At 32.1% G+C, this 57,671-nt stretch carries 61 protein-coding genes (1 of these 61 running past the window's edge); 40 read left to right on the forward strand and 21 right to left on the reverse strand.

All coding sequences use genetic code 11. The features are described 5' to 3' along the window. The first annotated feature begins 433 nt into the window (after positions 1-433). From Q0975_RS25555 to Q0975_RS25710, 32 genes are all read left to right on the forward strand, one after another. Entirely contained in the window at positions 434-1,591 is a 1,158-nt protein-coding gene (locus tag Q0975_RS25555) for an IS481 family transposase (RefSeq protein WP_299442824.1), read from the forward strand. A 58-nt stretch (positions 1,592-1,649) separates the two neighbouring features. After that, positions 1,650-1,985, forward strand: coding sequence for a hypothetical protein (locus Q0975_RS25560; RefSeq protein WP_299442827.1), 336 nt, complete (start codon positions 1,650-1,652; stop codon positions 1,983-1,985). A gap of 25 nt (positions 1,986-2,010) precedes the next feature. Further along, entirely contained in the window at positions 2,011-2,607 is a 597-nt protein-coding gene (locus Q0975_RS25565; protein ID WP_299442830.1) for a hypothetical protein, read from the forward strand. A 184-nt stretch (positions 2,608-2,791) separates the two neighbouring features. Next, positions 2,792-3,085, forward strand: coding sequence for a hypothetical protein (locus Q0975_RS25570; RefSeq protein WP_299442833.1), 294 nt, complete (start codon positions 2,792-2,794; stop codon positions 3,083-3,085). A 10-nt stretch (positions 3,086-3,095) separates the two neighbouring features. Next, on the forward strand, positions 3,096-3,632 hold the full coding sequence (locus tag Q0975_RS25575) for a DUF2199 domain-containing protein (protein ID WP_299442836.1): 537 nt from the start codon (positions 3,096-3,098) through the stop codon (positions 3,630-3,632). A gap of 216 nt (positions 3,633-3,848) precedes the next feature. Further along, entirely contained in the window at positions 3,849-4,343 is a 495-nt protein-coding gene (locus tag Q0975_RS25580; RefSeq protein WP_109435463.1) for a hypothetical protein, read from the forward strand. A gap of 231 nt (positions 4,344-4,574) precedes the next feature. After that, a complete protein-coding gene (locus tag Q0975_RS25585) occupies positions 4,575-4,982 on the forward strand; it encodes a GNAT family N-acetyltransferase (protein ID WP_299442841.1) in 408 nt (135 codons plus the stop codon). Positions 4,983-5,218: 236 nt separating this feature from the next. Then, entirely contained in the window at positions 5,219-6,322 is a 1,104-nt protein-coding gene (locus tag Q0975_RS25590; protein WP_299442844.1) for a TlpA disulfide reductase family protein, read from the forward strand. Between the two features lie 82 nt (positions 6,323-6,404). Next, positions 6,405-7,529, forward strand: a complete 1,125-nt coding sequence (locus tag Q0975_RS25595) for a serine hydrolase domain-containing protein (protein ID WP_299442846.1) — start codon at positions 6,405-6,407, stop codon at positions 7,527-7,529. A gap of 49 nt (positions 7,530-7,578) precedes the next feature. Continuing rightward, positions 7,579-8,643 carry a hypothetical protein gene (locus Q0975_RS25600; RefSeq protein ID WP_299442848.1) on the forward strand — a complete coding sequence of 355 codons (1,065 nt, stop codon included), beginning with the start codon at positions 7,579-7,581 and terminating at the stop codon, positions 8,641-8,643. Between the two features lie 194 nt (positions 8,644-8,837). Continuing rightward, on the forward strand, positions 8,838-10,499 hold the full coding sequence (locus tag Q0975_RS25605; RefSeq protein ID WP_299442850.1) for a beta-N-acetylhexosaminidase: 1,662 nt from the start codon (positions 8,838-8,840) through the stop codon (positions 10,497-10,499). Positions 10,500-10,588: 89 nt separating this feature from the next. Continuing rightward, on the forward strand, positions 10,589-10,951 hold the full coding sequence (locus tag Q0975_RS25610; RefSeq protein ID WP_299442852.1) for a hypothetical protein: 363 nt from the start codon (positions 10,589-10,591) through the stop codon (positions 10,949-10,951). A gap of 165 nt (positions 10,952-11,116) precedes the next feature. Next, entirely contained in the window at positions 11,117-11,629 is a 513-nt protein-coding gene (locus Q0975_RS25615) for a hypothetical protein (RefSeq protein WP_299442854.1), read from the forward strand. An 87-nt stretch (positions 11,630-11,716) separates the two neighbouring features. Then, a complete protein-coding gene (locus Q0975_RS25620; protein WP_299442856.1) occupies positions 11,717-12,337 on the forward strand; it encodes a hypothetical protein in 621 nt (206 codons plus the stop codon). 191 nt (positions 12,338-12,528) lie between these two features. Then, positions 12,529-12,942 carry a hypothetical protein gene (locus tag Q0975_RS25625; RefSeq protein WP_299442858.1) on the forward strand — a complete coding sequence of 138 codons (414 nt, stop codon included), beginning with the start codon at positions 12,529-12,531 and terminating at the stop codon, positions 12,940-12,942. A 211-nt stretch (positions 12,943-13,153) separates the two neighbouring features. Beyond that, positions 13,154-13,960: a LytTR family DNA-binding domain-containing protein gene (locus tag Q0975_RS25630; protein ID WP_299442860.1), complete on the forward strand. Its 807-nt coding sequence runs from the start codon at positions 13,154-13,156 to the stop codon at positions 13,958-13,960. A 115-nt stretch (positions 13,961-14,075) separates the two neighbouring features. Next, a complete protein-coding gene (locus Q0975_RS25635) occupies positions 14,076-14,726 on the forward strand; it encodes a CPBP family intramembrane glutamic endopeptidase (RefSeq protein ID WP_299442861.1) in 651 nt (216 codons plus the stop codon). 229 nt (positions 14,727-14,955) lie between these two features. Then, entirely contained in the window at positions 14,956-15,444 is a 489-nt protein-coding gene (locus Q0975_RS25640; protein ID WP_299442863.1) for a hypothetical protein, read from the forward strand. Between the two features lie 245 nt (positions 15,445-15,689). Further along, positions 15,690-16,070: a DUF1428 domain-containing protein gene (locus Q0975_RS25645; protein WP_299442865.1), complete on the forward strand. Its 381-nt coding sequence runs from the start codon at positions 15,690-15,692 to the stop codon at positions 16,068-16,070. A 174-nt stretch (positions 16,071-16,244) separates the two neighbouring features. Then, positions 16,245-16,832: a hypothetical protein gene (locus Q0975_RS25650; protein ID WP_299442867.1), complete on the forward strand. Its 588-nt coding sequence runs from the start codon at positions 16,245-16,247 to the stop codon at positions 16,830-16,832. A 228-nt stretch (positions 16,833-17,060) separates the two neighbouring features. After that, positions 17,061-18,278, forward strand: a complete 1,218-nt coding sequence (locus Q0975_RS25655) for a serine hydrolase domain-containing protein (RefSeq protein WP_299442869.1) — start codon at positions 17,061-17,063, stop codon at positions 18,276-18,278. A gap of 232 nt (positions 18,279-18,510) precedes the next feature. After that, entirely contained in the window at positions 18,511-19,524 is a 1,014-nt protein-coding gene (locus tag Q0975_RS25660; protein ID WP_299442871.1) for an alpha/beta hydrolase, read from the forward strand. 194 nt (positions 19,525-19,718) lie between these two features. Then, a complete protein-coding gene (locus Q0975_RS25665) occupies positions 19,719-20,771 on the forward strand; it encodes a helix-turn-helix domain-containing protein (RefSeq protein ID WP_299442873.1) in 1,053 nt (350 codons plus the stop codon). Between the two features lie 69 nt (positions 20,772-20,840). Then, a complete protein-coding gene (locus Q0975_RS25670; RefSeq protein WP_299442875.1) occupies positions 20,841-21,695 on the forward strand; it encodes a TlpA disulfide reductase family protein in 855 nt (284 codons plus the stop codon). 189 nt (positions 21,696-21,884) lie between these two features. Then, positions 21,885-23,411: an arylsulfatase gene (locus tag Q0975_RS25675; RefSeq protein ID WP_299442877.1), complete on the forward strand. Its 1,527-nt coding sequence runs from the start codon at positions 21,885-21,887 to the stop codon at positions 23,409-23,411. Between the two features lie 205 nt (positions 23,412-23,616). Continuing rightward, positions 23,617-24,045 carry a GNAT family N-acetyltransferase gene (locus Q0975_RS25680; protein WP_299442879.1) on the forward strand — a complete coding sequence of 143 codons (429 nt, stop codon included), beginning with the start codon at positions 23,617-23,619 and terminating at the stop codon, positions 24,043-24,045. Between the two features lie 116 nt (positions 24,046-24,161). Beyond that, positions 24,162-24,578 carry a hypothetical protein gene (locus tag Q0975_RS25685; RefSeq protein WP_299442881.1) on the forward strand — a complete coding sequence of 139 codons (417 nt, stop codon included), beginning with the start codon at positions 24,162-24,164 and terminating at the stop codon, positions 24,576-24,578. Positions 24,579-24,773: 195 nt separating this feature from the next. Beyond that, the gene (locus Q0975_RS25690; RefSeq protein ID WP_299442884.1) at positions 24,774-25,310 is read left to right on the forward strand and encodes a GNAT family N-acetyltransferase; all 537 of its coding nucleotides are present in this window, start codon (positions 24,774-24,776) and stop codon (positions 25,308-25,310) included. 86 nt (positions 25,311-25,396) lie between these two features. Next, entirely contained in the window at positions 25,397-25,888 is a 492-nt protein-coding gene (locus Q0975_RS25695) for a hypothetical protein (RefSeq protein ID WP_299442887.1), read from the forward strand. A gap of 150 nt (positions 25,889-26,038) precedes the next feature. Further along, a complete protein-coding gene (locus Q0975_RS25700; protein WP_299442890.1) occupies positions 26,039-26,857 on the forward strand; it encodes a hypothetical protein in 819 nt (272 codons plus the stop codon). Positions 26,858-26,881: 24 nt separating this feature from the next. Continuing rightward, entirely contained in the window at positions 26,882-27,493 is a 612-nt protein-coding gene (locus Q0975_RS25705; RefSeq protein ID WP_299442893.1) for a hypothetical protein, read from the forward strand. Between the two features lie 186 nt (positions 27,494-27,679). Further along, entirely contained in the window at positions 27,680-28,681 is a 1,002-nt protein-coding gene (locus Q0975_RS25710; RefSeq protein ID WP_299442896.1) for a hypothetical protein, read from the forward strand. A gap of 110 nt (positions 28,682-28,791) precedes the next feature. On the opposite strand, the gene Q0975_RS25715 is transcribed toward Q0975_RS25710, so the two are convergent. The 9 genes from Q0975_RS25715 to Q0975_RS25755 form a co-directional block, all read right to left on the reverse strand. Next, a complete protein-coding gene (locus Q0975_RS25715; protein ID WP_299442899.1) occupies positions 28,792-30,381 on the reverse strand; it encodes a hypothetical protein in 1,590 nt (529 codons plus the stop codon). 230 nt (positions 30,382-30,611) lie between these two features. Next, a complete protein-coding gene (locus Q0975_RS25720; protein ID WP_299442902.1) occupies positions 30,612-31,412 on the reverse strand; it encodes an anti-sigma factor in 801 nt (266 codons plus the stop codon). 2 nt (positions 31,413-31,414) lie between these two features. Beyond that, entirely contained in the window at positions 31,415-31,945 is a 531-nt protein-coding gene (locus tag Q0975_RS25725) for a sigma-70 family RNA polymerase sigma factor (protein WP_299442905.1), read from the reverse strand. Between the two features lie 89 nt (positions 31,946-32,034). Further along, entirely contained in the window at positions 32,035-32,637 is a 603-nt protein-coding gene (locus tag Q0975_RS25730) for a superoxide dismutase family protein (RefSeq protein WP_299442907.1), read from the reverse strand. Positions 32,638-32,723: 86 nt separating this feature from the next. Then, positions 32,724-33,467, reverse strand: a complete 744-nt coding sequence (locus tag Q0975_RS25735) for a hypothetical protein (RefSeq protein ID WP_299442910.1) — start codon at positions 33,465-33,467, stop codon at positions 32,724-32,726. An 11-nt stretch (positions 33,468-33,478) separates the two neighbouring features. Continuing rightward, a complete protein-coding gene (locus Q0975_RS25740) occupies positions 33,479-34,000 on the reverse strand; it encodes a hypothetical protein (RefSeq protein ID WP_299442913.1) in 522 nt (173 codons plus the stop codon). 149 nt (positions 34,001-34,149) lie between these two features. Then, on the reverse strand, positions 34,150-35,049 hold the full coding sequence (locus Q0975_RS25745) for a radical SAM protein (protein ID WP_299442916.1): 900 nt from the start codon (positions 35,047-35,049) through the stop codon (positions 34,150-34,152). Then, a complete protein-coding gene (locus tag Q0975_RS25750) occupies positions 35,027-35,755 on the reverse strand; it encodes a DNA alkylation repair protein (RefSeq protein ID WP_299442919.1) in 729 nt (242 codons plus the stop codon). Before Q0975_RS25750 ends, Q0975_RS25745 begins: the two co-directional genes overlap by 23 nt. Before the next feature lie 54 nt (positions 35,756-35,809). Then, positions 35,810-36,322 carry a YdeI/OmpD-associated family protein gene (locus Q0975_RS25755; RefSeq protein WP_299442922.1) on the reverse strand — a complete coding sequence of 171 codons (513 nt, stop codon included), beginning with the start codon at positions 36,320-36,322 and terminating at the stop codon, positions 35,810-35,812. A gap of 468 nt (positions 36,323-36,790) precedes the next feature. On the opposite strand from Q0975_RS25755, the gene Q0975_RS25760 reads away from it, so the two are divergent. After that, positions 36,791-39,997, forward strand: coding sequence for a M36 family metallopeptidase (locus tag Q0975_RS25760; protein ID WP_299442924.1), 3,207 nt, complete (start codon positions 36,791-36,793; stop codon positions 39,995-39,997). 180 nt (positions 39,998-40,177) lie between these two features. Here Q0975_RS25760 and Q0975_RS25765 read toward each other — a convergent pair whose 3' ends face one another. From Q0975_RS25765 to Q0975_RS25775, 3 genes are read right to left on the reverse strand one after another with little or no spacing between them, the layout of a single operon-like run. Next, on the reverse strand, positions 40,178-40,633 hold the full coding sequence (locus Q0975_RS25765; RefSeq protein ID WP_299442927.1) for a GNAT family N-acetyltransferase: 456 nt from the start codon (positions 40,631-40,633) through the stop codon (positions 40,178-40,180). Between the two features lie 29 nt (positions 40,634-40,662). After that, positions 40,663-41,202, reverse strand: a complete 540-nt coding sequence (locus tag Q0975_RS25770) for a DinB family protein (RefSeq protein ID WP_299442930.1) — start codon at positions 41,200-41,202, stop codon at positions 40,663-40,665. A 10-nt stretch (positions 41,203-41,212) separates the two neighbouring features. Then, positions 41,213-41,554 carry a helix-turn-helix domain-containing protein gene (locus tag Q0975_RS25775; protein ID WP_299442933.1) on the reverse strand — a complete coding sequence of 114 codons (342 nt, stop codon included), beginning with the start codon at positions 41,552-41,554 and terminating at the stop codon, positions 41,213-41,215. A 259-nt stretch (positions 41,555-41,813) separates the two neighbouring features. On the opposite strand from Q0975_RS25775, the gene Q0975_RS25780 reads away from it, so the two are divergent. Continuing rightward, a complete protein-coding gene (locus Q0975_RS25780; RefSeq protein ID WP_299442936.1) occupies positions 41,814-44,888 on the forward strand; it encodes a fibronectin type III domain-containing protein in 3,075 nt (1,024 codons plus the stop codon). A gap of 201 nt (positions 44,889-45,089) precedes the next feature. Next, positions 45,090-45,479: a hypothetical protein gene (locus Q0975_RS25785; protein WP_299442939.1), complete on the forward strand. Its 390-nt coding sequence runs from the start codon at positions 45,090-45,092 to the stop codon at positions 45,477-45,479. Positions 45,480-45,571: 92 nt separating this feature from the next. Here Q0975_RS25785 and Q0975_RS25790 read toward each other — a convergent pair whose 3' ends face one another. After that, on the reverse strand, positions 45,572-46,783 hold the full coding sequence (locus Q0975_RS25790; protein WP_299442942.1) for a bifunctional alpha/beta hydrolase/OsmC family protein: 1,212 nt from the start codon (positions 46,781-46,783) through the stop codon (positions 45,572-45,574). Positions 46,784-46,927: 144 nt separating this feature from the next. On the opposite strand from Q0975_RS25790, the gene Q0975_RS25795 reads away from it, so the two are divergent. Further along, positions 46,928-47,212 (forward strand): hypothetical protein, encoded by a 285-nt coding sequence (locus Q0975_RS25795; protein ID WP_299442944.1) that lies wholly within the window; start codon positions 46,928-46,930, stop codon positions 47,210-47,212. A 22-nt stretch (positions 47,213-47,234) separates the two neighbouring features. On the opposite strand, the gene Q0975_RS25800 is transcribed toward Q0975_RS25795, so the two are convergent. The 6 genes from Q0975_RS25800 to Q0975_RS25825 all read right to left on the reverse strand — a co-directional run bounded on the left by Q0975_RS25800 (position 47,235) and on the right by Q0975_RS25825 (position 51,589). After that, a complete protein-coding gene (locus Q0975_RS25800; RefSeq protein WP_299442947.1) occupies positions 47,235-47,939 on the reverse strand; it encodes a DUF4386 domain-containing protein in 705 nt (234 codons plus the stop codon). Positions 47,940-48,055: 116 nt separating this feature from the next. Beyond that, complete coding sequence (locus Q0975_RS25805; RefSeq protein WP_299442950.1) at positions 48,056-48,439, reverse strand: DUF3037 domain-containing protein; 384 nt, start codon at positions 48,437-48,439, stop codon at positions 48,056-48,058. Then, a complete protein-coding gene (locus Q0975_RS25810) occupies positions 48,429-49,208 on the reverse strand; it encodes a HipA family kinase (protein WP_299442953.1) in 780 nt (259 codons plus the stop codon). Before Q0975_RS25810 ends, Q0975_RS25805 begins: the two co-directional genes overlap by 11 nt. Positions 49,209-49,357: 149 nt before the next feature. After that, the gene (locus Q0975_RS25815) at positions 49,358-49,957 is read right to left on the reverse strand and encodes an aspartyl/asparaginyl beta-hydroxylase domain-containing protein (protein WP_299442956.1); all 600 of its coding nucleotides are present in this window, start codon (positions 49,955-49,957) and stop codon (positions 49,358-49,360) included. A gap of 118 nt (positions 49,958-50,075) precedes the next feature. Further along, positions 50,076-50,945: a VOC family protein gene (locus Q0975_RS28530; RefSeq protein WP_366889626.1), complete on the reverse strand. Its 870-nt coding sequence runs from the start codon at positions 50,943-50,945 to the stop codon at positions 50,076-50,078. 95 nt (positions 50,946-51,040) lie between these two features. Further along, entirely contained in the window at positions 51,041-51,589 is a 549-nt protein-coding gene (locus Q0975_RS25825; protein WP_299442959.1) for an SRPBCC family protein, read from the reverse strand. 144 nt (positions 51,590-51,733) lie between these two features. Between Q0975_RS25825 and Q0975_RS25830 the strand changes: the two genes are divergently transcribed. Continuing rightward, positions 51,734-52,840 carry a helix-turn-helix domain-containing protein gene (locus Q0975_RS25830; protein WP_299442962.1) on the forward strand — a complete coding sequence of 369 codons (1,107 nt, stop codon included), beginning with the start codon at positions 51,734-51,736 and terminating at the stop codon, positions 52,838-52,840. 13 nt (positions 52,841-52,853) lie between these two features. On the opposite strand, the gene Q0975_RS25835 is transcribed toward Q0975_RS25830, so the two are convergent. After that, positions 52,854-53,540, reverse strand: a complete 687-nt coding sequence (locus Q0975_RS25835; RefSeq protein WP_299442965.1) for a LytTR family DNA-binding domain-containing protein — start codon at positions 53,538-53,540, stop codon at positions 52,854-52,856. Then, the gene (locus Q0975_RS25840) at positions 53,537-54,613 is read right to left on the reverse strand and encodes a histidine kinase (protein ID WP_299442968.1); all 1,077 of its coding nucleotides are present in this window, start codon (positions 54,611-54,613) and stop codon (positions 53,537-53,539) included. The genes Q0975_RS25835 and Q0975_RS25840 overlap by 4 nt, the downstream gene beginning before the upstream one ends. Before the next feature lie 202 nt (positions 54,614-54,815). On the opposite strand from Q0975_RS25840, the gene Q0975_RS25845 reads away from it, so the two are divergent. The 3 genes from Q0975_RS25845 to Q0975_RS25855 all read left to right on the forward strand — a co-directional run. Next, a complete protein-coding gene (locus tag Q0975_RS25845; RefSeq protein WP_299442970.1) occupies positions 54,816-56,258 on the forward strand; it encodes a serine hydrolase domain-containing protein in 1,443 nt (480 codons plus the stop codon). A gap of 244 nt (positions 56,259-56,502) precedes the next feature. Beyond that, the gene (locus tag Q0975_RS25850) at positions 56,503-56,988 is read left to right on the forward strand and encodes a T9SS type A sorting domain-containing protein (protein WP_299442973.1); all 486 of its coding nucleotides are present in this window, start codon (positions 56,503-56,505) and stop codon (positions 56,986-56,988) included. 4 nt (positions 56,989-56,992) lie between these two features. Beyond that, positions 56,993-57,671, forward strand: partial view of a hypothetical protein gene (locus Q0975_RS25855; protein WP_299442975.1) — the beginning only. 1,130 nt of this gene lie beyond the right edge of the window; the window shows 679 of its 1,809 coding nt (coding positions 1-679); it begins with the start codon at positions 56,993-56,995; its stop codon lies off the right edge, out of view.

Consider the following 57,671-nt stretch of genomic DNA (forward strand, 5'->3'; position numbering starts at 1 on the left):
ATTATCAATTGAATGATACAATAAATGCAAGAAAATTTTTGGCAATGGCATCCGATTATGGAATGTTGGACGCCAAAAAATTACTAAATAAAATTGAGGAAAAGGAATAAATATGATTCTGAATATTTTTAAATGGATTTTAATAATTTTATTCTTTCCCCTTTCTTTAATATTTGTTGCATATTATAGACAGAAAAAAAACAAAAAAGATTATTGGAATAAAGAAACAACTGAATAAAAACACTACTTACAACAATTTGTATAGTTCATTTGCTCCCTTCGGGAAGCAAACGCACCATACAAGAAACGTTGTAGTGCATTTGGTACGTTAAAGGAACATCGTTTACAAAGTTAAAGATACATAGTTTACACTTTTTGAGGAGTAATTTGAGGGAAAAATCAAATTATCATGCCTTGGAAAAACACAACAACTATGGAACAAAAAATTGAATTTATCTGTGAATGGCGTACAGGAAAATATACCCTCACTGAATTGTGTAGGAGTTTTGAAATCTCCAGACCAACCGCGTACAAATTGATTGATCGATTCGAAAATCAAGGCTTTGAAGGTCTAAAAGAACAATCTAGAAAGCCAGGAAAACATCCTAACACAACCGATCAAAAAATCGTCGATAATATTCTCAAATTAAAAGAAAAACACAAGCTTTGGGGAGCCAAAAAAATTAGAATATTATTGTTTAAAGAATTTGCAAAAGAACAAATCCCTTCTGTGGTGACTGTTCACAATATCCTTCGGAAAAATGGCTTAGTATCTCCTCAAAAAAGAATGCGAAGAGTCAAACCAACCTACCCTATTTTTGATCCAAAATCGTGTAACGAAGTATGGAGTGCCGACTATAAAGGAAAGTTTTTAATGGGCAATAAAATCTACTGTCATCCACTGACCATCGCAGACTCTAAAAGTCGATTCCTATTCACAGCCAAAGGACATTATAAAGAAACCCTAAAAGCTGCTAAAATAGAGTTTACAAAGGTTTTCAGAACCTACGGCATCCCTAAACAAGTACATACTGATAACGGAAGTCCTTTTGGTTCTGTACGAGCTATTCAACGATATACACAACTATCCTACTGGTTTATAGAACTCGGAATTACACCTGTATTTTCTGATCCTGCACACCCAGAACAAAATGGAAGACACGAACGAATGCACCGCGATTTAAAAGCTGCTTGTGCTAAACCTTCAGCCTATGATTTAAAAGCACAACAAAGACGTTTAAATCACTTTGTGAAAGAATATAACCACATAAGACCACACGAAGCTTTGGATATGAAAACACCTGCTGATGTACACGATTTTTCCTGTAGACCTTTCCCTGAAAAAATACCTCATTTTGATTATCATAGCAACCACAAAGTACTTAAAGTAACTAAAAGCGGAGCTATTAGATGGAAATCCTATTACTGGGTATATCTAACAGCTGCATTAAAAGGAAAATATGTCGGTGTTCAAGAGCTTGGAAATGGCATTTGGAAAGTCTATTATAGAAATGTATTTTTAGGTTTCTTTGATCAAAGAAACCTAAGACATAAACAACAATCGACAAGATTAGAAACTAATTTAGTGTAAACACCTAATCTTTAACTTGTGTAAACCATGTATCTTAACGAACATTTGAGAAAAACTTATGACCAATAAAGAAACTGAAATAGAAAGAGTATCAAAACGTAAAGTTTTAAATGAAATTGATGATATAAATGAATTTATTTCTGAACTAAGAAAAGCTGGAGCGAATCCAATTGATACTTTTAAAATATTGGCTGATAAGCTGACAATTAACGCAGGTTTAGCTTTCGATATGACTAGAAATTCTCCCGCTTGGAGTCATATATTTAATGTTGACAATCCCTTTACTCAAGATTTTCTTGATTTAGCACGCGAAAATGCAGATGAAGTAGAAATAAAAGATGGTAAAATTGTTGGTATTACTTACAAACTAGATGATGATTCGAAAATCGATTAAATATTTAGTAATTGTTTTAATAAATTTGATAATTCTTACTGGATTATTAGCCTATTGGACTGACTTTGTCGAATTGACTTTCAATAGCTATGTTCGACCAATTGAGTTTTTAAAAATAATCGGACTCACATTACTATCTTTAATCGGAATAAGAATAGCTATTGGATATTTTAGAAAAGAAAACACCTCTGTCAAGAAAAGAATTCGGATTTCAGCTTTGATAACTTTTTTGGTTTCTTCGTTTCTTTACTTTAACTATTCAAAAAAGATTTATGAAAATCGAATCCAGAAAAATGAATTAAGAAAAGAATTGGCAATAAAAATCAAACCGGCAAACGGACTCCCTTTTGGAACAAAAGCTGATAATTTGACTTATAACCAATACAATGAAATAACAAAAATTAACTGGTTTCCTAAATTACCAAAAAATGCTGATAACATCTCCTACTATTATACTTATGACGGTTTTTTACCTGACTATAGTTTTGAATTAAGTTATGACCTCCCAATAGATTCAAGTGTTGATACTATGGAATCAATAGATGGAGATTTTTCAAAGAGTAGACGGTTTGAAATAGTTGGAAGAAAAAAAAGAGTGACATATAACGAAGGAGAAAAGTAAAACGCACTACAACAACATATATGTGATCATAGCAGCAAAGTGATCAATCAGATGGTTCTTGTATATTTGGTAAGGCGCAATGCTTGCAAAAAGTAAAAGTTAGCAACCAATACACAGAAAAGTCAAAAATTGGGTAACATTTTGCTCTGCTACGACACATATATTAAACGTTACCCAACATTAAATGAAACTAATTGAACTCTTAACAAACATTGAGAAAATTGACGAAGAATCCGTTCTTTATGTTAAAAGGATTGACGGTGAATTTTCTAGTGAATCAGAAGTCACAATACTCAATTTAACAGAAGAAGAGTTAGAATGGAAAACTTTTGAAGTAACAGAAAAAAAATGCCCTGGTTTCGAGTATTTTATGGAAGCTTTCCTAATAAAAGAATTTATGGAAGACGTATCATCACAATATCCTACTCTTGAAAAAAAATGTGATAGATTGATACATTATGTGGTATTTGACGCTTAAACAATACTAAATGTTCTGGAAAAGAAAGAAAAATAAAACAACAGAATTTAAATGCTCTGAATGTGGACAAGCTCATTCGGAATGGCCAGCATTAGCTTTTAATTCACCTGCGAATTACCACAATCTTTCTGACGATGAAAAATCCGAACTTGGAAAGTTAGAAACAGACTTTTGCGAAATTCATTATGAAGACCAAATTGACCGATTTATTAGAGTAACGCTTACTCAAAAAGTAAATGATGCTTGTGAAACTCTTGAATATGGGCTTTGGGTTTCTTTAAGCGAAAAAAGCTATTCTGATTATAAAGAAAACTTCAACAATCCGAAATACGAAACTGGATTTTTTGGTTGGTTATGTAGCAATATAATTGAATATGGAGATACTTCTTCAATTCCTTGCGATGTAATGACAAAAAGTGGAAATGACAGACCTGAAATTTTTCCACACGAAGATTTTGACCATCAATTTGTTAGAGATTATTACAACGGAATTTCAAAAGCAGAAGCAGAAAATCGAATAAACGAAATGATAAAAAACATTGGGTAACACCATATATGTGATCATAGCAGCTTAGTGATTAATCGAATGGTTCTTGTATTTTTGGTAAGGCGCAATGCTTGCTCGAGAGAAAAGTTAGCAACCAATGCGCACCTGCCTGCCATCCGACAGGTAGGCAGGGAAAAATCATAAAACAGGGTAACATTTTGCCTTGCTACGATACATATATTTAACGTTGTGTATAATGTTGAAAAAAAAACGTGAATGAAGAAAATCTACAATCAAATTAAATATTTAGGATATTATCAAATCATCGGCGGAATCGTTGGAATCCTATTTATGATATATAATGTTTTTGACCAATTGACCTCAAATAGATTTTTCCTATTCTCGCTCGCAGTTTTCTTTGGACTGTGCGTCTTTTCAATCTATAGCGGAATCTTACTTATTCGGAAAAGATATCTGATAGGTTTAAATTTTTCATTGTTTGTCCAAGCTGTTCAAATTTTGAGCTTTGCACTTTTAGGGTATATTTTTAATTATGCTATTGGAATCTATGTGAGGCTTACGATTGAATTAACTAATGACACCATCGCTGGAATTGACTTCGGATTTGTAAATTGGGATTTATCCAGAAGTGCGAATCCTGATTTGATTGAAGTGAATTTTAACATTGTTGCAATTGTACTTTTAAGTTTGATTTTCAAACTGAAAGAACAAATCGCTAAAGAACGGAATAAAATAAACGCAACGGAATAAAAAACACTATACACAACAACATATACGTGATCATAGCAGCAAAGTGACGAATCGAATGGTTATTGTATTTTTGGTAAGGCGCAATGCTTGCAAAAGTAAAAATTAGCAATCAATGCGCACCTTTCTGCTATCCGACAGGTAGGTAGAGAAAAACCGAAAAGCAAGGTAATATTTTGCTCTGCAACAACACATATATTAAACGTTGTACGCAGCTAAAAAAACTAGAATTAAATGAATATTATAATCTCAGAGACTAAAAATATTAATACCGAACAAATAATTGAACTGTATAAAGCGAATGAATGGAGTTCTGCTGAAAAACCGATTGAATTGAAAAATGCACTATTGAATTCTCATACATTAATAACTGCTTGGGTTAATGAAAAATTAGTTGGACTTGGGAACGCAATTTCCGACGGGTATCTTGTTGTTTATTATCCGCATTTATTAGTCCACCCTGAATATCAGGGGAAAGGAATTGGAAATATGATTGTGGATAAATTTCAAGAAAAATATAAGGATTTCCATATGCAAATGTTGACTGCTGACGGAAAAGCTATTGATTTCTATAAAAAAGTGGGATTTGAGAAAGCTGGAGAAACTATGCCAATGTGGATTTATAATGGAAACGAACATTAAACTTTACAAAAAAGTCTGTGTACAACAAAGATGACTATAAGTAATACGGGTTTTGTTATTTAATCCTAAGTTTAGTGTATTTTTTGAAGTCCGCCAAATCTTTTGATTTGGCTTTAAAAAAGAAAAGTTAAGACAAAATAAAAAACTTAGGCTAAGTGCTTAATCGGAAATTAATTACTTTTTAATCCCGTATTAACCATAGCCGAAGCCGTTACAGGCAAGCAAAACAAATTTTTATGAGAAAAACTGGATTTACCTTTATTACTACATTACTATTAATATCTTGTAATAAAAAAGAAGCAAAAATTGATGGGTATGAAATCAATGGAATTGTTGAAAATATTTCAGACAGTACTATCGTAACCCTTGGGGATTTTTTTAAACCCAATGATTCTACTTTTGTTATTGGAGGAAAATTTCGATTTACTGGAAAAGTGGAAAAACCTAAAAAAATTGTCCTTGGTATAAAAGATACTAGAGATTTTGCCGAGTTATGGATTGAAAACAGCAAAATAAGTTTTAATGCTGAGAAAGATAAATTTATGGATCGAGTAATAAATGGTTCTGAAATTCAAAAACAAGCAGACATTCATTATGAAAGAATTAAACCTTTAAAGAAAAAATTTGAAAGTTTATATCAGGCATCTATGGATCAAAGCTTAAGTCAGATAGAAAGAGATTCAGCAGTTATGAAATATAGCGCTTTAATGCCGCAAATGACAGAAATAAGCGAAAATTTTGTAAAAGAATACCCTGATTTTTTGGAAAGTATTGCATTGTTGAATCGATACAAAAGAGAATGGGGAAAAGAAAAAAGTAACAAGTATTTTTCCAAAATGAATAAGGAAATTAAAGAATCATCAAATGGAAAAGAAATAGCTTATTATTTGAGTTTACCTACAACTCCAAAAATTGGAGATAAGTATGTAGACTTTTCTCTCAAAAATTTTGAGGAAAAAGACATTAAACTTTCTGATATAAAAGCGAAATATACTTTAGTAGAATTTTGGTCTTCTTGGTGCGGCCCTTGTAGAAAATCCAATCCTGAACTTGTTAAAGAGTATGAAAAATACAAGGATCAAGGTTTTGAAATAATCGGTGTTTCCTTAGATCAAAATAAAGAAAGTTGGATAAATGCTATTGAAAAAGACGGCCTTACTTGGACGAATGTAATTGATTTAAAAGGTTTTGAAGGTGATGTTAGTTTAATTTATAATGTAAATGGAATACCCGATAATTTTTTAATGGACCAGAATGGAATTATCATAGATAGAAGACTAAGAGGAGATAAATTAAAAAACAAATTGGAAGAAATATTTGCGAAACAAGACAGCCTGTAACACTATATAACAAAATATAGCTGTTCTTTAGGTCAGCAACGTTTGTTATATTTAACGCTATGTGCAACAAAATTAATACCAAATGAAAGCTTGTTTTCTAACCTCAATGATGGCACTTTTTCTGATTTCCTGTAGTCAAAAAACTAAGGATAATTCGACTGAAAATTCTTCAATGATGAGCCAAGATGAAAATCAAATTATCATTGATGGAAATTTGGCCAAGAATATTGACTCGCTACTTCGAGAAGAAATGAATCTTGGATTTTCAGGAACGGTGAGTGTTATTGTAAATGGCAAGAATATTCTTCAAAATGGATATGGCTGGACAGATTCTCTGAAAACTACTGCTATTACACCACTCACTGGATTTTATTTAGCTTCTACAACTAAAGGACTTACAGGAGTAGCTACTTTAATAGCACAACAAAATGGAGTTATAAAAACAACCGATCCCTTGTCAAAAATAGATTCCGAAACTTCAGAAGAATTTGCAAATATAACCATACGCCAAATGCTTACTCATACATCTGGTTTAAGTGATGAATATGAGACTTTTGGCGCAACTCAGAGAGATGAAAACATCCAACTAATATATAAAACCCCGCTAGGAAAAGAAGGTGATTTTAATTATACCGGGGCTGGATATTGGCTTACAGCGGCACTTATAGAAAAGACTGCTGAAATTCCCTATGAAGAATATGTAAAAGACAATATATTCCGAACTGCGAAGATGACCAACAGTGATTTTTGGTTTGAATTAGATGAAGATAACAAAAAAAAGTATGCTCAGAAACTCAAAAAATTCCCGCCAAATGAAGTGCCTCCTAATTGGGGATTTAGAGCATCGAGCGGAGTTATTACCAATATAATTGATTTACAGCGTTACTTTACCGCACTCATCTCTGGAAAGTTGCTTAATGATGAATCATTAGAAGAGCTTTTCGGAGCACATTTAACTCTTGGAAGCGGAATAGGAATTGGTTACGGTTGGTTTACCACCAAAACCTCAAGAAAGACTACAGAGATTTGGTCCAGAGGTGGAGAAGGCTTTGGACATAATAGTGCCATTAGATGGTTCAGGGAGGAGAATGTAATCATTCTAATTTTGACCAATTGCGGTCAGATTGAGGGTGAAGATTATGAGGCTAATAAAACGGTAAGTGATAAAATCGAAAAACTATTATTTGAAAAAGATAACATTAAATAAACGCCATTAAGCCAAGGGCTTATTCAAAACGTTATCTACAATTAACTGAATGAAATTATTTGGACTAAATAAAGAGGAAAAGAAATTGAGATTTGATTCATTTCCAAAAATTGAAAGAACTCGAATTTTACAAGGAAGATTTGTTCCAGGAGTAATAAATAATGGAGGAAGTTACTTCTTTATTAACCTTCAAGTATTTGAAGACGGACTTATTGATTGTTGGGAAATGGTAGATTTGGAATTATTTAAAGGAAAATTAAACTCTGGTTGGGTTTTACCTAAAATTCCTAATGGAAAAGAACTTTCAATACATCATTTAGGGAGTTGGACAGTAAAAAGTGGAGAGTGGATTTTTGATAAAGAATCATACCTTACACATATAAAAGAAGTCGTTAAAGATTTAAACCCCGAACTAAAGAATCTTTTCAACTGCTTTGGCACTACGACAAAAAAAGTCGGTAAAATGAATGTTTCTTTATTAGGAATGGCTGATGGAAAACCTGTTAAAACAGAAAACCCAGAGAACTATTTCTCGGAAAAACAGAAAGGAGATAGCTTTCACAGTTTCCTGAAAATTGACGACCTAAATTATCATCTAATGAATATAAATGTTTTTGCGGATTCACAAATTCAAATTTCTGGTATTGAAGATCCTAAACTTGTTACGGTTGATGAATTTAATTTACTTGTTAAAGATGGCGAAATATCAACAGAATTAGCCGAAGATTCTATAGTTCACATATATGGTTTTGGAAAGTGTATAATAGGGACTTGTCAATATTCTGCAAATATAGAACAGAAACTGAGTGAAATTAAAGATATTATATCTCAACTAAATGGAGACAAAACTACTTCTGAAATTTGTCGAGAAGTTTATGAAGAATATATCAAGAATCCAACTGTGAAATTAAAAGACAAATTAAAAGTGTCCTATGAAAACATTCCTGAACATCTAAGAACTTACGTCTTAAGTGATATGGACGTGAAAGATATTCCAGTTAGAATGATTATTTATGGTGAAAAAGAAATTGAAAAATGGTCTCATTATCTAATTTCGAAAGAAGAAGGATATGAACTGCCTCATTTGAATGTTCCTAAACCTAAAGATGAATAAAAGATAATACTATATGTGATAATAGCTAATTTGTGATTAATCGAAGGGTCTTTGTATATTTATGAGGACGCAATAGCTTACAAAATGAAAATATAGCAATCAATGCCTAGATAACGTCCATAGTTAGGTAGCATTTTGCACAGCTACGATTTATATATATGGAACGTTGTAACCAATTAAAAATAAACTTATTAATGAGAAATATAATTTTCATAGTAATATCTATGTTGGCGCTTTCCTGTTCAAATAAGTATCAAGAAGTATTGAATTCAGCCGATGATTATCAGATAATTCCAAAACCTAAAGAGCTAACAATAACAAAAGGTCGTTTCTTACTGAGTTCGAATACCTCCATAATAAGCGATACAAGTTTGGATCTAGAAACGGAATACCTATCTAACATGTTAACTAGTATTTCTGGTATTACTCTCACCATAGATTCTTCTGCCAGCAATAGCGGAAATATCAAACTAGAACTTGATAATTCCATTGAGAATATTGAAGGCTATAAGCTGTCAGTAAAATATGATGCTATTATTATTTCTGGAAAAACCAATATTGGTGTTTTTTATGGTATACAATCTTTACGACAATTGTTGCCTGCAGAAATTGAGAATGTTGATAATGAGATAGCAGAATTGACAATTCCTGCAGTAGAGATTCGTGATAGTCCTCGATATGAATATAGGGGCATGCATTTAGATGTAGGACGTCATTTTTTTTCCGTAGCATCTGTTAAGAAATATATAGATTTAATAGCGATGCATAAAATGAATTCATTTCATTGGCATCTAACTGAAGATCAAGGATGGCGAATAGAAATTAAAAAATATCCCAAATTAACAGAAGTTGGAGGTTTTAGAAAAGGAACTGCGATCGGCCTTGCTGGAACCAAAAACGCACCATATACGTATGATGATGTGCGATATGGAGGATTTTATACTCAAGAAGAAATAAAAGATGTAGTTGCCTATGCCGGAGCTAGACATATTACGGTAATTCCCGAAATAGAACTTCCTGGGCATTCCTCAGCTGCTTTGGCGGCTTATCCACAATTCGGAAATACTAAAGGACCCTACGAGGTGGCAAAAAGATGGGGGGTTTTTAATGAAACTTTTGCGCCTACAGAAGAAACATTTGGTTTCTTAGAAGATATATTAAGTGAGGTAATGGAGCTTTTTCCTAGTAAGTTTATTCACATTGGTGGAGATGAAGTCTTAAAAAAAGAATGGGAAGAAAGTGCTTATGCCCAAGAAGTAATAAAAAGAGAAGGGCTTAAAGATGAACATGAATTACAAAGTTATTTTATAAGACGTATAGAAAAATTCTTAAACGCTAATGGTAGAAATATTATTGGTTGGGATGAAATTCTTGAAGGCGGAATAGCACCAAATGCAACTGTAATGTCATGGCGAGGCGTTGAAGGGGGCATTGCTGCCGCTAAACAACACCATACAGTAATAATGACACCAGGAACACATTGTTATTTTGATTATTACCAAGTGGGTGAAGAGGATCAAAAAAAAGAAGCACTTACGGGTAGTAAAAGATATACCACTGTAGAAAAAGTATATTCTTACGAACCTACTCCATTAGAGTTAAGCGCTGAGGAAGGAAAGTATATTCTAGGTGCACAAGGAAACGTTTGGACAGAGTATATGCCAACTTGGGATCTAGTTGAATATAATGTACTGCCAAGAATGACTGCTTTATCGGAAGTAGTATGGTCAACTAAAAAAAATAGAGACTGGGAAGATTTTCATATGCGCTTGGAGCATATCGTAAAACGATACGATGCTCTTGGGTATAATTATGCAAAACATAGTATTGATAAAGAAAAAGATAAAACAAAATAAAAAGTTTTGACTAAGTACTTAATCGTAAGTTTACTACTTTTAATTCCCTTACTGACCATAGCCGAGACGTTGTTATAAATAAAAAACGAATGAAGAACTTAATCCTATTATCATTTCTAATTCTTTCTACTTTAACTTTTTCTCAAACCGAAAAGAGCATTTATAATCAGAATAAGGAAACTGTTTTGGAATACTTTCGCAAGGAAACAAACGGTGGAAAACTTGATTTTGAATTGAAATTAAAAGATGACAAAGCACATTTTTATGGAATAGGAAACGTTTTATATAACCGAAAAGATTACGGGATTTTACTTTGGGCTACGGCGATTAAAAAAACTAAAAAATTATCGAGAAAAGAAGCAATTAAATTATGGGAAGAAATTAAAGAAAAGAAATTAACAAAACCTGAAAAAAAAGCATTCAAAAAGGGTTTTAAAATGGAACTGAATTAGTTTATGAATAATTACTTGTGCCAACACTGTGTGTAATTAATTTTTTTGTTTATGAGTTATTTATGAAAACCCTTAAGGGTTTTATATTCGGTTTTTATTTGTTGAATTAATATTGAAATTACTCAGTTATTCATAACCAAACGTTAACTACAAGCTGAAAATAAAATGACTGAAAAGATTAACGATAATATTATAGGATTTTTCGCAAGTTTTAATTTTGGAGAAACTAACGAAGAGCTAATAAAGTCATATCTGTGGAGTGATATCGGACTGAAAAACAAACTAGCTCATCTGAAATGGAAAAATTACGGAAATGATCTAAAAATAATTCTATTTCAAGTTTACGTTAAGCCAATTCCATATGAAAGAAAGAATTTAAGAGAAATAGAAAATTATAGAAGAAAAGAAAAGTCAATAGGAATTCCAATTATACTTGAGAATGAGAATTTTTTCAAATTGACAGAAACTGAGCGGCAACAATTCTTTTCGGAAACAATAGTTGAAAAACTAGAATTGGTTGAATTAAAAGTAAAGCGGAATAAATTGGATTTTGACACTTCGAGATTAATTACTGATGTAAAAGAGATATTAAATTATAAGAAAGTAGAAAAAAAGCCAGTAGCTAACAATGCCTATAATTCATTGTGGCAAAAAGCTAAAACAAAATTTAATTTATAAATTAAAGTAGATTTTTACTACGGAATAATCCTTTGGGTGATTCCACAACGAAATCATAGCGAGACGCTATCATTTAAAGAAAGATAAGTGATTAAAGAAAATTCAGGGAAAATATTCAGATTTAAACTTGACAATAATTTTGGATTCGGATTTGCAGAAATCTATGATTTTACGGATGTTTCAGAGTTTGACGGAAGATTAGTCTATGTTTTTAACCGAATTGATAAAGGGGAAAAGTCCGAATACAATTTAAACGAGATAATAGAATCTGGAATTTCATTAGGCCCAATAAGAAGTGTTAATTTTCCAGGGACAAGAGGTAAATATGCTTCAAAATATATAGGACAACGAACCAATCTGTTGATTAATAAGATTCCTGAAACCAAGGAATTTCAGGGTATCCTAATAAATGAAAACAATTGGAATAATTTAACAAAATGGTACCGTTCAGATAAATTTGAACAACTTGACTCTAGATTTGTGAGTTATAGTAAATTGAGAAATTTAGAAACAAGAATTTTGAGCTCAATTGCTGGAATTTCAACAAAATTTACTATGAAAAAAATAATAGATGAAAACAAAAAAGTGTCAGATTTTTATGATTTAAATCAAAGAGGGAATTTGAATTTATTTGTTCAATTAATAAACACATATTATCCGATTGAGAAAACGAAAAAGCTATTGTCATCGGAAATAAAAAACGCTTGATAACACCAAGTATGTGATCATAACAGTTAAGTAATAATCCAAAGGCTCTTGTTTATTTACTAAGGCGCAATGTTTTGTGGAAGGAAAAATTAGAACCAATGCGCAAGAAAAATCAAAAAATAAGGTAACATTTTTCCTTATTATGATACATATATTAAAGGTTGTAAACAATTCTAATAAAAAATAAATAAATGCATAAATTAAAATTCTCCATAGCTTTTCTTACAGGAATTTTTATTCTAATTTCTTGTTCCAATGATGATTCGGACAATAGCAATGATATAATAGTTGGAAAATGGAAAGCAATTGAAAAATATGAATCGAATCAAATAATTGATTTGGAAATTTGTAAATCATTTATCTATGTTGAGTACAAAGCTGATAACAGGATAGAAGGAGGTAGAATAATATCTGATAATTTCCCTGAAGAATGCCAAAACATTCTATTTGAATTAGGGTGGAATTGGAAGAAATTGGGAGATAATAAATACCAAATTCGTTATTTAGAAGAACAAGGAGAAATATTTACTTTCTATAAAAATGGTGCGAATCTAGTAGAAGAGAACCCAGATGGAATTACCAAAATAATTTATGAACCGTATTAAAAACTACTGGGACATCAAGTATGATATCATAGTAGTTAAGTGATACCCCAATGGTTCTTGTATATTTGCTATGGCGCTATTATTTGATGAAGGAAAAGTTGTAAAATAAGCACAGACTTGTCGATGGTTAGGTAACATTGCCTTGCTCCAATTCATATATTTGGGGTTATACATAAGTTAAACAACCCAAAAAGGTAGATTCAAATTTTCAATGGAAGTAATTATTAACTTAAAAAAAAAGTGGGTTAGAAACGGCTTTATACTTGTAATACTTTCTATTCTGATTAACCACCTTACTGAGCCAGAAAATTTCCCGCTAAATAAATCCTACGAATTCCCTTGGCTTCCTATTGTTGCTTCAATTATTGTTGGCAGTATAGTACTTATTATCGCTAGCTTTAATTTTAAATATTTCAGAAACAAATACTTCACTAAAAAAATTAACACCCAAATACTATTACGTTTCCTATTTTCAACTTTAGGGTATATTACCATACTATATATCCCTTTATATTATGGTTTAAATGGTTTGATTAATGGAACTGAATCATACAGTATTTATAATTTACTAACGGGATTTTCAATCTCCCTACTAATGTGCACTCTTGGAATTGCTATTTTATTTTCAACGGATATTTATAAACTTCACAAACTTATCTCCATAAAAGGTACACTTAAAGTTCAACAAGGCGGTAAAATAACCTTGGTTAAGTATCCTGAAATTGCTTTTATATATAGTGAAAACAAAATAGTATATATTGTGAAAACTGATGGAACTACAATTATTACAGATTTTACTTTAAATGAAGTTGAAAGTAAAATTAGCGAACAGAGTTTTTTTAGAGCTAATAGACAAATAATTCTTCATGCTCGTTCTATTGAACAAGTACAATCAATAGAAAATGGAAAATTATCGGTACTACTTAAACCTACCTTTTTAGATAAAAAAACTTCTCAAATAAATATAAGTAGATATAAGAGACAAGCGTTTATGGATTGGTTTGAAAAGAAATTATAAATTAAGGTTGATTATTCAGGTACTTTTTTAATACCATTCAGTAAAAGTTGCTGTTTTTCAAGAGTTTTTCTTACTTGATCGTTGTTATTTCGTTTAAAATTTAAAAACGAAAAAAATGAACAAAACTTCTTTAAAAACAAATTTGACTCCTATAATTACTATAATTCTTTTATGTCTTTTGTACTTATCAGGCTATTTTCAAATGAGAATAGCCGCTTTTTTAATATTAATTGCAAGTGCAATAGAATATAAAAAAGGCATCTTTAAATCATTAGGTTTTCAACGAAAAAGGTTAAATATAAAAAGCCTCTTAATTGTAGCACCTCTATTGGGTACAGCTTTTTTTCTATTTTATTACTACGTAATGGTACCAAGTGTTTCTTATATTACAGGGCAACCTATAGACTTTTCAGTATTCGAACCCTATAAAGGAAATCTACCTGGTATATTGAATTTACTTGTTTTTATGTGGGTATCAGCAGCATTCGGCGAAGAAATTGTGTTTAGGGGATATTTAATGAGACAGTTTACTAAGTTTTTTGGCTCAAGCAAAATAAGCCTTGTAATCAATATTTTATTATTTGGGTTTATTTTTGGTTGGGTACACGCATATCAAGGTATAACAGGTCAAATCGTAGCAGGTATAACTGGTATGCTCTTAGCAATTGTTTTTCATATTCGTAAGAACGATTTGTGGTTTAATATTGCTGTTCACGGATTTGTTGACACTGTTGCTTTTGTATTTATATATTATGGGTGGATTTAATAGTTTAAAATGTACAGCCTATGTATAACAAGGTATAAGAAAACATTGGGCTTTGATACTTAGTCAAAAGACCTGTGCTTATTTATAGCGTCACCAAGTATAAAATTTGGCATTTATGAGGTAAATGATATAAGCAAAATATTTATATTAGTACCAATCCAAAACGTATCGATTATTATCTGTCATAAGTTTCTTATACTCACTATTAGGAGCAAGTAGAACAAACCATATGAAAAATTTGAATCAGTATGTAGCGATTTATAAAGCGCAACTTGATAAAGGTGACATATTAATTGCATATAATCAATTAGTGAAGTTTGTTATGAAGCTAAGAGTAGACTTTATCAAAAGTCTGTCTGAACAATATTCATTTACAGCTATTCTTCACGGATATATGGACTACACTTATTTCTATTATTCCAATGACTTTTTAAAAAGGAAAAAGCTAAAATTAGGATTAGTATTAAATCACTCGGAAATGAGATTTGAAATTTGGCTTTTGGGAAATACCATAAGCATTCAAAAAAAATATTGGGATTTACTAAAAGAGTCTAAATGGAACAAAGACAGAAAAGAAATGCCCAAATATTCGATTTTAGAAGCCGTAGTCGAAAATAAGCCAGACTTTGACAACCTACCTTTGTTGTCCGAAAAGATTGAAAAGAAATTAGTTGAGCAATCGGACGAAATAATTGGTAAAATAAAAAAAATGACTTGAGATAAAACCTACACTTAACAAGGACTATAATTAATATGGGTTTTAGTGCTTAACTCAAAGTTTGGAGCTTTAAACTCTTTTCGAGTTGCATTTATAAATGAAAAAGATATAACAAAATAAAATAAAAAGTTTGGCCAAGTGCTTAATCGAAAGTTTAGTATTTTTAATTCCCGTACTAACCATAGCCTGAACGTTGTAGCACATTAAAACGAAGAAATGAGTACTTAAATCCAAAAGATAAAAACATGAAAAACTACATAGATGGCTTTGTTCTCCCAATTCCTCGGATTTATTTGGACGAATACAAAAAGGTGGCTGAAAAAGTAGCTGAAATTTGGAAAGAATACGGTGCAATTGCTTACTTCGAATTCATTGGAGATGATTTATTTTTGGAAGGGACCAAATCTTTTATAGAAACCGTAGATGCAAAAGAAGACGAGGAAATTGTATTTGGTTGGGTTGTGTTTCCTTCAAAAGAGATACGTGACTTAGCTAACAAAAAAGTTCCTACAGACCCAAGAATGACAGAATTAGTAGCCCCTTTAATTAACCCTAATAAGTTAATATTTGACGCCAGTAGAATGGTTTATGGAGGGTTTCGACCACTTGTACAATCGAATGAATAAAATTAAAATGTAAAACAAAAGAACGTGCTATACAACACGGTGTGTAAGTAATAACGGTTTAAGTAAAAAAACGAAAGTAAAAACATAAAATTAGGGCCAGTGCTAAACTGAAAAGTTAGTGAATAGAAATCTACTATAATTCATACACTAGAACGTTCCCAGTAATTATAGAAAATGAACTATTTAATAATATTTGTATTAGGAATTTTAATGTTAGGACCTATTTTTTATGCCTACTATTTAGATTATAAAGCAGACCCTAAAGAATTTATCCTTAGTATGAAACCATTAAAAAAAGGATTAATTCAAGGCTTAGTTTTTTTTACAGCTTATTACGGTATTAATAAAATATATGAATTCACTTTTCCTTTGAATAAAAAACACGGAATTGAGTTTAATCTTGAACGTGAAAAATTAGCAATTCCAAAAATTAAGGAAGATTGGAAAATCGACAATCATTATTCTGAACAATTCAAAACTGAGTGGTGGAAACCAGAACCAAGGAACGGTCACTTCAAAAAAATTATAGAATATGGAATTTTTGGTGTTAAATATGAAACTGATTATTATCATAACCCAAACTTGAAGGGAACTTTTGCTTGGTCAATATATGACTACAATAAAAATATCTTTGTGTATTTTATGGAGCGACCAAATAACAAATCAATTGAAGTTACCGAAAAGGGCAAAATAAAAAACCTCAAATCATCTAAAACAATGGGAATAACTAAATCCGAATTTGACAATTACAAAATGGAATAAAACTACTGGTAATATCATATATAAAATCAGAGCAAAGTTTAGTGCTAAATCGAAAGGTCATTTCCTTTTTGCAATGGCGCTAGATACCCAGTCAAGCTGAGCACAAGCTTTTATAAATTGGAAAAAAAAATAAAAATAAGCGCGGATAAATCGATTGGTTCAGGTATGTTTGTCTTGCTACGATACATATACTAAACATTACCAACAAGCTAAAAAAAACAAAGTTTAATGAATAAAACAATCATAGCCCTTTCAATTTTTATTTTTGTAGTTGCTTGCGGACAAAAAAACAACTCGGAAAAAAAGAACACAAAGAGTAATTCGAAAATTAAAGATTCATTAACTACCCAAATTGACAAAATCAACGAGAACGGCAAAATAGTTGGATTTTCTGTTGCAATAGTAGATTCTACTGGAATTCTTTATAATGAAGGATTTGGATTTGCAGACTCCATGACCCAAAAAATATATTCAACCCAAACCGTTCAACCCATTGCTTCAGTTTCGAAGACCTTGATTGGGCTTTCATTATTTAAAGCCAAAGAAATGGGCAAACTTAATCTTGATGACCCCATAAATAAATATCTTCCTTTTACAGTATCAAACCCAAATTTTCCAGAAATACCGATTACGGTAAGACAATTAGCCATCCACACATCTTCAATAAACGATTCGGATAGTTTTTGGGAAAGCGATTACATACTTATCGAAAAAGATCATAAAAAAGGTACAGGAATACCTGAATATTTCAATGAGCCTAAAACGAAATTATCACTCTCGGATTTTTTAAAAAGTTTGTTGACCGAAAAAGGCGACCTGAATAATGGCGAAAGTTATTCAAGAAATAAACCATCCGCAAAATTTGACTATTCAAATGTTGGGTCAAATCTATGTGCACTTGTAATTGAATCGGCAACTGGAATTCCCTATAAAACGTTTACCACAAAATACATTCTTGAACCTTTACAAATGAACTCCTCAAGTTGGACCACTAAAAATATCGAATCGAAAAAACGTTCGACATTATATGCAACCAACACACAAATTATGGCGAATTATACAACTGTAGGGTTTCCTTCAAGCGGACTAATTACATCTAGCACAGATTTAGGTAAATATTTGTCTGAACTAATTAAAGGCTATTCAGGAAACGGAAGTTTATTGACAAAAGAAAGTTATGATGAATTTTTTAAAAAGCAATTGACCAAAAATCAACTTCCGCAAGGGGTTGACGCAAACTCGGGTATTTTCATGGATTATTCGAAAAGAGGTATCGGTTATAATGGTTATGACTCAGGTCTTATGGCGTATATGTATTTTAATCCAGAAAGCCTGATTGGTAAAATAGTTCTTATAAACACGGACACTGATTTTGATGAAGAAGTTCGACCGACCTTAGATGAAATTTATAACGTTTTAGGTGAATATGAAACCAAGTTCAAATGAAAAAAAACAGTTGGTAACAATCTATAAGAAAACATAGGGTTTTCGATTTTAACGAAAAGGCCTGTATTTATTTACAAAGATCGTCAATTATAAAATATGGCATTTATGAGAAAAAAGATAAAAGCAAAACATTTGTATTAGGCTTAATACCAATCTGAAACGCATCGTTTATCACCTGCACTACGTTTCTTATACCAAAACGTTGTATGTCATTAATGAAAAACACTTTTGAATGTTAAAATTGATAAAGAGAATTTTTAAAAGAATCTTCAAATTCATAGGAATACTAATAGCCTTAATCATCTTAGCAGGATTAATTTTTCGTGCACTCGGTCCAGAGTCGCACAAACCAATGGGAAAACTCGTTAATATTAATAGTATTGATTTACATATTCATTCTACTGGAAAAAAAAATGATAAGCCAACAGTTATTATAGAAGGTGGTGCAAGCTCATCAACTGAATATTTTCATTGGTTAAGTGAAGGCCTAAAAGACAGTCTACGAGTTGTTAGATATGATCGTGCAGGAAATGGATATAGTGAGTTAAGTGATTCACCACGCAGTGCAGAAACAATAGCAAAAGAGTTACACGAATTACTTGATAAATCAGGTGAGTCGCCGCCTTATATATTAGTTGGTCATTCAATTGGAGGTCCATATATACGTGTTTTCTCAGAGTTGTATCCCGATGAGGTAGAAGCATTAGTTTTTATCGATTCTACACATCCAGAGCAAGTAGAAAGATTGAACGCTGCACCAAAGTCCTCTTTTAGATTCAAAACCACACTTTTTTTGCTAAACACAAGCGCGGTTTTTGCGGATTTGGGTGTTTTAGGACTTTTTGAAAGTTTAACGGACCCATTATTGGCTGGTGAAGGACTACCAGATGAAATTAATGAGAGGACAAAAGATTTTCTGTTGAACGGAAAACGAACAAGAGCATACAAAAAAGAAATTGAAAGTTATCACTCAGTATTGAAAAGGGCAAATGAAGCAAAGGAATTCGGAACATTGCCTATTCGAGTTTTTACCGCAATAGAAATTAATAAAGAAGCATACAAAGAAAGTGGAATTGATCCAGAAATTTTTATAAATGAAGTAGTCTCGGCACAGAAAGAATTTACTAACCTTTCATCAGATGGGAAACAATTTTTGATTGATGCAAATCATCAAACTATTTTCACAAAAAAAGAGAATGCAGACATAATAAATAGAGAAATAATTCAGCTTTTAGATAAATTATAAAACGATAAAAAAAAATATCGATACATAACAACGTGTCGTGCATAATTCATTGCTAATATTTGCCTGCTTACGAAAACCCTCACGGATTTTCTATTCGGTTTGTATTTGCTAATTTAGTTGCTTAAATAAGCAACTAACCATACGCCAAACATTGTCAGTCATTGTGACCCGTCCTGAAATATGTATACAAAAAAATGAAAGTAACTATAGTAGATATAATCGGTATTTTAATAATATATCAATCCCTAATATTTATCTTATCTCTACTATTTAATAAAAAACCGAAACCTCTTTTCACTAAAGTTCTGATTACTATTTGTCTATTAATTATTTTTCATTTTAGTTATATGCTTTTTGAAAAATATAATACATTAAATCATTTTTTTTTAGGGCCCTTCTTCGGACTTATTTATGGTCCTATTTATTATTTATATACTAAAAGTTTGATTTTAGAAGCCTTAGATTATAAAAAGATTGGCGTTCATTTTATACCAGCTTTAATTACTTTAATTGGATTAGTTGTTTTTGATAATCAAATATTTGACAAAATAAATCTGATAGGTTTAGCAGTTACAATTCATTTTATAGTCTACTTAGGGATTGCATTACGCACATTGTTTAAATACAGAAAATTATTAAAAAGCACGACATCTTCTTTTTATAATATTAGCCTATTTTGGTTGGAAATATTGATTTATATACAACTAACAATAATTGTTGTGATGCTTTTAGAGAGTTATTTTCAATCCTTTTTTATAACAGATATCTTGATTTTAATTATCTATTTTCTAACACTAATTCTAATTAATTGTTTTTATTATTTGGGATTAAAACAAGTAAATTTATTCAAAGGGTTTAAAGAAGAGAATGTAAAAATTACAATTTCAAAGGAATATTTAATTCCTGAAGCGCTATTTAATTCATACATAGATAAACTTAATAATTATATTGAGAATGAAAAACCCTATTTGGAGTTTGAGATTTCATTACAAGATTTATCAGATAAATTATCGATTTCCCCAAGAAATTTATCACATATAATAAATAAAAAATACGAAAGAAACTTTTATGATTTTATAAATCATTATAGGCTAGAATTAGTAAAACAAAATCTCAAAGAATCTAACAGCCCTATCAAAGAAATCATGTACAATAGTGGTTTTTCTAATAAAGCAACATTTAATTCTATCTTTAAAAAAAATACTGGATTAACGCCTACTCAATTTAGAGAAAAGCAAAAAAGTTAGTATGAGTACAAGTATATATACTTTTTCTTGAAATTCATTTGTCATTTTTACATTATAAAACAATTTAAAATGACAACGATAAAAAAATACCTTAAACCATTTTTAACAGGAATAGTGGTAACTCTTATTATGGTTATGGTAATGCTAAAAATTACTATGAACTTTCAAATACTTCTGTTTTTGGGAGCCTTTATATTTCTTATTGCGGGTCTGATTAATTCCAATTTCAAAAAACACTTTTTATTAGTGACATTATTAATAACGATGATTTATTTATTATTATTCATAATGTTGGTTTTAGAAGAAATCCCAGAGTTATGGTACTTTGTTCCAATATATTTTACAACAACTTTTTTAGGATTACTTTATAAAAATCATAAACAAAAAATATTAGTATCCCTTGGGTTATTGACGATAACAATGTTGTTTATGGCAATAAAAATAATTCCTAAAGACTTAGAAAATCGTTTAACTCAGACTCGGTTTGAACAACTTCCTGTGTTTTCAATAAATGAAATGTCAGGAAATGTAATTGATTCTGAAACTTTGAAAGGAAAAATCGTGATTTTAGATTTCTTCGGAACATGGTGTAAACCTTGTATCCAAGAACTCAAGGAATTGGATAAAATACAAAGAGTATTTAAAGAAAGGGATGATGTCGTTTTTTATATTATAAATGCTGATTTAGGTGGTGACACTCCAGAAAAATTCAAGGAATTTATAAAAAACCATGAGTATAAATTTCAGTTCGCATATGACTATAATAGTGAAATCTATAAATTACTAAAATTTCAGCAATTGGGATTACCAACTTTATTGATAATAGATAAGGAACAAAATATTAGATTACAACATGTAGGATATAATACAGCTGAAACAAATTTTTCTAAATACATGATTGAAACTATCAATGGTTTAAAATAATGATGCTTAAAAATAGGAATTTTGCCAAATGAAATCTGAAAAATAAAAATCAACGAAATAACAACACCTTACAAGATTAATTGCTGAAGCAAAATTACTTACGAAAATCCTAGTAGATTTTATTTGCTAAATTAGGTGTTTAAACACGGAACTAATCTTATAGAAATACATTAGAGTTAATTTGAAGTGATGAGAGAAATAATAATCATAGTTTTTGGTAGTCTTATATTATTAGGCTGTAATTCAGTGGAAAAAGAGGAACGCTCTCCAAACATAATTTATTTTCTTGCCGATGACCTTGGCTATGGAGAAGTTGGTGTTTTTGGGCAGACAAAAATTAAAACTCCCAACATTGATGCGCTTGCTAAAAGTGGTATGATGTTTACACAACATTATTCTGGAGCTCCAGTTTGCGCACCAGCTCGCTATGTTTTTTTAACAGGAAAACATACTGGGCATGCTTTTATTCGAGGAAATGATGAATGGAGCGAGCGAGGAGATGTATGGAATTATGCAAAGGCGTTTTCGGATCCTGGTCTTGAAGGACAAAGACCCATTCCCAAAAACACCGTAACCTTGGGAAATCAGTTGAAAAAGGCTGGGTATAAAACAAGTATTCTTGGGAAATGGGGATTAGGAGCTCCTAAAACAGATGGAGTTCCTAATCTTCAGGGTTTTGACTTCTTTTATGGTTATAACTGTCAGCGTCAAGCTCATAACTTATATCCTGCTCATCTTTGGGAAAACACAGAAAAGATATTGCTTAACAATGATCTTGTAGCTCCTCGTACAAAATTAGATTCTCTAGCCGACCCATATAATAACCAAAGCTATGCTAAATTCAATCAGCAGGAATACGCTCCAAAAAAAATACAAGAGAAGGCTTTATCCTTCATAGAAGAAAACAAAGACAATCCTTTCTTTATGTATTATGCCTCTCCTTTACCTCACTTACCATTACAAGCTCCTAAAGAGTACGTAGATAAGTATCGAAAGGTTTTTGGTGATGAAGAACCTTATATTGGAGATCATGGGTATTTCCCAAACAGATATCCTAGGGCTACTTATGCAGCAATGATTAGTTATCTGGATGATCAATTAGGTGAAATGATTGCGTTGCTCAAAGAAAAAGGAATCTATGAAAATACCATTATCATATTTTCAAGTGACAATGGACCTACGTATTTAGGAGGAGTTGATTTTGATTACTTTGAAAGCTCCAAACCTTTCTCCAACGGATATGGTAGAACAAAAGGATTTGTTTATGAAGGAGGAATTCGCGTTCCTTTGATAGCAAGTTGGCCAAATCATATTAAACCTGGCACAACGAGCAATCATATTTCAGCTTTTTATGACCTCATGCCTACCATTTGTGATATTTCTGGCGTAACACCTCCTGAAGATATTGATGGTATTAGTTTTAAACCTGTTTTACTTGATCAAGAACAAAAAAAGCACGATTTTTTATATTGGGAATTTCCAAGTTATAATGGTCAACAGGCAGTCAGAATTGGAAAATGGAAGGGTATTCGAAAAAATATTTTCGATGGGAATTTAGAAATCGAATTATATAATCTCGAAACCGACCTAGAGGAGCAGTTAGACGTGTCAGGCCAATACCCCAAAATTGTAGAAAACATCAAAGTAATTATGGAACAAGAGCATGAACCTGCTACCAATGATAAGTTTAAGTTTAAAGAATTAGGGGATTTATAGTAATTCTTGCTAACAAAGAACTGAGCTGAAAAACGATCTTTTTCTTCATGAATTGGAGACATAATGAGTCTACACTCAAGGATTTAAACAGAAACCCACATTTCCTTACCTTTTACTACCTTAGTTTTATGGAACTAACCATACACGATCACATTATATGACACAATAAGGTTAGTAATAATAAAATGATCTTGACAAAATATTAATGATTCCTGAAATTGTAGAAATAACATCCGAACAAACTTTAAATATTCGACATAAAACGATGTGGCCTGACAAACCTATTGATTACGTTCGGGTAGTAAATGATCATGAAGGAAGACATTTTGGTTTATTTATTAATGACAAAATGATTTCTGTGATTTCTTTATTTATTATAAATGAAGAGGCGCAGTTTAGAAAATTTGCAACACTAGCTGATTATCAGGGGAAAGGATTTGGAACAATATTATTAAAGAAAATTATGAGTATTGCGGAGGATGAAAATATTCATAAAATATGGTGTAATGCTAGAATTGATAAATCAAACTATTATGCTAAATTCGGAATGATTTTAACTGATGATAAATTTACAAAAGATGGAATTGAATATATTATAATGGAAAAAACTTTTGCTAATACTATGTATATTTAATACGATGGGCAATTGCAAACCGAAAGATTTTTTTTGCCTTGTGCTAGTTTGAAAGCCGTTGATTTCCAATTCCGCACAATACATATATTTAATATTAACACACATAGTAGGTAAATATGAAAGGACTGACTATTATTTTATCAATAATATCTTTTTTGAATACTGGAATTAAAAATGACCTGGAAAAATTTGAAATAAGAATATATAACAATAGTAATTTTAAAATAGAAAATTATGAGATTGACATAAATGGAATAATCACTCAGTTTTCGGATATTGAACCTCATAGTTATAGTCAGCCAAAAAAGATAAATCATTTCGATGAATTTACATCTTTTAATATAACCGTATCTAAAGAAAGATTTCTAATAAAGGATTTTCGAACAAGTGATTTTAAGTTCCCAATTGGGATTACTTGCTATTTTAATGGACGCAGGGATAGTTTTAAAGATGGGAAATATGTGATTAAATTAAATATAAAAAGAATAAAAAATAATTGTGTAAAAGTAGAGACAGAATATATTAAAGAATAGAAACGTAAGAAAGATATCAAGTATGACGTCATAGCAGTTAAATGGTAAACCGAAGGTTCTTGTATATTTGCTATGAAGCTAAGATTTTAGAATGAAAAAGATATAAAATCAGAACGGATATGTCGATGACAATGTAACATTTTACTCTGGTACGACACATACTTATAACCTAAGTCATTAAGAACCGAATATACAATGAAAAAAGAATTTCCAATTCTAAAATCTGAAAGAGTAATCTTAAGACAATTTGTTGATTCGGATTTAGAAAATGTTTTTAAAGGACTTTCTCACCCTGATATTATAAAGTATTACGGAATTAGTTTCGATAGTTTAGAAGCAACGAAAGAGCAAATGATTTGGTTTGCTGATCTTGAAAAAAATGAAAAAGGTATTTGGTGGGCTGTTTGTTCAAAAGATGATGGTAGATTTCTTGGTGCAGGAGGATTAAACGATTTGGATAAAGAAAACAAAAAAGCAGAAATTGGTTTTTGGTTGTTACCAGAGAACTGGGGAAAAGGATTGATGACTGAAACCATGCCACTTATTTTTAATTACGCATTCGATACTATTGGATTACATAGAATAGAAGGGTTTGTAGAAACAGAAAACCTGAATTGTAAAAAAGCACTTGCAAAACTAAAATTCAATTTGGAAGGAACTATGCAAGATTGTGAAATTAAGAATGAAGAGTTTATTAGTATAGATATTTACTCAAAACTAGCTAAAAAATAAAACAGCTTATAACGATCTAAAATGTGGTATTACTTTACAGACTACATTTCATATGCTGAAAGGGTATAGGTCATTAAATTCAAAGTATGAACAAACATAAATATTGGGGTACAATTCAGGAAGATTGGGCTGGATTTTCTGCTGAAATGGAATTTATATCAAATCATTTTGAGAATAATAATATAAAGATATTTTTGGGTGAAGAATATGACGAAGACGGTGAAGAAATAGAAATAACTCCATCAAGTAATAAACTGAATGATTTTGAAAATACATACGCTAATTTCATAATTGGATTAGATGAAATTATTGAAAAAATACAAGAGAAAACTTTTGAGAGATATCTAAAATTATATGCTCATTACTATGAGAATGAAAAAAAATCCGGAGAAAAGCCATTAAATATATCAACTAAAGAAATCCATTTTGAATATATAAAAGACATTAATTATATCCGAATTCTAGAAAATGGAAATGTCAAAATTCCAATTCATTATAAAATTGACACAGAACATGGAATTGAAATAAGACTTGAAAACAATAAGATAATAGATATTGGAGGAATAGCCGAAACGTGAAAAATAATGCTAAACTATATTACTATAGTTAATATGGGTTTTAGTGCTTAATCCAAAGTTTGGAGTTTTATACCATTTCTGCCAAATCTTTTTAGAGTATCCTTTAGAGAAATGTGAAGTAAACCTAACTTTATAAAACAAAATAAAAAAATGAAATTACCCGAAAAAATAAATGAAGTTTCAACAGATTCACAACTAGAGATTGGAGTTTATCCGCCAAATGGATTTTTACAGTTTGACGAAGCGAGCTTAGGTAATGGAGATTACTTTGGGTTTTATTGGGAGTTTGGAAAAGAAAGTCAAGAACCTATAATTTGCGAAATGATCCACGATGAGGGAATTATTGTGCCAAGGTTTTCTGGACTGGATAAGTTTTTAGAATGGTATGAATTAAATGACTTTGATTGGGGAGAACGAGAAATTGAGGATGAAAACTTTGTTCTTAATTTCCTTAATAAAGGAAATGAATGCTTAAAACAGAATAACCCAGAAAAAGCTATTGAATTCTATAAGCAAAGTACTGCTAGTTTTGGAGAATTAAGCGAGAATTGGTTCAAATTGGCTTCTCAATATAAAAGAATTGGAAATGAATTAGAATTTCAAAAAAGTATAATCAGTTCAATTATTTCAAATTGGGCAATAGAATTTCCTTCACAAAATGCTTTAAGGATGATTAAATCTTTAAATCCAGTTGAAGAATTGAAAAACCATCCATTGATTAAGAATCGAGAAAACCTCGAATTTGATTTCGGAGGCAAAAAAGAGAATAAGGATTATGTAATAATTAATGAAATCATTACCGAACTTAACGAAATTGGAGATAGTAATAGTGCATTATTAATGGAACAAAATTATGCACTAATGATGTATTGGGAAACCTCTTCGTTTCAGGAAAGATATAATTTTAATCTTGGAGAATGGAGAAAGAAATTTGAAGAGAAAACTAAGAAACGATTAAATATAGAGTAACGTTAAAGGACAATCGAATCAAAAATGAAAAAAGAAATACTTAATAGAATTCAAAAATTAGGAGGAGATATTTCTAATGTTAGAGGTAAGTCATTACAAAATGATTTAGAATCTATTAGTTTCAATACCGTTCTTTACCCTAAGCGAAGTGATACTCCTTGGGCGTCAATAGATGAACAAGAACCAATTTATGGTATTGGAGAATTTATAGAAGGTAATAAAGAACTATTCGAATCTAATAAGATAGCGTTTTATGATGTAATCATAAATCACTATTATAAATTAACCGAAGAAGGTTTTGGCCAAGTCTTTTTTAGAAATGATCTTTTTACTCCTTTTAAACAAGGAACAGATGATTATGATGAATGGAATGGAGAATGGGAAGAATCATCATTTAGAAAGGTTATTAATGGTACAGAAATGGATTTAATGTTTATAGGCCATTCATATGGGTTTCCGGATAATCTTTTTATTTGTTTAACAGACTCCAATCAAGAAAACCCTACAGTTTATGGTACGGATCATGAGGTGTATTTTGATGAAATTACCAAAGAAGGAACGTTAGAGGAGTTTTTTAATTCTTTTTTAACCAAAGAGGAATTAATTGAAATTATAAAGAAGAAATTAGAAAAATAATTCGACTTCTTGCGATACAAGTAAAAGTTAACGAGTTATTAGTAGCAGGAAAACTATTTGAAGAGAAAAAATATACTTGAAATAGGAGGTATGCTTTTATTTCACCTAAAACAGGGGTAAAAAAGTAATCTGTAGTCTATACTTTTGAACAATATACTAATATAAATAGGTAATTTAATAAACTCAATGACGAAATATTCAATTGTAAAATTCAGTAGTATCTTTTTATTTCTAATACTCACTTCGTGTAATTTTTTAAATGATAAAAGCGAGGAGAATTCAGATCAGGTACATCAAAAAGAAGAGGATAATAGACCTTATTTCGAAGGAGAAATTAAATTGTCAGAATCCAGAGGGCTTTATGGATCTTTAACCAAAGTGCATACTACCTATTTTATTTCCGAGAATATAATAAAAAGAGAACAACGTTGGGGTGGTGTATATAGCGTATTGGATAATTATGCTGGTATTATTATAGATCTTAAAAAAGATAGTGTAGTAATGTATTATGCTGATAAATTAAGTAATACAAAGAATAAGCATACACTTAGTATTGAGGCTTATAAAACTCATTTAAAAACGAAGATAATGCCAAAAGGTATACCATCTCCTGTCGATCGTACATTTGAGTTATTGCCAAACTATAAGTTGATTAATCAAGTAAAGGATTCTACTGTTATAAAAGGATTTAAATCGGATTTTACCAGGTATCATGGGGATACAGATTTCCTAAAACAAGATGTATTTGATTCTAAAGAAATAAAAGTAAAACGTGAACTCTTGGAAATGATTTTCTTGAACCTTCCTGAAGAGATTAATTTTCCATTAAAATCAGAGGTAAAAACGACCTTTTCTGAAATTAGTAATGATTCTATCATCAAAGGAAAACAAACTAAAGCTATAGATCAATTAGCCAGAAACATACTTCGTAAAAAGGATTCAACCGTAAAAAAAGAAACAGACTTAGAGAAATTATCTAAAAACAAGTGGCTAAATATGGGACTTCAAATTCTGAAAAAAGGAGTAGACCTTAATATACATATTACTACCAATCTTTCGGAGTTTACTCCAAAAGTGTTTGCTGATATAGATATGTCTATACCTTCTGGAGATTTTATCGAGATTTTGGATTTTGATGAATTTCTTAACACCCTTCCTACTGGTGGAGGTGGAGATTTTGATGATTAAGAATTAATATAGAACACTTGGAGTCTATATTTTACTATAAAAAAACCTATCATTCTTATCTGAATGATAGGTTATTATATGAGAGTTAATCTTTATATTAATTATGACTTTTATTGAGTATTGGTTGTTTTACTCTCATTTAGTGCTTGTATAGCTTTATATACATGACTTAAGTCCGTTGGTTTTAATCCTTTTGTAGGGTAACCAGAGTGACAGGAAAAACAAGAGCCACCTTTATTATATGCAGAACCATGTTGTGCATATGTTTCCATTGTGCTATTAGCTAATTGGCTTGTTCCTATGGCAACGCCATTAGTTTTTAGAGTTTCAGAATAACTCTCTCCTGTTGGAGCAGTACCATTATTTGTCCAAGTAGCACCAATAAATATGTAATTTTTGCGCATATCTCCGCTAGCCAACTGTCCTAATACACTATTATTAGTAGATATAATCTGACTATTAGATGCAGCAACTGATGAATTTTCTGGATTTGGTACTCCAGCATCTGCAACTCCCCAAGGTTTAGTCATCTTAGTATTACTGGCAGTAATCGTTTGTGTGGGACTTGTTTTTGTGTTTGCAATGATATCACCTTTATCATAGGTCATATGTGATTTATTGTAAGTGTCACTGGCACTATCATTATTTAATAACCAATCATTTCCGGTATCGGCGGCAACAGTTATGGTATCAGAAGGAGTAGAATTATTGAGATATTTATAGGATAGATTAGGAGCGTTATTAACGTGTTCAAAAGTTGCCCACACCATTTCCGGATGACCAGCAGTACTACCTACAATATGCATTCCTATCAGAGCAAGTTTTGCGGTTCTAGTTGGTTTAGCCGTATTCGGCGTCCATTTAGTATCTGTTTTTGTGTAATTAGGTACAATAGCATCCATAGTAATATAATCCTTACTATTAGATAAACCTGTTACATCTACCCAAGATGTTTTTATTTCTATAGCCAATGTTTCAGGATCTTGTAACGTTACTCCTTGGGTTTTTGCAAAAGCTGTAATGCTATCCAATGTAGTCTGAGTAGTAGGAAATTCATTATCGAAAAGTTTTCCAGTTTTAGCACCCGTTAAAAATTGTGCATATACATCATTTACCATGGTAATGTAATATAAAATAGAATCATTTTTTTGCGCGATTAATACATCGTCAGTAGCTTGCCCTTCTTCAGTGTCAATTGATAGATCATTTTTTTGAGTGTTGGCAACCGCACTAATCATTTGACCCGATACATGAGGTATTAAGGTTCTTTCTTTTACGTTGTTTACGACGTTAATTGGAGAAACAGTATAAAAAGCAGGAGTCTCTATTACAGTTCCACTTTTATAATCCCCTTCCTTTATAGGAGATGTCATCCAAAGAAACATGCGCTCAGACCATTTATAAAAATCACAATTGTTTAGATGTGTAAATGTCACACTGTTGGCAGGTGTTACAACCCCGTTTTCTGACACACTTTTAGACTTAAACCAAGAACTAAAGTCAGTAGGGTCTACCACACAGGATTTTAAAACGTCTGCCGGGAGTTTAGAATGCACAGGAGTTACTGCAGCAACTAATGTTTCGGTATCTTCACTTGGAGAATTTGTAACATATTCCTTTTTTTCTTTTTTATTACATGCAACAATGGTAACTACCATTAGAGTTAGCATCAATAAAGCGTTAAAAGATAATTTTTTCATTTGTTAGTTATTTAGTTAGTATGATTTTATTCTATTAGAAACAGATAGACTAAAATTACCCCAAAAAAAACAACTATAACAGCGTATTTATACGGGTTTTTGAAAGTATTGGTTTTTAGAAAATGAACAAGTAAATACCCTGCTAATGTTTAATAAAGTTTACTTATTCGTATGATTTTTATGTAAAAATAAGATTGATAAGAAGTAAATAGTTTTACTACTTACCGTTATTAAGATTCTACTACACCCAGCGTGTATAATTGTTCCAAATTAGGAGATGCACTTCCACCTTCTGGTTCTAGCGTTATACCGAATGCCTCGGATTCATTAGTGTTGGTAAAAGAGAAAATTTTTGTTTCATTCTCATTAAATGTATCTAATATACCCAAACTGGTAGGAGTAAGCGGATCTAATTTTAACGACCATACCTGATATACTTTTCCTGGAGGAGGAGTAGGTAATCCAGCTACATCAATGTATGCTGTTTGTTTTTCTTTATCCCAATATACAGAAGCATGCGCAGTAGGATCTATTTTCTGAGCCTGTAATGGGATCTGAAGAATGTCTTTATCACGTAGTACACTTAATAGTGTTTTGGCTTTGGATAGATTTTCTTCTGCTAGATTGATTTTTCCCTCTAATAAAATTTGATCTATTTGTGATTTTACAACTTGTTGGCGTAAATCCTTATTCTTATTGAATTGTACAAATAATCCAATCAATAGAGCTACAGAAGCTGCCCAACCTATATATGCTGTCCAATTGGTACGTTTTCGAGTAATTGGGATTACATCTACTTCATTATTAGTGAAACTTAATTTATCTTTAATACGATTAAAAACAGATTCAGGATTGTAAGGAGCTGATGCTGCAGATAGTTGCATAAGAGATTTTTCGATCTCTTTAATCTCTTCTTCGATTTCCGGATGTTCTTTTAGCGCTTCGTATACTTCAGCATTTTCTTTTTCAGATAATGCACCATACACATAGAGTTCTAATATTCCAGATGATATATATTGTTTGATATTCATAATTATACTGCCAAGACTTCTCTTAGTTTATCAATGCAAATTCTGTTCCGAGTTTTAATAGTTCCAATAGGAATATCTAATTCTTCTGAAGCCTCTTTCTGTGTGAACCCTTTAAAAAATAATAAATCGATTACTTTTTTACAAATCGGCTCCAATACATTAATGTACTTTTTTATCCCGATAGCATCGATCTTACCAGAAAAATTACTTTTCTCTTCTAGTATATCTACGAAATAATCTGCAGTTTGGTTTTGTTGTGAATTTTTAAATGCTACCGATCTGGTTTTGTCAATGGCAGCATTGCGAGCAATATTAAGCATCCAAGTAAAAAAACGTCCTTTTTTTTCTGAGTAAGAATCTGCTTTATTCCAAACTTTTATGAACACATCTTGCAATACTTCTTCAGATAAATTTTGATCTCTAAGGATATTATAAATCACACCAAATATATTCTCAGCATACATTTCATAAATACGCTGAAAAGCTTTTTCATTCTTTTGTTGTAGCTGCAGAATCAGTTCATTGGATTGCATAGGATAATAAAGGGAATTGTTTTGAAGGAAGAAGTGTTTAGAAAAAAAGAAAGAGGCTGAAATTAACAGCCTCTTTTATGTTATGTAATTTATTGAATAATTCCTCCACAGCTTACTCTGCTTCCAGCGGCACCTGATGGCTGAGATGTGTAATCATCAATACCTTGGTGTACAATAATAGCTTTACCAACAATATCTTTTTTATCATCTCCACATCCAATACACCAGTCATTAGTAGCAAACTCTTTAGAACCTTTACCTTCTGCAGTAGCATTAAAATTACCAATATCTCCTTTATGATACCCTTCTGGTGCACCCCATTTTCCATGCGGCTGTAGTGTTGGATTCCAATGCCCTCCAGTAGATTTACCATCTGCAGAAGAACAATCTGCTTTTTCATGAATATGGATAGCATGTTCCCCTTCTGATAACCCTTTTAAGTAAGCTACCATAGTTACCATTCCACCTTCTTCTGTAAAAGTAACAGTACCTGATACATCGCTGTCGCTTTTTGGTGTCAAAGAAATTGCCAATGTTTTTATCTTACTAGCTTCTTCTTTTTCCTCGGTAATTTCCTCAGTAATTTCTGCATCTACTTTCTTTTCGTATTCTTTTCCTTCCTTCTTATCTCCCTTACAGCTAATAACAACCGTAGATAAAAGAGCAATTACGAATAGGTTTAGAGTTTTCATAATTTAATGATTTGTTAAGTTTTAATAAAACTAATATAGGGCAGTTTTACCTTACAGCAAAGGATTTAAGAGGATTTAAGATTTTGTTATATACTGATTGTACTTAATTCTGTAATACTAACACCAGAATTAGTATCTGGAGCAAGTCTATATTGATATAATCCTGTCTCACCAACAGCTATCAATAGATCTTCAGAAATAATAACATCAAATGCGCTCTGGTTAATTGATGTAATCAAATTAGATTGTGTAGGATCGGAAATATCAAAAACTTTAATCTCATCATCACAGACAATCAAAAAATTACCATATAATCCAAGTCCTCTCGGAAAAGTAAGGTTTCTGGAATTAATCAGAACCGGTTCTGTAATTGTAGTAACATCATATACTTGAAGGACATTTAAATTATTACCACAAAAGGTATCAGAGTGTAAAGTGACAAAAGCATGGGTGTCATTAGCAATGACGGGATCACAGGCTGTAAAATGTTCAACTTGCGATAATTTTTCCGGAAATTCAGGATTTGTTAATCCATATATAAACATTCCATTTCTAGATCCGATATATAAATAGTCTCTATAACTAAAAAGGGTTTCAATGTTAAATCCAATAGGTATCGTATTCACTTGCACTGGATCCTTAATATCAGTAATATTAAATACAGTAAGGTCTGTATTATCTACTGTGTATAAATAATCTCCTTTTAATGTAAACCTAGCTAAAGATCCTCCTTGACTATCAGAAGTAGGGGAAGAGGAATCACTACTAGTATCAGAATCACAACTGAATATTATAAAGGAGGTAAGTATCATATAGATATATTTTTTCATAATGTTTAATTTTAATTGATTAGTGTCCAACCTACAACTACGTTGTTTTCGGGAATATTGTAAGAAAGAAACCCATCTGGAGAGCGTAATTCGGGAAATACATTTACAATTCTTTTAGTAAGAGTAATTCCAGTAGTAGTATCATATTCCAAAGCAATTAGATCAGTTGCCTGATTGATATAGATCATATTATCTCGTACAGCAAGATCTGTAGATCCCGGAACTTCCAGAAATTTAATGGGAGTAGGAGATGTTGGGTCTGAATTATCGTAGATATGAAAACCCTTATGCACTTCATTAATAAAGAGTAAATTGTCTTTTATGTAAATTTTTCCCGAAGTACTAATAGATATAGGGTCTTTAAGAGAAACGGAGTTTTCGAAATCAGTACGATCTAGTAAAACTGGCTCGTATCTCGAGAAAGCCGGATCAATAATATCATCATCATTATTTTCGCAATCTACTAGAAAAGGACAACAGCTTTGCAATAATAGTATGGCAAAGCCAAAGAGCATGAATTTTGTAGTTTTCATCTTTTGATTGTTTGATTAAAAGATGAGAATAATTCCGAATGGTTGCGTAGTTAAACAGAATTAGATACTTTCTACTGGTATGACTGATATGATTTCATAGTAATTATACTATGAAATCCCTGTATTCATGATACTGTTATTTAAGCAGTCTAATTATTTATTGTACTAATACTATCTGATATTTGATATTGGGAACAAAGCTCTTTCATTTTGTTATGAAATGCCTTTTTATAATAGGTTGGCATTCCTGATCCATTTTTAAAATAATGTATGTATTTGTTTTCTAAATCAGGATAATGTTTTTTGATTGCTTGTAGCATTAGTATCTTACTATCTGCCGGACCTTCTCCGAATAATGTAATAGTGGCAGGAAGTATATAATGGGCATTATGACCTTTAAAAGTTTTGAATAGTAAATTTAGATGTTCTGTAGTATCCGAAATAAAAGGCAATAATGGCATTAAACTAACACCAGTAAAAAAGTTATTCTTAACGGCTGATTCTAAAGTTTTAAGCCTAGCTGATGGTTTTGTGGCTCCAGGTTCAAAAATTCTTCCTACTTCATCAGAAAGTGTAGAAAAAGAAAATGAAATTATAGTTCCTCTGTTCAATCTATATTTTAAATCTTCTGGTATAATAGCCGTTTTGTCAATTTGATCTAGTATATCAAAATCTCTTTCTACAAGATCAGATTTTGTGATAATATGAACTGGAAATTTATGATTGGCTATTATTTTTAAAGCCTCTCGCGTCAATTGATATTTTTTTTCAACCTGAAGGTATGGATCTGTAGCTGATGAAAGTACTATAATACCATATTGATTTTTCTTAGCTCTATTGAATAATTGTTTATCCAATAGTTCGATGGTATTCATCTTAACAGAAAGACTACTTTCCAGATTGGTACCGTATTTACTACCTCTGATATAACAATATAAACAGTTAAAAGAACAGCTACTATAAGGATTAAGGGTGTAATCATCTAAAAACCAAGAATCTCTTTTTTTTGTTTTGTTTAGAATTGATTTAACTATTATTTCTTTTGGCATATTCGTATCTGTTTAATCCTATAGAGATTTTTGTTCTAAACCAATTCGCTACTTTTTTACTATCGTTAATTTCTGTTTTGTAATTTTCAATAATGTTTGGATGAAATTTTGCAGTGGTTTTTGCTGCCCAGCCTATACCTTGTCTTATTTCTTTATCGCTGTTGTTGGCCAAAGATAAAAGAAGATTAAAAATAATATTTACATAATCTTGTTCTAACCCCTTTTTTATGGAGTAATGAATTCCAGCACCTAGGGATCGAATAACCCAATTAGCGGGGTGTTTTGATAATTTTTGTATTTCAGGAATAGTCTTATCTGGTGCTGTTAATAGGGAAAAACCAAAAACACGTTCTCCTATAATATCACAAACATACCAAATATCGGCATCTGCTATATATTCAGTTGCTTTTTGTAATGATTCATTAAAATGAGTGGTTAATCGCTTTTGTAATATAATTCCAAGTATTACATTTCCACCTTCAGTTTTTAAAGATTGGATTTGATCACAAAAGGCAATATGTTCATTCTTCGAAATACGGTCATAAAATACTCCTCCACAATATTCCAATAAAGGAAACTTCACTTTTTGAGTTAAAAGCCTATTATGAAATTCATGAATACAACTAGATAATCCTGCAGAGAAATAAGCATCAAGACATTCGATAAGATGCTCCTTAACCTCGGATTTTCTTGTAATCACCCTCATGATTTATATATGTATATCTAATGTAATAAGGTAAGATACTTTATTAATTCGAATTTATATCTTCTTGATTAATGCTTTTTGATCTCTAATACCTAGTTTTAGATTCTCGGTAATAATCAAAGATTTATCAATACGAGTTTGAGAATTTTTAAACTGTAAGACATAATAAATCAAACCTCTCTTTTTACCAGCAGTAAAAGATTCAAAAATATCTGATGCTTCAGGGTCGCTTTGTAACACTGCTTCTAGTTCTTCGGGCATTTCTACACCATATTTAGAGGTGTCTTCAAATAGTTGAACCTCAAAATAATCACTAGGAAAAATACCAAGCTGCTTTTGGTATTTTTTACTAAACATCACAAAGAATTGATTTTTTCTTTTTTGTAAAGCCGCATGGAATTCTACAAAAGCGTTCTGAAAACGTATGTTAACAATTACTCTTTTGTGATTATGTGAGATGAAAGATTCAGCAATTTCAAAAGGAATCAATATGCTATGAACTGATTGTAAAGAAGCTTCAAAAGTTGGACTATATATTCTTTTGTTTTCACTGTTTTTTGATGTCATACTTAAGGATTCATAATCATTTTGATTGGTATTAATTTAAACAAATAATTTATTTCAAACACTTAAAAATATTGAATTTTTTTAAGTTAAGTATTTCGTGCGTAGAATAAGTTGTTTAATGATTTTGGCGTTTCGTTAATCAATTTGAGCTAAAATCCTGTTTAGAACGTTGTTTTTGTAAAAAAATCAAGAAAAAATTCGACAGATATCCCGTAACGCAAAAAAGGTATTGTTATTATTCTGATTTTTGAAATTATAAAGAAAAGGATGAAAAATATTTTCTAAACTCTAGTGTTCATATAGGTTAACTAACAATTGGTAGTTTGATTATTTAAGTGTGTTTTTAGTGATATGAAATATTCAATAAAAATGTGAAATTGTTTAGCTTTATTCAGTGATATGTGATTTATGTAATAGATGCTTTGGATTTTGTTAATTTTAGTTAACACAAATTCAAAATTTATACATATGAAAAAAATGTACTCGTTTGTTTTACTTACACTATTAGTAGGACAAACAATGTTTGCACAAAACATCATGGATGGTATTGTTAAAAACCATCTCAACGGCACAACGGCTAAATCGGCTCTGACTACAGATGATGTATCAGAGTGGAAAGTAACAAATGTAGTTCCTTCATTGAACCCTGCAATACAACATGTGTATGTTCAGCAGTATCATGATGGATTTCCAATAAAGTTTGCAACCTATAAGCTTACTGTAAAGAATAATAACCAAGTAACTTGGGAGATTAATCAGTTCGTACAGGATGTGAAAAACAAAGTTACTTCTGCTAAATCATCGCTTTCTCCAGAGAGCGCTATTATGAATGTAGCAAGAGCACATAACATGCAATCTCCTCAATTAGTAAGAGCTAAAAGTAAGACTGATGGAGTATTGGTTTATGAAAATTCTGGAGTTACGCTTGAACCTATCAAAGCTAAACAAGTGTATATTAAACACAATGACCAGTTAGTACTAACTTGGGAGGTAAGTTTATATCAGAAAGACGGTCAGCATTGGTGGAACGCAAATGTAGATGCTTCTTCTGGTGAAATTTTATATACTGAAGATTGGGTTATCAGTTGTAATTTTGGTACTCCTGATCATGAAAATCATAACCACAGTGAGTCTGTGTTATTTGATAAAGATGTTGCCACGGTTCCAACTAAAGCAGAAGCTACAGCAGCACTTGCTCCTGATTCATATAACGTATATGCAATGCCTGTAGAAAGTCCAAGTCACGGTAATCGTTCTATAGTAACTGACCCAGCAAATACTACAGCATCCCCATTTGGATGGCACGATACTAATGGTAGCGCAGGAGCTGAATTTACAATTACCAGAGGTAATAATGTATGGGCTCAGGAAGATAGAAATGGGAATAATGGAACAGGTTTTTCTCCAAATGGTGGAGCTAGTCTAGATTTTAATTTTCCAATTGATCTCGGTCAGTCACCGACTACCTATGATGATGCAGCTATAACGAATCTTTTCTATTGGAACAACATCATGCACGATGTATTTTATCAATATGGTTTTAATGAAGCTAGTGGTAACTTCCAAGAAAATAATTATGGAAATGGTGGAGCAGGAAGTGATTCTGTAAATGCAGATGCACAAGATGGAAGCGGAAGTAATAATGCAAACTTCTCAACTCCTGGTGATGGAGGTAATCCAAGAATGCAGATGTTCCTTTGGACTAGTCCTAATCCTGATAGAGATGGAGATTTAGATAATGGAATTATTGCTCACGAATATGGACATGGTATTTCTATTAGATTAGTAGGAGGACCATCTTCAAATAATTTAGGAGGTTCTGAACAAATGGGTGAAGGATGGTCTGATTGGTTTGGATTGATGCTTACAATGAGAGCTGGAGATACAGGTACTGACTCAAGAGGAATTGGTACATACGCACTAAATCAGCCAACTTCTGGTAATGGAATCCGTCCGACTCCTTATTCTATAGATAGATCTGTTAATAATACAGATTATGCTGATATAGGTGGATTAGCAAGACCACACGGAGTGGGATACGCTTTTGCAACTATATTATGGGATATGACTTGGGGATTAATTGATGCAGAAGGATTTGATTCTGATTTCTATAATGGAACTGGTGGTAATAATATCGCAATGGCATTAGTTATAGAGGGATTAAAAAATACAGCTAACAACCCTGGATTTGTTTCTGGTAGAGATGGTATTTTACAAGCTGATCAAGATTTGTATGGTGGTCAGTATAACTGTATTATCTGGAAAGCATTTGCTGAACGTGGTGTTGGACAAGATGCTAATGAGAATAATAATGGTGGTACTAATGGACAAACAGATCAAACTGTATCCTTTGTAAATCCTTGTGATGGTGGTGGACCTGGTCCTGGAACTGGTGAATGTTCTGGAGATATAGCTTCATTCCCTTATAGTGAAAGCTTCGAAGGAAATATCGGTGATTGGACACAAGCAACTTCTGGAGATGATTTAGATTGGACAGTTGATTCTAACGGAACTCCATCTAATGGAACAGGACCTAGCAGTGCTGTTGATGGTAACTCTTATATTTATGTTGAAGCTTCTGGAAACGGAAATGGATTCCCTAATAAAAGAGCGATCCTAAACTCACCTTGTTTGAACTTCAGCGGATTAACTTCTCCAACATTAAGCTTCCAATATCATATGGTGGGTAACGCTGTTGGTACATTGGATGTAGAAGCAAGAACCGATAATACAGGAGATTGGACAAGCGTATTTAATAGATCTGGAGCTCAGGGAACTAACTGGAACACGGCTAATATTGATCTTTCTGCATATGCTGGAAACGCAAGTGTACAATTACGTCTTAATACAGTTACAGGAACTAGCTGGCAAGGTGATGTTACTATCGATGATTTAAGTATCACTAATGGTACAACTGATCCAGGACCTAATTGTGATGCAATCGATTTTAATGCTTTCTCAATTACTCCTTTCTCTAATCAAGATTCAGCAGGTAACTTCTCAATTGTAAATGGAGGAGCTGGATTATCAATGTCTAATAATACTTGGAAGTATATTGCACTTAATTATAATGTAACTGCTAATACAGTTATAGAATTTGACTTTAGTAGTACTTCTCAAGGTGAGATTCACGGAGTTGGTTTTGAAAATGATAATTCTTTGACTTCTACTAGATATTTCAAAGTTCACGGTACTCAGAATTATGGAGTAACGAACTTCGATAACTATTCTAGTGGAACTACAACGTATGTAATTCCGGTTGGTAATTTCTACACAGGTAGTATGGATCGATTAGTATTCATTAATGATAATGATGCTGGATCAGGAAATAATTCAATCTTCTCTAATGTTAAGATTTATGAAGGATCTTGTGGAGGTTCAGCGGCAGTTGCGGCAGATTTCGGACCTACAACACCGATCATAGGGAACGAAGATGAAGAAGGTATTTCTAGTTTCACAATAGCACCAAACCCATTGAAGAGTGGAGGTTTATTGCAAGTTTCTATGAAAAACACTAAGAACTCTAGCGACCCTTATACTATAACGAATATGGTAGGGCAAATTGTTGGACAAGGAACCATAAATGGTAGTAAAACTATCAATGTTGGTAATCTAAAAGTAGGTATGTATTTACTGAAAGTTCAAGGTGAAACACAACGATTTGTAATCAAATAAATAGATTATATACATAGTTTTTCACAAGGAGGCTGTCTGTTAAGGATAGCCTCCTTTATTTTTTGATTATTATGCTTTTATTAGTGAAATGATTATAGAAGAAATAAGTTTATTTCGAAGCTGATATAAAATATCATATCAAAATGATACATAAAACACCTTTATCGAAGCTGGTAATTTTTATTCAAAATGTATTTTCATTCCTTCGTGAGAATTTATAAATCCTAGTTTTTTATAAAATTTAATTGCTTCAGGTCTTTTTTTATCAGTGGTTAATTGAAGTAAATGAGCATTTCGTTCTTGCGCACGATTAATTGCCCATGTAAACATTGTTTTTCCGATTCCAAGTCCTCTTTTATCTTTTCTAATTCTTACAGCCTCAATTTGAGCTCTTATTTTACCTTGATACGTTAAATATTGGATAAATGTTAGTTGTAATGTTCCTATAATTTCTAGATCTTTATTTTCAAGAACAATCAATTCTTGGTTTTTATCTGAATCAATCTCTTCAAAAGCTTTTAGGTATTCCTTAGGTAAAGGAATTTGGAAATTCTCTCTTGTTTTTCCAAGTTCGTCATCAGCAATCATGTGTACAATTGATGGTAGATCTTTTTTTATTGCTTTTCTAAACTTCATATGATCTGTTTTTTGTTTCAGGTACAAGTTTATAAATACCTCTCTTTTATAATTTTTAAATGCCTTAATTCGTGACCTGCAATGTGATAAACAAATGCTCTAACTGTTCTTTCATTGATTATGGTCCCATCTTCATCAATTCCTGCACCTTTTCTTAAGAGGCTCTCTTCAGGCAAATATTTGAATAAGATAATTGTACTTTTTCTTACGGCCTCATATTCCTCAAAAATACTATCCAAACTTCTTTCATTTGCATTAGAAAATTTAACATAATCATCTTGTTCGAATCCCGGTAGAGGAGTGTTGTCATTTCTAGCGAAACGCATTGCTCTGCAAGAAAAGATACGCTCATCATCGATATTATGAACTAAAATTTCTTTAATAGTCCACTTATTTTTTGCATATCGATACGTTAGTTTTTCTTCAGATAAACTATAAATTAATCTTTTTAATTCTAAAAAATTATCCCATAATTGGGTCAATATATTTTTATTAGTGTCAAGTAGATCCATGTAGATTTTGGAATATTCTGGATACTCTGATGGCATAGGTTTTTGTATGATTCTCATAATATTAGATTTATTGATTTTTAATATCTTCTGCCCATTGCTTAGCCCATTTACCTAAAGGGTGAATTAACTTAAAAAGCTCTAGTCCCTGTTTTGTTAGGGTATACCCATCAACTGTTCTTTCAATTAAATCTGCAATAGTTAATTCTTTTATTCTCTTATTTAAAGTAGTTGGAGAAATATTTTCACAGTATTCTTGAAGTTTTCTAAAAGTGCTGGGACCATTATTTAAATGCCATATGATACCCATTGACCAGCTGCGACCCAGTAAATCAAAAATGACCATTATTGGCTGTCCGGTTTTTGAACCTCTTACTGGTTTTCCTGGAATTGGTTGTGAATTAGAATTCATAATGCTACATATTTTGTAGCAAAGCTACATAAAGTGTAGCGTCTTGCCAAATATGCCCTACCTTCAATTTTTACAGATTTAGAAAAACAGCATACTATTTTTTGCTAAGAAGACCATCTGGTTTAGTAATCATAAAATAAGAACTCTATATGTTAATACTACTTGAATGCATCGTTAACTTTTAATTAATATTTACTAACTAGAAGGTTTGTAGCGGTTTAAGTGTTACTTTCGTTTTAACTAACTTAATTCACAAATAATGAAAAACCTCTTAATCCTGTTTGTATTCCTTTTAGGAATGCAGACGCAAGCTTCTAATGACAAATATCGACTCTCTTTACGCGGAAATCCTGCAACATCTATAGTCATTGGTTGGAATCAAATCTCAGGAAGTAATCCAAGAGTATACTATGGTACTACAGATTATGGTACTAATTATAATAGTTATCCTAATTCACAAGCGCCAGATAAAACTGTTTCTTATAAAGGAATGAATAATACCTTCGTTAGACTAACGGGTCTACAGCCTAATACCGCTTATTATTTTGTAGTAAGAGATAGCCAAGGTACCAGTGAGCGGTTTTGGTTTAAAACTGCACCTGCTGATAAAAGTAGATTATCTTTTATAGCGGGAGGAGATTCTAGAAATAATAGAACACCGAGACAGAATGCCAATCGTTTGGTGGCTAAATTAAAACCGCACGCGGTTTTATTTGGTGGAGATATGACAGATGACGATACTAATAGTCAATGGCAAACTTGGTTTAATGATTGGCAACTTACGATTGCTTCTGATGGTAGAATGTTTCCAATAGTTGCTGCACGAGGAAACCATGAAGGTAGTAATAATAGTATTTATAACCTTTTTGATGTACCATCATCTAGTGTATATTATGCAATAACTTTTGGAGATAATCTTGTGCGAACGTATACGTTAAATACAGAGATTTCAATTTCTGGAAACCAGACTACTTGGTTAAGAAATGATTTAAATACTAACACAGCAGCTATATGGAAAATGGCGCAATACCATAAACCCATGCGGCCACATGTATCTGGTAAATCAGAAGGAAATAATCAATATAATAACTGGGCTCAGCTATTCTATGATAAAAATGTAAAACTTGTGATAGAATGTGATGCACATACGGTAAAAACTACTTGGCCAGTACGACCTTCTACGGGATCAGGAAGTGATGAAGGTTTTGTGAGAGATGATCAAAATGGTACGGTGTATGCCGGAGAAGGATGCTGGGGAGCTCCATTACGATCTAATGATGACAATAAGAATTGGACACGAAATTCTGCAAGATTTAATCAATTTAAATGGATTTTTATTGATGAAGATAAGATCGAAACAAGAACTATACAGGTAGATAATGCTTCACAAGTAGGATCGGTATCCAATAATAATGTTTTTCAGATTCCTTCTAACCTAGATATCTGGAATCCTTCTAATGGAAGTGTAGTGACAATTAGTAAAGGAACAATCGTAGATCCTGATCCAGATAATGGGAGTATAGAAGTTGCTATATCTACAGGAAGTGATGATGTAGAAGAAAGACAAAATGGAGATCTATATACGGATAGCAGCGATCTGGAGTTGGTGTATGATACACATAGTAGCGGTGGATATCAAGTTATTGGTTTACGATTTAGATCATTAGCATTACCAAAAGATGTTATGATCACTAGCGCATATCTTCAGTTTACAGCGGATGAGAGCCATAGCGATAATGCAGAACTAGAAATATCTTTACACGATAATAGTAATTCTCCTGCTTTTAGTAATTCAAATAAAGTTTCTAATAGAAATACTTTTTCTAATAAAGTTACATGGAATCCTCAATCTTGGTCTAGTGGTCAAAATGGAAGTGGACAACGTTCTCCTAATTTAAAAAATATGGTACAGAGTCTTGTAAATAAAAGTGGTTGGACATCAGGTAACAACGCCAGTTTTATTATACGAGGAAAAGGAGTAAGCTTGAATAATACAGATGCTAAAAGAGTGGCTGATTCATATGAAGGAGGAGCATCAAAAGCACCTAAACTAATTGTCAATTATGAAACACCATCTGATAATAGTTATATATTATCAATTAATACTACAGGACAAGGTACCGTTAATGGTGCGGGAACGTATCAAGAAGGAGAAACTGCTACAATAAATGCTATTGCTTCGAATGGATGGGAGTTTAGTGGTTGGAGTGGTGCATTGTCAGGTACTACAAGCCCTGTTTCAATCACTATGAATGAAAATAAAGAAATTACAGCGATATTTACTGAAATTACAGGAGGAGACTCTGGTGTTATTGATGTTGCAATAGCAAATGGTAATGATGATGTAGAAGAAAGCCAAAACGGAGACCTTTATACTAATAGTAGTGATCTGGAATTGGTATATGATAGCCACAGCAGTGCCGGTTATCAGCTTATTGGATTGCGTTTTAATGCAGTAGCATTACCTAAAAATGCTACAATTACTAGTGCATATTTACAGTTTACAGCGGATGAGAGTAATAGTACTGCAGCAGAACTTGAAATATCTTTACACGATAATAGTAATTCTCCTGCTTTTAGTAATTCAAATAAAGTTTCTAATAGGACCACTTTTTCTAGTAAAATAACTTGGAACCCTCAATCTTGGTCTAGTAGTCAAAATGGAAATGCACAACGTTCTCCTGATTTAAAAAACATGGTACAGAGTCTTGTAAGTAAGAGTGATTGGGTATCAGGTAACAATGCTACCTTTATTATAAGAGGAAGCGGTGTGAGTTTGACCAGTACTTCTGCAAAAAGAGTAGCAGATTCTTATGAAGGTGGTTCAGATAAGGCGGCTCGTTTAATTGTAAACTATACTACAGATGCTAGTGGTACTCCTATAGATATTTGTACCGGAATTTCTCCTTGGCAAAGTGGTGTTAGTTACGCTATAGGAGACAAGGTAACATATGTAGATTTTTTATATGAGCGTACAGCATCTAATTGGAATAATTTGGGAGCTTGTGGGACATTACGACTAAACACAGACAGAGGAATAGTACAATCACCACCAATAGAAGCGTTAAATAATGTAGTACGCTTTACAATATATCCTAATCCATTTACAGATGAGGTAACCATTACCAATTCAGTATTAAAATCTGATAAAAATTATATCATAAAAATTTATAGTCTGGATGGTAAAACATTGTATGCTAAAAATATGGAATCAACTTCTGATAATCGAGTAATATCAATTACGCCAAAAATTAATAAATCGGGTATTTATTTACTATCTATTTCTGATGAAAATGGTAAAACTATTCAAATTACAAGACTAATTAGACAATAAAAGCTGTCAAAACCCTTTGGGAATAACATCTTCAAAAACCGTTAATCTATATAAGATTAACGGTTTTTTTGTTATCAAAAATAGTTTCCTTTTAATAAAAATAGTTTAGATAACATTTTGGTAATCATTAGGTAAACGATTTTGTAATATTAATCCAGAAATTTGAATCATAACTCTTAAACCTAAACCGGAATGAAATTGATGAAGAATATTATAATAGTATTTGCGGTATGTTTCTTGTTTTCTTGTGAAACAGAAACTGATACTATTCAGGAAGAAAAATCTACTATTCAGGAAAAAGGTCAATTAGCTTTTGACGTAGTTATTAAATTGGTAGATGAGTACTCAGGACAAGAAGTTCCAGCTGGAACTTTACCTGGTTATGTAGCGACAAATTTGGATACAAACAATATCTATTATACATCTTGGTATGAGGTAGAACTTTTTGAAAGCTTGCCAGTAGGTACTTACCGTTTTGATGCATATGATGGTTATTTTGATGGAGCATCTTCTGCAATTGTTGAGGTAAATACCGAAAATGAAACTCCAGAAGGTTGGATCGTAGTAACATTAAGGTACTGGTCAGAGTAAAAGCGAAAGATTTTTTATACTTTTCATAATGATAAAAGGGAAGCACGAGCCCTGTATAGCTTCCCTTTTTGATATCTATAAATTAAAACTTACTAGATTAATGTAGTAATCACTTGTGTGTCAGAATGTAATGTTTTATGAACAGGACACTTATCAGCGATTTGTAAGATTCTCTTTATTTGTTTTTCATCTAGATTCCCTTCTAGTTTAATTTCTCTTTCGAATGTGTCTATTTTAGCAGTAGGATCCTCACAGTTTACACAATCTTCCATATGCTTTTTATCATAACTAGTATGTACTTCTACATTTTGAAGATCCCAACCTTTTCTGGTTACATACATTTTTATAGTCATAGCAGTACAAGCAGATAATCCAGCAGAAACAAGTTCATAAGGTGAAGGTCCATAATCATTACCACCGACACTTTCGGGTTCATCAGCAAACATATAATGATTTCCAACTTTCATTTGAGTAGTGTATCCTTCATCATTGCCTAAGCTTGCCACTACATGATGCTGACTTTTTAGTTTGGGTTCTTCAGGAATGTCTACGTATCTGGAAGACCAACCGGCGATTACTTTGCCTACATACATAGAATCTTCTTTTCGCATTAATAAATGATCTGCACCATCTAAGCTTACAAAACTTTTAGGATGTTTAGCGGCATGATAAATCTCTTCTGCATTTTTGATACCCACAGTGGTGTCCTGAGGCGAATGCATCACTAAAAGAGCTTTGTCTAGGTTTTTTGCGACTGTTGGTAACGATTTATTTTCCAGATCATCTAGAAATTGTTTTTTAATGGTGAAATCTCTTCCACTCAGATTTACCACTGCTTTACCATTCGCTTCAATTTCAGCAAGACCACTTCTTAATAAATGTTGTACGTGGGTTGGATCCGAAGGAGCACCCACAGTTGCCACTGCTTTTATAGAATCAATTTCTGAGGCAGCAAATATAGCAGCCGCACCTCCAAGAGAGTGGCCAATCAATAGGGAAGGAGCTTGGTGTTCCTGAGCTAAAAAGTTAGCTGCTGCAACCAAGTCTTCTACATTGCCAGAGAAATTAGTATCTGCAAAATCTCCTTCACTTTCTCCTAAACCGGTAAAATCAAAACGTAGCACACCAAACCCTTGAGAAGTAAGAGCACGGCTTATATTACGAACAGCTCCCAGATTCTTATTACAGGTAAAACAATGTGCAAATAAGGCAAAATTATGAGGGTATTGATCTGCTGGTAATTCTAAACGACCAGAAAGAGTTTGACCTTCTGCATTGGTAAAGGATATTTTAGAAAGACTCATGTAGTTGTAGTTTTTACTAAATGTCGTTTTTTTTGAGCTTTGCTAACTTTTTAATGAGGTTAAAAATGTGTTAAAGAAAAAGATTAGCTTTGTTTAAGAAGGTTATGTATTCCTTTTCTATCAATTTAACAAAAAATAAAAAATATGGCATTTGGTTTTGGACAAGGTAATAGTATGCTGAAATCTGTTGAATCAAACAGAAAACAGCTTAAAAAAAGAAATTCATTAAAAGAAAATCATGATAGGTTTAAAGATGTTTTAGATAATGATAAACCGATATTTAAAAAAGTTTCAGAGGAAGACCTAGAGCAATTCAAAACCAAATTTAAAGAAAAACAAAAAATAGAAAACCGTAAAAACCTTATATTAGTTTTTAGTGTTTTTCTTGTAGTTTTTATGATTTTTTATTTGGTGCTATTTGTTTTTTAGTTGGTAATGAGAATTTTATCAATTATTTTGATTTAATCGATATTGTATTATTCTTTGCGCCAGCAATCAACATCCATAAACAGATTCCAATTTCTCCTATCGCAGAGGGAATTCCGATATAAGTGGCTATACCCATATCATAATATCCGTCGATCATAAACCCTCCAATAAATTCTATTAAATACCCTATACATCCTATCATTAAAAAGATACCAAAAAACTTAGGCAGAATTCCGGATTGATATACCAAATATCCGAAAGGAAATAACCATAATCCCCAGAATACCTGAGCGATGATAATTCCATTATTGTACGCATCCAGTGATAGCATCACCTGAGCTTGCAATTGTTCCGGACTAAAAGCGCTGAGATACTCCACTCCGCTCACTAAGGTGAGGATATCAAATTTATGACCAATGTTATATAATGAAATGGGGATGCTGATGAGGGCAAAAGCTACCATCAAAATTGCGTGAGTCTTATGTACATGAGATAATAGTTTATATAGTATTAAAGGTAATACCAAAAATGTAGTATAGCATATCAATCCACCGATAACACTCCATCGAAATAACATTTTCCCATTCGTAATATTTTGTACTGTGGCTGAGGGATCCTCATAAACAATTAATTCTGAAGGAACATAGAGCAAGCTAAACATTCCGCTAATAATTAGAATTAAGTAGATTAGGCCGGCTAACCGTGCTGTTTTTTTATTCGAAGTCATTGTTTGCATTTTAAAGATCGACGAATGACTTCCCTATTTGTTACTACATTTTTTTTGACTTTGTTTTTGACTAAAACTATTCTATGAATAGAGCTATTAAAAGAAGAGTACAGTTTCTATAATACATAATTATCAAAAAGAGTTTCTAGTTCTTTTTGCGGATCATGGCATATACCTGGATGTGTTTTAGAACTTTGGATTATTGTACTTCTACAAGCAGTTAGCCATCGGAAACGATCAGATAATTCTAACTTTCCAATTGCTCCAGCAGCAGGAACTCCAGCACAAATGAGCTCCCAAGATTTTAGATATTTCTGTAGTAATTCTATGTCTGTTTCGCTAGAAAAGGCTTTCAGTTTACGTTGATCAATATGATATTTAACTTCTAAAAATTTCTTTCTTTTAGAAAATACAATCACGCCGACATTAAAGAATTCTTCCCGTTCTACTTTGGGAACAAATCGGATGATAGCAAATTCAAATGTACATCTATCTTGCATCTTCAGCTTCTTTAACCAGTTCATCAATTTTAGAAAGCCTGCTAGTTATAAATTCTATATATGCAGCTCTCATTTCATCAGGAGTTAGTGGTTCTGACTCGTGAGTTAGCCAGTCTTCCGGCACTTTTGATACAATTTCTGCGATTTTTTCGGGCGTTACGAGCTTTTTTATTTCTAAGGATGCTTCGGATAAAAGATTGGCACGTTCTAATAGTACGTGATCTTTGATTATTGGAAATGTTCTATTTAAATGGTTTCTCCATTGCTCCCAGTTATGATGAAAATAAAAACTAGCACCGTGATCTATAAGCCATAATTCGTTTTTCCAGTTAAGTAAGTTCGTGTTTTTTGCAGTGCGATCGATATTACTGATGATACTATCCAATAGCACAACTTTAGAAGCTGTAATAGAATCCGCAATAGAAACTAATGGATCATACATGATTGCCTCAGATAAAAAATGCAATCCTAAGTTAAGACCAACACTAAACTTTAGTAAATCTTGTATTTCTTCATCAGGCTCTGTTTTGCTAAAAGAATCATCCAGATTCATAAAAACTAATTCAGGTACCTTTAGTCCTATGGATCGAGCTAATTCTCCACCAATTAATTCTGAAATTAGTACCTTTTTACCTTGACCAGCTCCTCTAAATTTTAAAACATACAAAAAATCATCATCTGCCTTTACAATAGCAGGCAGTGAACCACCTTCTCGCAAGGGTTGTATATACTGAACTACATCTACGGTTCTAATATCAATTGTATTCATGATGCCTAATATAGTAAAAAGTTGAGGCTAGAGATATGGCTTTGGGATAGATTTTGGAATACAAATTATATTAACTACAGAACAACCAAATCAAATATAATATAATATGAAGTCGTATAAGATCAATAAGTAAATTTTATTAAAATAATCTATTTACTTGTTGCTTCACTATCTAAAATTGTCTTTACAACCCAATCATTTGGGATCATATCAATAGTGAAATTCACACGTTCTGTAACTCCAAGATTATCAATCTTATGAGGGTCTGTTAGTCTTAGATACCAACATTCTCCTGGTAACATGGAAACTGGCGTATTGTTTAGGTAGAAAATGACATCGTCACTGTAAGTAATTGGAATTGTTAAGCGTATTACTGATCGTTCTATTTCCAATCCCAAAGTAGGATCCGTATGCTCTTTTACTATAGCGCCTGGTGCTAAACGCAATAAGCGTACTAAGGTAACTTTGGTATGTGCACTAAAAAAATCTACAATACTCATTAAGTAAGGTGATTGCAGTAATGCTTTCGTATTCATCCAATCTGTCCAAGATCCATCTGCATAATCATCTGCAGGAGGAGGAAATGGTAAGGACGTATCCACTTGATGAGCGGGTGCCCGTAATGGAATCACATCATAATATTCAAAATGCTCTGGAGTAAAGGCTTTGAATTCTGCTAACATTTTCTCCGTGTCAAAAGAGAAAGGTAATTTAATTCGGTCTTTACTTTGTATAGTAGTTGTTGCCATGAATAGTATCTTTTGGTTTGTATGAGTATGATACAAGCTCTAAGATATATAATTATTTGATAACATTCCTAATCTGTTTTATTACAATTGATCAGGAATGTTACTGATTTTAGTTCTTTTAATGTTGATCTATTAGGATTGGGTTATTGTCCGGATCTGTAATCATAAAAGAGGCTGGTCCTTTTTTAGTATCTATGCCATTGGTCATCCCAACTTCGATTTTTTTTGCTTTAATATGTTGATGCAGCTTCCTGACATCCGTAGGAGTAAAGGTTAATGTATTGGTAGGAAACATTCCTTGAAAGAGCCCTATTTTAGAACGATCATTTTTTAGAATAACCCATTTTTGATCTAAATTTCCATCAACTATTTCGAAACCAAGCTTTTCATAAAAACCTTTAGAAGCGTGAATGTCTTTTACAGCTAAAGAGAGAGAAAACGAACCTAGATTTATGAGATGTTCTTTTTTAGTTAAATACCATGTATACGATCGTCTTTTTTGCCAGTTCCCATCAGATGAAATATCATAAGATGTTATAACGAATTTGTTTTTTGAAAGACTAGAACGATGTCCGTGGATGTTTTTATTGCCTTGCGGAGTTATAAAATTCTGTATCATTTCGGTTTGATTATCTTTGGATAGGGTCATTGGTCCTTTTCCGATAGTTCCATCTATTCCATATTGTACGACCATGGCTTGATTTTTTTCGAAATCCCAGTATTGTCTAAACTCCCAGAAAGTTCCTTGTTTTTTGCCATTGATTAATCCATATAGTGTACCTGTCATACTTTGTTTTCCTATTGCCCATTTCCACTCCATACCATATTGATCAAAGGGTTCCTTCTCGTTTTTATATTCTGAATTATCCGTAATCCATACACCTATGGATTGTTTCATGTTTTTAGTAAACCAATCTGGAATTTGTTGTTGGCCATAAGAGATTGTGGTTAAAATCAAGATAGTAATACTGGTTATGACTGTTTTCATAATGTTATTGTTATTCATTTTTTAATTATTCATAATAGTAAGCAAGACCCCTCTCATTTTGAAAAAAGAGGTACCCACGACTGGTGATGGATGACTTATTTCTCCGCCAAGGTTTGCCAATTATCCAGTAAATATTCAGTGTCTTTTTCTGCTTGTTCCATTCCCATAGAAAGAAAATAACCGCTTAAAAAAGGATTGTTAAATTCATATGAGAAGTCTAATAGTAATCGTGTTTGCATTGGACTTACAGCTTCGACTTTCCAGGATCCTGATAAAGACTTTAAAGGGAAAGGGTAGTCTTCTTTTTGAGTATTGACAACAAATTGAAATTCTTCTTCAGGCTTCCATAGTGTACAGGTTTCTTCCCAGCTACTTCCGTCCGGAGCACTACAAATACGTTTCATTCCCAATCCACTTCCTTCTACAATTTCTACGTGACTAATATTGGGAGCCGTTACTTCATGATAGTTCCCGACATCTGATATCACTAGCCAAACCTTATCTTTTGGAGCTTGAATAATTCGTTCTGCGGTGAAATGTTGCTCACCTTTTGCTTTTGGATATTGAACAAATCCATAGACTAGTAAAAGTATAATGTCTACTACTAAGAACAATGCTAATCCTTTTAAAATTTTACGTACCATATCTATTTGTTTTTGTGTAAATGTACCTAAGAAAAACACTGAATCCCTTGTAAATAGGGTGCTCTTAATTAATTGAAACACCTTTGCGATATATTCTTATCCGATAGAGTTTCCCATGTAATTAAGGAGTACTATTTTTATCATATGAACAGTATTGAATCTTTTGCATTTGTGATTACTTTTTTATTGGGAGGTGTAATTCTGATAGGATGTTTTATTATGTTGATCATTCTTAAAAGTGCATCATTAAAACAATCTCGTTTTTTTTTAGCCTTAGCTCTTTTAGGATTAATACAACATCTGGTTACATATTTATTATTTACTACCCAACTTATTAAGCAATGGCCCCATATATTTGGTATAGGGTATCCATTATTATTTTTGGTAGGACCTTCTTTTTATTTTTTTATAAGAAGTTATGGAGATGTTACATTTCGTTTAAAATGGTTGGATCTACTTCATATACTTCCATTTATAGGGATGTTTATACTGTTTCTACCGAGATATTTTGAAGATGTGGAAGCTAAATTGGCATTGATTAATTACTATTATGATATATTACCTAATGGAGCTGTCTCTTTTTCTGTTTGGTTCCAGAATAGTTTACATCTTTTATTATTATTAGGATACTCAATAGCTTCATTTTTTTATGTGTATCGAAAAGATAAAAAGAACAGTTTCTTATTGAAACGCTTTAGCATCTTATTAGGAGGATTAGCCTTATTCGAGTTATTACTTCAAACAGGATTTTTATTTTCAGGAGCTTCTGTCATAACAGCGGAAATTGTACTTTCTGGATTAATGTCGATTACCATATTATTACTAGGATATTGGATTGTGGATATCAAACAGGTATTACCAGTGTTAGAAGGAAGAAAGTATAAAACATCACCGTTATCTGATTCAAGATCCAATGAAATTCAACAGCAGATCGAGACTTATTTTGCAAAAGAACAATCCTACCTTTATCCTAACTTAAAAATTAACGATGTATCGAAGGCTATGAATATACCATCACATCATATTTCTCAAGTATTGAGCGAAAGGATGGGTTTGAATTTTTATGAGCTGATTAATGGTTACCGTATAACCAAAGCTAAAGAAATGCTTCGATCGGGAGCTTTGGATAAACTATCTGTGCAAGCAATAGGAGAGGAGTGTGGATTTAGTAGTAAAACAAGTTTCTATAGAGCTTTTAAGAAAATGACCAGTATGACTCCAACTGAGTTTGTACAAGAAGAACTAAATTGAGAATTTTAACTCTTTATTTCAGCTCCAAACGCTCCATCAGCATAACTTTATAAGATTGTCCAATAGCAAGTTTGGCGTTCTGTATGGTAATTGAATTAGAATCAAAAGCAGTAATATGATCTAAATTGATAATTGTAGACTTATGAATCTGTATAAAACGATCTCCTAATTCCTGCAAAGCCTCTTTGATGGATTGCCGTGCTAAGATGGTTTTATGTTTTGTGATGTAACTGATGTAATTACCATCTTTTTGAAGATATAAAATATCCTTAAGATTAGTTTTATGTTGTTGTTGGCCACTTTTTACATAAATGAGGTCATCATTTTTTTCTTCGGGTTCTGGTTTTTCAATATTGTTCTGAATTTTTAATAACGATTTTAAAAAACGCTCAAAAGAAATAGGTTTCAAAAGATAATCAGCTACTTGGTATTCATAACTTTCTACAGCATATTCAGAATACGCAGTGGTAAGAATAATTTTAGGAGGTTTCTCTAAGGTCTTCATAAAAGAAATCCCAGATAGTTGTGGCATATTGATATCTAAAAACAGTAAATCTACCGGATTTTCTTTGAGATAAACTAAGGCTTCAATCGGGTTTCTAAAACTATGGATACAAGAGATAAAAGGTAATTTTTCGATATACCCTTTTAGTAATTCAATTGCGTTAGGTTCATCATCTATAATTACTGAAGATATCATTCTGCAAGATTAATTTTTAATTGCACATAAAAGGTATGCTCATCTTCTGTAATATCCAAATGATGTTTATTAGAATAGATTAGATCCAGTCGTTTTTTTACATTTTCTAAACCAATACCTGAGTATTTTTTTTCGAATTCTGTTTTCTGAAGTTGATGTTTAGAATTTTTTACTTCAAAATGTAGTTGGTCATTGTTAAGCGCTAAGGTAATATCTATGAAAGAAGCTGATTCAATATTGAGTCCATGTTTAAAAGCATTTTCTACAAATGGAATTAGTAATGTAGGAGCGATTTTAGGGTTTTGATTATTTGTTTCGAAACAAAAAGAGATTTCAAAAGGATCTTCAGTACTATATCTTAATTTTTGAAGCGCAATAAAGTTCTCGATAAAATCAATTTCTTTAGAAAGGTGCACTCTTTCTGCTTGAGTATCATAGATCATAAATCGTAGTAAATCTGATAACTTGGTGATCCCTGATGAGGTTTGCGGATTATCAGATCGTTCTGAAATAGCTAGTAAATTGTTTAATGCATTAAACATAAAATGCGGGTTGATTTGGGATTGCATCAATTGTAATTCTGCACTGACTTTTTCTTTTTCTAATAGCTGTTGTCGTCTTTCCATTCTTAATTGATGCCTTATAATCCCATATACGGTGGCGATAGCAATAAAGAACAAATTGTAGAACATAAAGAAACGTACCATCATAGAATGAACGGTTATCCTTTGGAATGTAACTATGTATGATTCTAAGAATATTAGTAAGGTTAACCCCAAAACAAGTAAACCAACAAATGAAAGATACTTTTTAACTGCATAATATTTTGGTATAAGATAAAAGGTGTTTATGTAAAATAAAGGTATGATCCCAAACATTCCGATGAAATTTTCGAGAATAAAAGGCCCCATTTCTATAGTCTCCTGGATGATAACACCATTATCGTCCTCTACTACATTCTCTATCATCCCAGTTTCAGTGGTTTTTAATAGAATAGTAATGCCAGCTATCCAAAAAATGATATTCAGGAAAATTTCTACCCATCGCTGTAATGTTACATTTTGTATACTCACAATTCAAAAATATAGATAAAAGTTGAACAGTTTGTTGAAATGTGATGTAACTCGATTTTTTGTTATGAATATGGATACGTGTGTTATAAAAACTCTTTATAACAGTATATATGTTGAAAATAACATACTTTTTACCTAGGTAACATTTTGTTGTAATCTTTATAAGACTAGTGTATTATTGATTTTCAAAAAACGAATAATTATGACTAAATTTTTAAAATTAGCACTGATTGTAAGTATACTTATATCGTGTAAACAGCAACCTGTAATTGCACAAGCGACAGGAGAGAATAGTTCATCCAATAAAGAGAAAATAGCTAATTATCTGGATCAATTAGAGGATAATGGATTTTCTGGAAGTGTTTTGGTAGCTCAGCATGGAAAAATACTTTTAGAAAAAGGATATGGATATGCGGATCGCGAAAATAAAGTGAAATATACAGAAAAAACTGTTTCTACTATCGGGTCTATTACCAAGCAGTTTACAGGAGCTGCGATCCTAACATTAGAAATGCAAGGTAAATTATCAGTAACCGATAAGCTTTCTACCTATTTTGAAAATGTACCTAATGATAAAAAGGACATTACGCTACATCATCTGCTTACACATTCAGCAGGTTTGCCACCAGCCATTGGTGACGACTATGAGGAAATAACTACGGATGAATTTATAGAAAAAACGTTGCGTAGAAAATTATTGTTTGAGCCAGGAACGGGATATGAGTATTCTAATGTAGGATATAGTGTATTAGGGATTATTATAGAAAAACTCTCAGGAATGTCTTACGAGGCATATCTGTCAGAAAACCTTTGGAAGCCAGCTGGAATGAATCAAACAGGATATCAGATGCCTTCTTTTGGGAATATTGCAGTAGGATATCGAAAAGATCGAAAGTGGGGTAGAACCACCGAGAGAGCTTGGGCAAATGATGGTCCGTATTGGCATCTTAAAGCAAATGGAGGAGTGCTGTCTACTGTGCAGGATATGTACAAATGGCACGAGGCGCTATTGGGAAATAAAATTCTTAATGAAGATGCTAAAACCAAGTTATACGGAAAACATGTAGAAGAGGGCGAAGGGTCTGGATCTTACTATGGGTATGGATGGGCTATTTTTCCAACACCTAGAAATACAGAGTTGATAGCTCACAATGGGGGTAATGGTGTTTTCTTCGCGGATATGTGGAGATATTTAGAAGAGGGTATTACTATTATTATCATGACAAATTCAGTGAAACGCTCGTATGAACGTATAACTTCACAGATTGCAGGTATCTTATTAAAACCTGATTTTATACCTGAAGTATCCAAAGAAAGCGCAAAGAATCCTATTACCGGAGAAATGGCAGATCAATTGGTAAAAGATTTTATGAATGCTGTGAATACGGATGATCAGAATAATTGGAAAACCTTCTTAGAGCTTAGAACATTGTCTTCGTTTTTTAATTCTTTTCCATTGGAAGAACATTTAAAGTTCTTTAAGAAGTTCCATGAAAAGTTACAAGGTGGGAAAGTGGCAGAAATTAAACTTAGCGAAGATGAGATCGAATTGATTGTAGAGACTAAAGAAGGTCCACAGCAAATTCTATTTAATGTAATTTTGGCTTCTGATGGAATGGTAAAGATCGATGGAGTAGAGATGTAAGAATATATCAAGAACTTTATTAAAATAGTGGGATTGCATAACAGTTATCCTGCTATTTCTTTTTTAGAATTCATGCAGTAACTCTGCTTCTTACTTTTTTTATTGATATAAATGATTGTAAATGAGTTGGTTTTTTCCCGTAATAAAATAAAAACAGGTGTTAATACGTATCTAATTAATAATGTTTCCTGAACTAAGCGGCATATAATTTATGTAGCTTTGCTATGTAAAAAAACATTCTTATATGATAAATAATTACATACCCTTTATGGTTTTGATATTTTTTTCTTTTGGCATCACACCGATGATTGCACAGGAGAATAGTGTGTCTTCTGGTGGAAACGCTACTGGTACCAGTGGAAAATCAAGCTTTTCTGTTGGACAAATCTTTTATACCACAACACAAAACGCAAATGGTTCCTTGTCTGAAGGAGTACAGCAAGCTTTTGAAATTGAAACATTAAGCAATCCTGAGTTCGAATCAGTACAGCTTAATGTGCGTACATATCCAAATCCTACTACAGATAGATTAGTTCTTTCTATAGATGAGATTGATATTGCAAATACAAGTTTCGAAATTCATGATATTCATGGCAGATTAGTTATGAGTAAAGCTATTAATAGTAGTACTAATGTTATTGAGATGAGTTCCTATGCTTCTGGAACTTATATTTTAACAATGAAGATGCAAAACACTCCAATTAAGACTTTCAAAATCATAAAAAAATAAACAGATGAATAAAATAATTACTTTTTTAATTTTTGTGTGTACTATAAGTGTTACAGCGCAAAACTCATACAGAATTAACTATCAAGCTGTCGTTAGAGACGCTGGTAATATGGTAGTAGGGAATACCAATGTAGGAGTGCAAATTAATATTCTACAAACATCCGTCTCAGGGACTTCAGTATATTCTGAGACTCAGAATGTGACAACTAATATTAACGGTCTTGCTAATTTAATTATTGGTAATGCTGCCGGTTTTGATGCTATTGATTGGTCTGCAGGACCTTATTTCGTAAGAGTAGAAATAGATCCTACAGGAGGAACAAGTTATACACTATCAACAGTTAATGAGCTTTTAAGCGTTCCTTATGCTTTACATTCGGCGACAGCAGATGTTGCGGCAACAGCTGATTATAATTCTTTAACAAATCAACCAACCATAATCACTTCAGAGCAAGCTGCTAAGATTGATTTTATCACTGTTACATCAGCGGTAAATTTGGATCAATTACAAACAGATGTAACTACTAATAATGCCAAGGTTACATTTCCTGGATTCGGAACTGTACCTGGAACAGCTTTAGAAGGAGATAATGTAATATGGACAAAATCTGTGACAGACGATATTTTTTATAATGCAGGTAATGTTGGGATAGGTGTTGACGAATCTAGCAGTTTTAGCGGCT

The sequence above is a fragment of the uncultured Aquimarina sp. genome (assembly GCF_947500065.1).
Taxonomy (GTDB): Bacteria; Bacteroidota; Bacteroidia; order Flavobacteriales; family Flavobacteriaceae; genus Aquimarina.

Excerpts from the sequence above, each read along its gene's own strand:
- Q0975_RS25810 (WP_299442953.1), bottom strand. The coding sequence starts at position 49,208 with ATGAATACAATTGATATTAGAACCGTAGATGTAGTTCAGTATATACAA.
- Q0975_RS25635 (WP_299442861.1), top strand. The coding sequence starts at position 14,076 with ATGAACAAAACTTCTTTAAAAACAAATTTGACTCCTATAATTACTATA.
- Q0975_RS25690 (WP_299442884.1), top strand. The coding sequence starts at position 24,774 with ATGAAAAAAGAATTTCCAATTCTAAAATCTGAAAGAGTAATCTTAAGA.
- Q0975_RS25645 (WP_299442865.1), top strand. The coding sequence starts at position 15,690 with ATGAAAAACTACATAGATGGCTTTGTTCTCCCAATTCCTCGGATTTAT.
- Q0975_RS25805 (WP_299442950.1), bottom strand. The coding sequence starts at position 48,439 with ATGCAAGATAGATGTACATTTGAATTTGCTATCATCCGATTTGTTCCC.
- Q0975_RS25610 (WP_299442852.1), top strand. The coding sequence starts at position 10,589 with ATGAAGAACTTAATCCTATTATCATTTCTAATTCTTTCTACTTTAACT.
- Q0975_RS25585 (WP_299442841.1), top strand. The coding sequence starts at position 4,575 with ATGAATATTATAATCTCAGAGACTAAAAATATTAATACCGAACAAATA.
- Q0975_RS25725 (WP_299442905.1), bottom strand. The coding sequence starts at position 31,945 with ATGCAATCCAATGAACTGATTCTGCAGCTACAACAAAAGAATGAAAAA.
- Q0975_RS25800 (WP_299442947.1), bottom strand. The coding sequence starts at position 47,939 with ATGACTTCGAATAAAAAAACAGCACGGTTAGCCGGCCTAATCTACTTA.
- Q0975_RS25765 (WP_299442927.1), bottom strand. The coding sequence starts at position 40,633 with ATGAAGTTTAGAAAAGCAATAAAAAAAGATCTACCATCAATTGTACAC.
- Q0975_RS25695 (WP_299442887.1), top strand. The coding sequence starts at position 25,397 with ATGAACAAACATAAATATTGGGGTACAATTCAGGAAGATTGGGCTGGA.
- Q0975_RS25770 (WP_299442930.1), bottom strand. The coding sequence starts at position 41,202 with ATGAGAATCATACAAAAACCTATGCCATCAGAGTATCCAGAATATTCC.
- Q0975_RS25815 (WP_299442956.1), bottom strand. The coding sequence starts at position 49,957 with ATGGCAACAACTACTATACAAAGTAAAGACCGAATTAAATTACCTTTC.
- Q0975_RS25710 (WP_299442896.1), top strand. The coding sequence starts at position 27,680 with ATGACGAAATATTCAATTGTAAAATTCAGTAGTATCTTTTTATTTCTA.
- Q0975_RS25700 (WP_299442890.1), top strand. The coding sequence starts at position 26,039 with ATGAAATTACCCGAAAAAATAAATGAAGTTTCAACAGATTCACAACTA.
- Q0975_RS25745 (WP_299442916.1), bottom strand. The coding sequence starts at position 35,049 with ATGCCAAAAGAAATAATAGTTAAATCAATTCTAAACAAAACAAAAAAA.
- Q0975_RS25560 (WP_299442827.1), top strand. The coding sequence starts at position 1,650 with ATGACCAATAAAGAAACTGAAATAGAAAGAGTATCAAAACGTAAAGTT.
- Q0975_RS25615 (WP_299442854.1), top strand. The coding sequence starts at position 11,117 with ATGACTGAAAAGATTAACGATAATATTATAGGATTTTTCGCAAGTTTT.
- Q0975_RS25750 (WP_299442919.1), bottom strand. The coding sequence starts at position 35,755 with ATGAGGGTGATTACAAGAAAATCCGAGGTTAAGGAGCATCTTATCGAA.
- Q0975_RS25625 (WP_299442858.1), top strand. The coding sequence starts at position 12,529 with ATGCATAAATTAAAATTCTCCATAGCTTTTCTTACAGGAATTTTTATT.
- Q0975_RS25670 (WP_299442875.1), top strand. The coding sequence starts at position 20,841 with ATGACAACGATAAAAAAATACCTTAAACCATTTTTAACAGGAATAGTG.
- Q0975_RS25705 (WP_299442893.1), top strand. The coding sequence starts at position 26,882 with ATGAAAAAAGAAATACTTAATAGAATTCAAAAATTAGGAGGAGATATT.
- Q0975_RS25735 (WP_299442910.1), bottom strand. The coding sequence starts at position 33,467 with ATGAAAAAATATATCTATATGATACTTACCTCCTTTATAATATTCAGT.
- Q0975_RS25680 (WP_299442879.1), top strand. The coding sequence starts at position 23,617 with ATGATTCCTGAAATTGTAGAAATAACATCCGAACAAACTTTAAATATT.
- Q0975_RS25675 (WP_299442877.1), top strand. The coding sequence starts at position 21,885 with ATGAGAGAAATAATAATCATAGTTTTTGGTAGTCTTATATTATTAGGC.
- Q0975_RS25795 (WP_299442944.1), top strand. The coding sequence starts at position 46,928 with ATGGCATTTGGTTTTGGACAAGGTAATAGTATGCTGAAATCTGTTGAA.
- Q0975_RS25850 (WP_299442973.1), top strand. The coding sequence starts at position 56,503 with ATGATAAATAATTACATACCCTTTATGGTTTTGATATTTTTTTCTTTT.
- Q0975_RS25650 (WP_299442867.1), top strand. The coding sequence starts at position 16,245 with ATGAACTATTTAATAATATTTGTATTAGGAATTTTAATGTTAGGACCT.
- Q0975_RS25655 (WP_299442869.1), top strand. The coding sequence starts at position 17,061 with ATGAATAAAACAATCATAGCCCTTTCAATTTTTATTTTTGTAGTTGCT.
- Q0975_RS25790 (WP_299442942.1), bottom strand. The coding sequence starts at position 46,783 with ATGAGTCTTTCTAAAATATCCTTTACCAATGCAGAAGGTCAAACTCTT.
- Q0975_RS25640 (WP_299442863.1), top strand. The coding sequence starts at position 14,956 with ATGAAAAATTTGAATCAGTATGTAGCGATTTATAAAGCGCAACTTGAT.
- Q0975_RS25605 (WP_299442850.1), top strand. The coding sequence starts at position 8,838 with ATGAGAAATATAATTTTCATAGTAATATCTATGTTGGCGCTTTCCTGT.
- Q0975_RS25715 (WP_299442899.1), bottom strand. The coding sequence starts at position 30,381 with ATGAAAAAATTATCTTTTAACGCTTTATTGATGCTAACTCTAATGGTA.
- Q0975_RS25775 (WP_299442933.1), bottom strand. The coding sequence starts at position 41,554 with ATGAATTCTAATTCACAACCAATTCCAGGAAAACCAGTAAGAGGTTCA.
- Q0975_RS25720 (WP_299442902.1), bottom strand. The coding sequence starts at position 31,412 with ATGAATATCAAACAATATATATCATCTGGAATATTAGAACTCTATGTG.
- Q0975_RS25570 (WP_299442833.1), top strand. The coding sequence starts at position 2,792 with ATGAAACTAATTGAACTCTTAACAAACATTGAGAAAATTGACGAAGAA.
- Q0975_RS25760 (WP_299442924.1), top strand. The coding sequence starts at position 36,791 with ATGAAAAAAATGTACTCGTTTGTTTTACTTACACTATTAGTAGGACAA.
- Q0975_RS25845 (WP_299442970.1), top strand. The coding sequence starts at position 54,816 with ATGACTAAATTTTTAAAATTAGCACTGATTGTAAGTATACTTATATCG.
- Q0975_RS25555 (WP_299442824.1), top strand. The coding sequence starts at position 434 with ATGGAACAAAAAATTGAATTTATCTGTGAATGGCGTACAGGAAAATAT.
- Q0975_RS25730 (WP_299442907.1), bottom strand. The coding sequence starts at position 32,637 with ATGAAAACTCTAAACCTATTCGTAATTGCTCTTTTATCTACGGTTGTT.
- Q0975_RS25665 (WP_299442873.1), top strand. The coding sequence starts at position 19,719 with ATGAAAGTAACTATAGTAGATATAATCGGTATTTTAATAATATATCAA.
- Q0975_RS25785 (WP_299442939.1), top strand. The coding sequence starts at position 45,090 with ATGAAGAATATTATAATAGTATTTGCGGTATGTTTCTTGTTTTCTTGT.
- Q0975_RS25740 (WP_299442913.1), bottom strand. The coding sequence starts at position 34,000 with ATGAAAACTACAAAATTCATGCTCTTTGGCTTTGCCATACTATTATTG.
- Q0975_RS25780 (WP_299442936.1), top strand. The coding sequence starts at position 41,814 with ATGAAAAACCTCTTAATCCTGTTTGTATTCCTTTTAGGAATGCAGACG.
- Q0975_RS25630 (WP_299442860.1), top strand. The coding sequence starts at position 13,154 with ATGGAAGTAATTATTAACTTAAAAAAAAAGTGGGTTAGAAACGGCTTT.
- Q0975_RS25825 (WP_299442959.1), bottom strand. The coding sequence starts at position 51,589 with ATGGTACGTAAAATTTTAAAAGGATTAGCATTGTTCTTAGTAGTAGAC.
- Q0975_RS25590 (WP_299442844.1), top strand. The coding sequence starts at position 5,219 with ATGAGAAAAACTGGATTTACCTTTATTACTACATTACTATTAATATCT.
- Q0975_RS25835 (WP_299442965.1), bottom strand. The coding sequence starts at position 53,540 with ATGATATCTTCAGTAATTATAGATGATGAACCTAACGCAATTGAATTA.
- Q0975_RS25755 (WP_299442922.1), bottom strand. The coding sequence starts at position 36,322 with ATGACATCAAAAAACAGTGAAAACAAAAGAATATATAGTCCAACTTTT.
- Q0975_RS25685 (WP_299442881.1), top strand. The coding sequence starts at position 24,162 with ATGAAAGGACTGACTATTATTTTATCAATAATATCTTTTTTGAATACT.
- Q0975_RS25660 (WP_299442871.1), top strand. The coding sequence starts at position 18,511 with ATGTTAAAATTGATAAAGAGAATTTTTAAAAGAATCTTCAAATTCATA.
- Q0975_RS25595 (WP_299442846.1), top strand. The coding sequence starts at position 6,405 with ATGAAAGCTTGTTTTCTAACCTCAATGATGGCACTTTTTCTGATTTCC.
- Q0975_RS25830 (WP_299442962.1), top strand. The coding sequence starts at position 51,734 with ATGAACAGTATTGAATCTTTTGCATTTGTGATTACTTTTTTATTGGGA.
- Q0975_RS25600 (WP_299442848.1), top strand. The coding sequence starts at position 7,579 with ATGAAATTATTTGGACTAAATAAAGAGGAAAAGAAATTGAGATTTGAT.
- Q0975_RS28530 (WP_366889626.1), bottom strand. The coding sequence starts at position 50,945 with ATGAAAACAGTCATAACCAGTATTACTATCTTGATTTTAACCACAATC.
- Q0975_RS25575 (WP_299442836.1), top strand. The coding sequence starts at position 3,096 with ATGTTCTGGAAAAGAAAGAAAAATAAAACAACAGAATTTAAATGCTCT.
- Q0975_RS25580 (WP_109435463.1), top strand. The coding sequence starts at position 3,849 with ATGAAGAAAATCTACAATCAAATTAAATATTTAGGATATTATCAAATC.